Raw genomic sequence first — 52,216 nt, 5'->3', positions numbered from 1 at the left:
TTTACCTTGGCGATCCTGTCCGTGGACATGAAAGCTGTGTTTGCCGAGATCGATGCCGATGAGCGTAACGTTTTCCATGATGGCCTCCTTCAGAAATGAAAACACCCTATAAGTTTAGTAACTTATAGGGTGGAGGGTGACCATCTCATTAGCCCCGGCAGTCACCCGCCGGGGCTAATTCTATTGCTGCAAATTCTGGTGGGCCTCCCGTGAGTCGAACACGGCACCAACGGATTATGAGTCCGCTGCTCTAACCAAGCATGAGCTAGAGGCCCAGGGGGCTGCGGCGTGGCGGCGCTGTTGAAAACCCGCCTCGCGCGGCCGTTTTGGAAACGGACACGCGAGGATAGGGGTATCACGGGCGCACGTCAAGCCCTATTGGCTTCTAGTTGCCTTCCAAGAAGCTTTTCAGCTTGTCGGAGCGCGATGGGTGGCGTAGCTTGCGCAGCGCCTTGGCTTCGATCTGGCGGATGCGCTCGCGCGTCACGTCAAATTGCTTGCCCACTTCTTCCAAAGTGTGGTCGGTGGACATCTCGATGCCGAAACGCATGCGCAGCACCTTGGCTTCGCGTGGCGTCAGGGAATCGAGCACGTCCTTGACGACGCCGCGCATGGAGGCGTGCAGGGCCGCGTCGGCCGGCGCCAGGGTGTTGTTGTCCTCGATGAAGTCGCCCAGGTGGGAATCGTCGTCGTCGCCGATCGGCGTTTCCATCGAGATCGGTTCCTTGGCGATTTTCATGATCTTGCGGATCTTGTCCTCGGGCATCTCCATCTTGATCGCCAGGGTGGCCGGATCGGGTTCCGCGCCCGTTTCCTGCAGGATCTGGCGAGAGATGCGGTTCATCTTGTTGATCGTCTCGATCATGTGCACGGGAATGCGGATCGTGCGCGCCTGGTCGGCGATCGAGCGCGTGATGGCCTGGCGTATCCACCAGGTGGCATACGTCGAGAACTTGTAGCCGCGGCGGTACTCAAACTTGTCGACGGCCTTCATCAGGCCGATATTGCCTTCCTGGATCAAATCGAGGAATTGCAGGCCGCGGTTCGTGTATTTCTTGGCGATCGAAATGACCAGGCGCAAGTTGGCCTCCGTCATTTCACGCTTGGCCTTGCGCGCCTTCATTTCACCGGCCGCCATTTGGCGGTTGATGTTGCGCAAGTCCGGCAGCGGCAAGACGACCCTCGCCTGCAGGTCGATCAGGCGCTGCTGCAGTTCCTTGACGGTCGGAATGTTGCGGCCCAGGATGGCACTGTACGCGTGTCCTGCGTTGACTTCGCCATCGACCCAGTCGAGGTTGGTTTCATTGCCCGGGAAGACCTTGATGAAGTGGGCGCGCGGCATGCCGCAGCGGTTCACGGCCACGTCGAGGATCTGCTTCTCGATATGGCGCACTTCGTCGACCTGGCCGCGCAGGGTGTCGCACAGCTTTTCCACGACCTTGGCCGTGAAGCGGATGCCCAGCAACTCTTGCGAAATGGCTTCCTGCGCCTTGGCATAGGGTTTCGAGTTGTAGCCTTCTTTCTCGAAGGCGCGGCGCATCTTGTCGAATTGCTGCGAAATGATGGCGAATTTTTCCAGCGCCGTGCGTTTCAGGGTTTCCAGCTGTTCAGCCGAGAAACCGGCCGCACCGGAAGCGCTCGCCTCTTCCTCTTCTTCGACTTCCTCCTCTTCCGCTTCGCCTTCTTCCTCGTCTTCCTCGACGGGTGCGGCCACGACAGGGGCTGCGGCGACCGGCTCGTTTTCATCGACGAGGCCGTCGACGATTTCGTCGATCTTGATCTCTTCGTTGGCGATGCGGTCGGCGGCGGCGATGATCTCGGCGATCGTCACGGGACAGGCAGAAATGGCCTGGATCATGTCTTTCAAGCCATCTTCGATGCGCTTGGCAATCTCGATCTCGCCTTCGCGCGTCAGCAGTTCGACCGAGCCCATTTCACGCATGTACATGCGCACGGGATCGGTGGTGCGGCCGAAATCGGAGTCGACGGTCGACAATGCCGCCTCGGCTGCCGCTTCCGCCTCGTCATCGCTGGTGACGACGGCAACGTTATCGGACAGCAACAACGTTTCCGCATCGGGCGCGTGCTCGTAGACGGCGATACCCATGTCATTGAAGGTACCGATGATGCCTTCGATGGCTTCCGGATCGACGATGTTTTCGGGCAAGTGATCGTTGATTTCCGCGTAGGTCAGGAAACCGCGTTCCTTGCCGAACTTGATCAGTGTCTTGAGTTTCTGGCGCCGGCGCTCGAGTTCTTCCTCGCTCGCTTCCGTGTCGGACGAGAACGCGTCCTTCAGCAGCGCACGCTCTTTCGCCTTGCGGTCCTTCGCCTTGGCCTTGTCAACGGCCTTCAGTTCGGCCCGCTCGACGGCGTTCAGGGCGGCGACTTCATCATTTTCTGGCTGGAATTCTTTTGGCTTGCGGCCACGGCGGCCTGGCACTTTTACCGACGGCAAGACATAACCGGACGTATCGATCGCGGCCAGGGTGGCGGCGTCGGTGGTCTGGCTGACCACGGGCGCGCTGGTGACGCGCGCTTCTGGCCGGTCGAGCGCCTTTTCGGCTTTCGTGGTAACTTTAGTGGGCTTTACAGCCGCTTTGGATTCGGGTTTCTTGATTGGCACAGGCGCTTTCGATTACACAACGACTTGCTTTACGGTGGATTAGGATAAAGTTTGCTGCCAGTTCCCTGTCTACCTGCGGGAACCACCATCTTCGAACCTGCCGACTACGCAAATTCGACACTGTTACGTTACTTACACCTCATCGGCCACGATCCGCGGGAAGCGCAGCAATTCCTGTCCACCGGCTGTTGCCAGCCGTCTCGGCAAAAATTCCTGCATCGACCGCGTTGGGAGCGAGAGCCTGGCGCGGCTTGCCAGCGTCTGCGAGCCTTGCCCGCAACGCCGAAAACGCCAGTTGGCCCTGGCTGCCGACACGATCCACCGCGCCGATCAAGAGCCTAACTTACTGAAAACAAATACTATTTACGAAACAGAACTAGCTTGCCAAAGCACACAATACTTAGCATTTAATTATAGCACGCGAAAAATGTTTTTCCAGTGCGCGCCATACCCTCAAGACAAGGTTAGCGATTAACCAACTCGGCATCGCGCTCGCGTTCCAGCGCCCCCTGCTCCTGCATGATTTCGCGGTAGCGTACACCAATTTTCTCGGATGGCAAACCCGAGGCAAACAATTGCTGCAATTCCGCCTTCAAGGCATTCAATTTGATCTCGCGGATGGTGCTCACCAGCCAAGACAATTCGCTGTCGTAATCGGATTCCGTGCCGGCCGCTATCTCGCCGATGATCTCGTCGTATTCGCTGCCCAGCTCCTTCAACTGCTGCGCCAGCGCGGCGAAACTGCCGTGCTCGCCCAAGGCCTGGCCCACGGCCACCAGCTGCCCCAGGCTATGCGCCGCATCCGGCCCCAGGTGCTGGAAGGCGGCCAGGGCGGCCTCGTCGATGCGCATCGTCAGCGGCGGATGCGCTACCAGCATGCGCATGATCTTCAATTCCAGACCGACAGGCACGGGGCGGCCCGATTTCGGCGGCGCGCGGCGCGCCACGGCAACGGGTTTCGCCAGCTCGAACAGGGCTTCGATCTCGGCCGGCGTGGACTGCGTCAGCTGCGCCAGGCCGCGCACGATCTGCAGACGCAAAGACGACGGCGCCATCAGTTGCAGCAGCGGCTTGGCGTCGAACTGCACGCGGGCGCGCCCTTCCGGTTCCGACAGATCATGCTCGCCCGACACTTCCTTCAGCAAGAACTGCGACAGCGGCATGGCTTCATGCACTTGCTGCTCAAACCCTTCGGCACCGAATTCGCGGATATAGCTATCCGGATCGTGTTCCGACGGCAAGAACAGGAATTTGATGGTTTTATTGTCCGACACGTGGGCCAGGCTCGCTTCCAGCGCGCGGCGCGCGGCGCGGCGGCCGGCCTTGTCGCCGTCGAAGCTGAAAATCACGTTATCCGTCTGGCGCAACAGTTTTTGCACATGGGTGGGCGTGCACGCCGTGCCCAAGGTGGCCACCGCTTGCGGGAAACCCATTTGCGCCAGCGCCACCACATCCATATAGCCTTCCGTCACCAGCACGTAGCCGGCGTCACGGATAGCCTGGCGCGCCTCGAACAGCCCATATAGTTCGAATCCCTTGGAAAACAAGGGGGTTTCCGGCGAGTTCAGGTATTTCGGTTCGCCATGGTCGAGCACGCGGCCACCAAAAGCGATCACTTGCCCCTTGGTATTGCGGATCGGGAACATGATGCGTTCGCGGAAACGGTCGTAGCGCTTGCGGTTATTGCCCTCTTCATCGACCTTGTCGATCACGAGGCCAGCTTCGGCCAGGGCCACCACGTCGTAATCGGGGAAGACGGAACGCAGATTGTCCCAGCCGCCGGGCGCGAAACCCATGCCGAAGCGAGCGGCCACTTCGCCCGTCAAGCCCCGGTTCTTCAGGTAGGCTATGGCTTCCGGCGCGTGGCGCAATTGCCCACGGTAATAATCGCAGGCCTGCGTCATGGCGTCGGACAAGGCCATGCTTTGCGCCTGGATCTGCGCGCGCTGGGCCGGCGGGATCTTGTCGTCCGCTTCCGGCACGACCATGCCCACGTTCTGCGCCAGGTCCTTGACGGCGTCGACAAAACCCATGCCCGAGTACTCGATCAGGAAGCCGATCGAGGTGCCATGCGCGCCACAGCCGAAGCAGTGATAGAACTGCTTGGTGGGGCTGACGGTAAAGCTGGGCGATTTTTCACTGTGGAACGGGCACAAGCCCATGAAATTGGCGCCACCTTTTTTCAGTTGCACATAGCGGCCCACGACATCGACGATATCGACGCGGTTGAGCAAATCGGAAATGAAGGATTGAGGTATCACTGGCTAGGGCGGGTCTTGTTATAGGTCAGACTATACTACCGCACGTGGCCTGAGGTTGAGCCAGGTCAACGTGTGGGCTGTTAACAGGCTGCCAGCGCGACGGCGGGCAGCCCTTGCTACTATTGTATGCTTACGCTGCCGGCGTCAAGGCTTTCTTGACCAGAGCGGACACCACCGTCATGTCGGCGCGGCCAGCCAGCTTCGGCTTGACGATGGCCATGACCTTGCCCATGTCTTGCGGACCGGCGGCGCCCGAGGCGGCCACGGCGGCAGCCACTTCGGCCGCCACTTCTTCGTCCGACAGGCCGGCAGGCATGTAGCCCGCCAGGTGCACCAGTTCGGCTTTTTCGATGTCGGCCAGGTCGGCACGGCCACCGGCTTCGAACTGGGTGATCGAATCCTTGCGCTGCTTGATCATCTTTTCCACGATGGCCGTCACGTGGGCATCCGTCAATTCGATGCGCTCGTCGACTTCCTTGCGCTTGATTTCCGCCAGCAACAGGCGAATCGTACCCAGCTTGCCCGCTTCCTTGGCGCGCATGGCGTTTTTCATGTCTTCGGTAATTTGTTCTTTCAAGCTCATGGCAATCCTCGTTGGTCAGTAGGTGGGTGCTCGTGCGCGGCTAGCATCAGCGGGCCACAAAAGCGAAAACCCGCTGCGGCGAACCGGAGCGGGTATGCGACTCATCTGAAGTATCACTCCAGGCGAATCAAAACAAAACCCGTGGCGAACAATGCGCCGAACTACCCGGGTTGGTTCTGACTGAACAGTCTTAGAATAATTTTTTCGGCAGTTGTTGGCTGCGGATGCGTTTGTAATGACGCTTTACAGCAGCTGCCAGCTTGCGCTTGCGCTCAGCTGTTGGCTTTTCGTAGAATTCGCGTGCGCGCAATTCGGTCAGCAGACCCGTTTTTTCGATGGTGCGTTTGAAGCGACGCATTGCGACTTCGAACGGCTCGTTTTCTTTAAGGCGAATAGTGGTCATGTAAAATTCAAACCGTTGAGGTGGTGTATAGGAAGAGATAGATAGTAGCAGCTTTTATTCGGAAAGGGAAGCCCCTCCCCCACTTGCGTGCGGCATGCAGCCTGCGGTCGCTGCCGGAATGTGGCGTAAACCACGCACCGGGACCAGCGCACCGGGCGCCAGAACCCCATCCTACAGACTTGCTTACTGCAAGGCAATACCTGCCGCCACGCCGGAAGCCCAGGCCCACTGGAAGTTGTAGCCGCCCAGCCAGCCCGTCACGTCGACCGCTTCGCCGATGAAATACAGGCCAGGCACCTTGTTGGCCATCATGGTCTGCTGCGACAGCTCGCGCGTGTCGATGCCGCCGCGCGTCACTTCGGCCTTGCGGTATCCTTCGGAACCGTTCGGCACGATGGACCAGGCATTGATGGCCAGCCCCAGCTTGCGCAGCTGCGCGTCCGGCATATCGGCGATGCGCGCGTCCGGCGCCAGGCCGTTGACGGCCAGCAGGCAGTCGGCCAGGCGCTGCGGCAGCCATTGCGCGACGATATTGCCCAGCTGCTTCTTCAGGGTGCCCTTGCCTTCAATCAAGGTCTGCGCCACGTCCACTTCCGGCAGCAGATTGATGACGATGGGTTCGCCCGGCAGCCAGTAGCTGGAAATCTGCAAAATTGCCGGACCCGACAGGCCGCGATGCGTGAACAGCAAATCTTCGCGGAAACGCGCGCCCGTTGCCTTGCGGCCTTTCAGGCTGCCCGTTTCCACATCCACTTCCAGCGCGATGCCGGACAATTCCGCGAACGGCGCCCAGCTGGTCGCATCGAACGTCAGCGGCACCAGGGCCGGACGCGGTTCGACCATCGTCAAGTCGAATTGTTTGGCGATGCGGTAGGCAAAATCCGTGGCGCCGATCTTCGGGATCGACAGGCCGCCCGTGGCGATGACGATGCTGGCCGTCTCGATGTCGCCGCTATCGGTCTGCAGCACGAAGCCACCGTCATCTTGCTGGACAACATTGTCGATCTTGCACGGCATGCGCCAATGCACGCCGCCAGCGGCGCACTCATCCTTGAGCATGTCGATGATCAGCTCGGCCGATTCATTGCAGAATTGCTGGCCCTTGTGCTTCTCGTGGTAGCCGATCCGGTATTTTTTCACCAGCGCGAGGAAATCCTGCGGCGTGTAGCGCGACAGTGCACTCTTGCAGAAATGCGGGTTTTCCGAGAGAAAATTTTGCGGGGTGGCGTTAATATTGGTGAAATTACACCGCCCACCACCGGAGATGCGGATCTTTTCGGCCAGCTTGGCCGCGTGATCGATCAACACCACGCGCTTGCCTTGCTGGGCGGCAACAGCCGCACACATCATGCCGGCCGCGCCCGCGCCGATCACTGCCACATCAAATTGTTTTGCCATAAGAATTCCGGTCACCGCTGATTACAAAGACGCCATTGTAAACTGCGGCGACGCGGCTAGCGCGGCCGTGCTGCAATCTGCCGCGATGCCATCAGGCATTGCGCCACCTGTTCGGCGATCGATGGCGGCACGGGCACCTCGCCGCGCAGCACGGCGGCGATCCAGGCGGCCGTGGTGGTGGCATCGCGCTCGGTCGGCAAATGCGGCAACTCTTCCACCAGCAACTGCTTTTCCACCAGCACCGTGCGTTCGCTCCCGTGGAACCAGTCGATCTGCTGCGCCTTGTTGGCGTTGGCCACCGTTTCGCCCTCCGTGCCGCGCATCAGGAAAGCGTCGCCGCGCCCTGCCGGAGATGACGTCAGGAAATATTCACCAAGCATTTCCAGATATTCCGGATGCGTATACGACACCAGGCGCAGGGCGGGCCCCTCAAACGGCTGCATGATTTTCACCAGGGTATGCGTGGAATTGCGCACGCCCAGCACGCGCCGCAACGACAGCATGTGCGCCAGGCGCGGCGCCAGCGCTTCGATAGGCAGGAAGGCCGCTTGCCCGCGCGCCATGGCGGCCTCGGCTTGCGCATGGTCGAGCGAAGCGGGCACATCCAGCGCGGCCAGCACTTCGGCCGTCGTGATGCGGCCCGGATCGCTGGTCACGCCATGCACGAGCACGGGTGCCCCGGCGCGCGCCAGCAGCAGCGCCAGCAAGGCCGTCAGGTTGGCCATCTTGCGGGCGCCGTTGTAGCTGGGAATGATGATCGGGGCAAATTCGCCGGCCGGCGCGGCCAGCGGGGCGAACGATGCTTCGGCGGCGTCGAGGAAGCCGGCGATTTCGTCGACCGATTCGCCCTTGATGCGCATCGACAACAAAATACCGCCCAGTTCCAAGTCCGACACGCGGCCCTCAAGCATGGCGCGGTACAGGGCGCGGGCATCATCACGCGTCATGCTGCGCGCGCCGTTCTTGCCGCGTCCTATTTCTTTGATGAAACGTGCTGCGGGGAATGGCTCACCGGCCACATCGGTATGGGGGATGGATACAGTCGTCATGGCGCCAGCTTACACGGAATTTTCCCCTTGCAGAGGGGCTGGCGGATGCCATAGGCGCCGATGCAACAGTCTTTCCAGCTATTTTCACGAATTTGCTGCGCGCCTGCATCCAAAGGCGCCACCGCTGCGTATAAGACTGCACAGGGGGAACTCATCATGGAACACGCGGTCAAACAGGAAACTGCCTTCGTCGGCATCGAAACGAGCAAGCTGCAGCTGAAAGCCGTGCTGCTTTCGGGCGGCGAAATGCTGTGCAAGGTGCTGGAAAACGACGTGGCCGGCTACCGCTGGCTGCGCAGCTGGCTGCAAAGGAACGACGTGCCCGTCATGGGCTTGCGCGTCTGCATGCGCCTCGATATGCCGTACAGCGAAGCGCCAGCCCGCATGCTGGCCGAGATGGGCATGCTGATCTGCGACGCCCAGCCCGCGCAGCTGGAAGACTATCTGCGTGACCATGGCTTGCCCGGAGACGCGGCGCACAGCGCCGTGGTGCTGGCCAACTACTGCCAGCACAGGCGCCCCGCACGGTGGACGCCGCCCTCCTCCGCCTACGTGGAACTGCGCCTGTGGCTGCGCCGCCTGCACGCCATGCAAGGCGTGCGCCAGCAGGAATCGGCGCGCCTCGATGCGCACTTGCGGGCTGGCCAGCAGGCGCTGCACGCCCTGCTGGGCCGGCAAATCGCCTGCCTGGACGCACAGATACGCCAGCACGAAAGCGCCATCCTCGCGCACGTGCGGCGCCATCCCGGCCTCCCCCGGCCGCCCGAGCTGGCTGGCAACGACCAGCGCATCGCCCGCTACGGCGTTGGCGCCAGCCTGGGCGGCGGTCATTGAGCGTCCGGCAGCAAGGGGCCGGTGGCGCGCCGGCACTGCCATAAAAACAACTGATGCATTCCCGTTTTGGCCCCATCCCCGCCGCCAGGCCGCATTTCCGCTACACTATTGCCTCTTAAAGAACGCAATAGCGAAAGCCGAGCCAGAATCATGAATACGCCAGACATCGAAAATATCAACGTCACCTCCTTCGCGCCCATGCCGACACCGGCCGAACTGCACGCCAAGCTGCCCCTGTCGGAAAGCGCCTTCGACACCGTCAGCCGCGGCCGCGAAGCGCTGCGCAACATCATCGACCGCAAGGACCAGCGCCTGTTCGTCGTCGTCGGTCCGTGCTCGATCCACGACCCCGTCGCCGGCCTCGATTACGCGCGCCGCCTGAAAGCGCTGCAAGAGGAAGTCAAGGACACGATGCTGCTGGTGATGCGCGTGTATTTCGAAAAACCGCGTACCACCACGGGCTGGAAGGGCTATATCAACGACCCGTACATGGACGACTCGTTCAAGGTCAACGAAGGCATGGAAAAGGCGCGCCAGTTCCTGCTCGACGTGTGCGAACTGGGCCTGCCCACCGCCACCGAAGCGCTGGACCCGATCTCGCCGCAGTACCTGGGCGACCTGATCGCCTGGACCGCCATCGGCGCACGCACGACGGAATCGCAGACGCACCGCGAAATGTCGTCGGGCCTGTCGACGCCAGTCGGCTTCAAGAACGGCACCGATGGCGACATCAGCATCGCCGTCAACGCCATCCTGTCGTCGGCGCACCCGCACTCTTTCCTGGGCATCAACGGCGAAGGCAACGTCGCCATCGTGCGCACGCGCGGCAACGCGTATGGCCACGTCGTGCTGCGCGGCGGCGACGGCCGCCCGAACTACGATTCGGTCTCGATCGCCATCGCCGAACAGGCGCTGGCCAAGGCCAAGCTGCCCGCCAACCTTGTGGTCGACTGCTCGCACGCGAACAGCTACAAGAAGCCGGAACTGCAGCCGCTGGTGATGGCCGACGTGGTCAACCAGATCCGCCAGGGCAACCGCTCGCTGGTGGGCGTGATGATCGAATCGAACATCGTCAGCGGCAACCAGAAGATCCCGCAAGACCTGTCGCAACTGACCTACGGCTGCTCCGTCACCGACGGCTGCATCGACTGGGACACGACGGCCACCATGCTGCGCGACGCGCATGCGCACCTGCTGAACCGCCCGAAGTAAACAGCTGGAGTCAGACCCCCTCTTGCGTTGGCGCTGAACCTGGCGTTAGCGGCATTGAGGGTCTGACCCCAAACACCTATGCCATCTGCACATGCGGCAGCACGGCGTACGATCCCGCCAGCGCCTGTTCCGCCTTGCTGGCCGGGATATTGAGTTCATTGACGTCCAGGTAGATGCGCCCGTCCAGGATGCGCACGGCGTACGTGCGCGCCATGCCCTGCACGGGCGCCACCAGACGGCCCGAATCGAGCTCGATGATCCAGCTGTTCTTCGGCCCCATCAGGTTTTTCTCCATCAGCACCCCTTGCGCCAGCGGGCCGCCCAGGCAAGGCACCGTGTCGAGCAGCGCGTACACCGTATCGTCCGTCGCGCGGAACAGCGCCACGCCCGGCAAGTCCTGCCACGCCAGTCCCCGCTGCACCATGCGCGCGCCCGCCAGCGGCATATCCTTCAGGCGGCAAATCATTTTCCATTGTTCCGACATCGCTAGCTCCCTTGAGAAAGGCACACGCACCTCTAAGCAAGAGCGGTGCCAGTGCCGATGCAGGCGAAAAATGGCCGACATCCGGGAAAAACGGCACCGCGGCGCACTGCGCAAGTGCACACTGCCGCCGAAATGGTGCGCCGGCCGCACGGTGGACTGGCCGGCTTTCCTTTACAATGGCGGATTACTCCTCCCTATTTATCACCTTCATGATTGTTCTTGGCGTCGAATCCTCCTGTGACGAAACCGGCCTGGCCTTGTACGACACGCAACGCGGCCTGCTGTCGCACGCCCTCTATTCGCAAGTCGCCATGCACGAACAATATGGCGGCGTGGTGCCGGAACTGGCGTCGCGCGACCATATCCGCCGCGCCATCCCGCTGCTGGAAGAAACGCTGACCAAGGCCGGCATCACCCTGCCCGAAATCGACGCCATCGCCTACACGCAAGGCCCGGGCCTGGCCGGCGCGCTGCTGGTCGGTTCCTCGGTCGCCTGCAGCCTGGGCTTGGCCATCAACAAGCCGGTGCTGGGCATCCATCACCTGGAAGGCCATCTGCTGTCGCCATTGCTGGCGTCCGAGCCGCCGGAATTCCCCTTCATCGCCCTGCTGGTGTCGGGCGGCCATACGCAGCTGATGCGCGTCGATGGCGTGGGCCAGTACACGATGCTGGGCGAAACGCTTGATGATGCGGCCGGCGAAGCGTTCGACAAGTCGGCCAAGCTGCTGGGACTCGGTTATCCTGGCGGCCCCGCCATTTCGCGCCTGGCCGAATTCGGCGACCCGCTCGCGTATAAACTGCCACGCCCGATGCTGCACTCGAAGGATTTCAATTTCAGTTTCTCCGGTTTGAAAACGGCCGTGCTGACGGTGGTCAAGAACCATGAAGAAAAAGTCATCGCGAACATCTGCGAACAGGACAAGGCGAACATCGCGCGCGGCTTCGTCGACGCCATCGTCGACGTGCTGACGGCCAAATGCGTGGCTGCCCTCAAGCACACGGGCCTGAAACGCCTGGTGATCGCTGGCGGCGTGGGCGCCAACGCGCAACTGCGCGCCTCGCTCAACGCGGCCGCCGCCAAGAAGCGTTTTAAAGTGTATTACCCGGAGCTGGAATTCTGTACCGATAACGGCGCCATGATCGCCTTTGCCGGCGCCATGCGCCTGCAGATCAATCCCGACACCGCCAAGCACGATTACTCGTTCAATGTGCGCCCGCGCTGGCCGCTGGACGAAATCCGCGAAGTCTGATCATTCCAGCAGGAAGTTGCGCGCCCCCGCCAGGGCCGCGCCCTCTTCCACCGTTTCATCCTTCAATTCCACGCCCGACAACTGCCGGCTGAACGCCTGCGACAGCAAATAATGCAGCCGGTACGCGGCCGGCGCATACGCCAGCCCCTCGGGGCGCACGTTCGAAATGCAGTTGCGGCGTTCGTCCAGCAAGCCCACTTTGGGCGCCCACGTCAGGTACAGGCCCAGGCTGTCCGGGGAACTGAGGCCCGGCCGCTCGCCGATCAGCACCAGCACGGCCTTCGCCTGCAGCAATTGCCCCACCTCGTCACCGATGGCCACCCGTCCCTGCGCCACGATGTGCAGCGGCGACAGCGTCCACGCTTCCCGCGCCAGTCGCTCGCGCAAGGCGACCAGGAACGGCGCCGCGTGGCGTTGTATCGCCAGCGCCGACAGGCCATCGGCCGCCACCAGCGCCAGGTCGACTCCCTTGCTACCTCCGGCCAGCCGCGCGCGTGAAGCGTCGTCCAGCCGGCGCCCAAGGTCGGGCCGTTGCAGATACTCGGCGCGCGTGGCGGCCTCGCTGTGCAGCGGCACGCAGCCTTGCCCCTGCGCGGCCAAGGCGCGCGCCAGGACCTCGCCATCGAGTTCCAGGTGCACGGCGTCGCGCGCCTGCGCGTGGGCCAGCTGGAACGCCAGTTGCGCGCTGGTCGGCACGCTGACGCCGCGGCGCCCGAGCGCGATGCGCGCTGCCGTATGCGCGCGCAGCGCCTGCCAAGGATGGTTCCCGTCCATGCGTCCTCCTAGTCGTCCAGGCGCAGCAGGGCCGCCTGGAAGGCCGGCGCCAGCGCTTCGCTCAAGCGGCCCTGCGCATCCGTGATCCGCATGCGCGCCAGCCAGGCTTCGAATTCGGGCGCCGGGCGCAGGCCCAGCACGCGGCGCGCATACAGCGCGTCGTGAAACGAAGTGCTCTGGTAGCCAAGCATGATGTCGTCCGCGCCCGGCACGCCCATGATGAAATTGCATCCGGCCACGCCCAGCATGGTCAGCAAGGCATCCATGTCGTCCTGGTCCGCTTCCGCATGGTTGGTGTAGCACACGTCGCAGCCCATGGGCAGCCCAATCAGCTTGGCGCAGAAATGGTCTTCCAGCCCCGCGCGCATGATCTGCTTGCCGTCATACAGGTACTCGGGGCCGATGAAACCGACGACGGAATTGACCAGCAGCGGTTGATACGCGCGCGCCACCGCATACGCGCGCGCCTCGCACGTCTGCTGGTCCATGCCGTGGTGGGCGCCGGCCGACAGCGCGCTGCCCTGGCCCGTCTCGAAATACATGACGTTGTTGCCCACCGTGCCGCGCCCCAGCGACAGCGCCGCCGCCTGGCCCTCAGCCAGCAGCGCCAGGTCGATGCCGAAGCTGCGGTTGGCCGCCTGCGTGCCCGCCACCGACTGGAACACCAGGTCGACGGGCGCGCCGCGGCGTATCGCCTCGATGGTATTGGTGATGTGCGTGAGCACGCATGACTGGGTGGGAATCTGATATTGATCAATGACGGCGTCGAGCAGGTGCAGCAGCGAGACCACCTGCGCCACATTGTCGGTGGCCGGATTGATGCCGATCACGGCGTCGCCGCTGCCCAGCAGCAGGCCATCGAGGATGGAGGCGGCAATCCCCGTGGCGTCGTCCGTCGGATGATTCGGCTGCAGTCGCGTGGACAGACGGCTCGCCAGGCCCTGGGTATTGCGAAAGGCCGTGACGACCTGGCACTTGCGGGCCACCAGCACCAGATCCTGCAGGCGCATGATTTTTGAGACGGCGGCCGCCATTTCCGGCGTGATGCCGGCGGCGACGCGCGCCAGCGTTTGCGTATCCGTTGCGTCATCGAGCAGCCAGTCGCGAAAGTCGCCCACGCACAGGTGGGCGATGGGGGAAAACGCGGCGCGATCATGGCTATCGATGATCAGGCGCGTGACTTCATCGTCTTCGTATGGTACCAGCGCCTCGTTGAGGAACAATGACAGCGGTACGTCGGCCAGCGCCAGCTGCGCCGCCACCCGCTCGCGCGCGTTCGATGCCGCCATACCGGCCAGCACATCGCCCGAACGGGGCGGCGTGGCCTTCGCCAGCAGCTCTTTCAGGCTGGCGAACTGGTAAACATGGCTGTCTATCGTATGGCTGAAGCGGGGCATAGATTGTGCTCCAAGGCATCCCAATGGCCCATTCTACGCCAGGCTACAGGCTGCGCAGCGCTCCTTCCAGCTGCGGATAGCGGAAGACAAAGCCGTCGGCCAGCAAACGGCGCGGCGCGACCCTTTGGCCTTCCACCAGCAAGTCCGCCTGCTCGCCCAGCAAGGCGCGCATGAGGAAGGCCGGCGTGGGCATGACGCTGGGGCGGTGCAGCACGGCGCCCGCCACCTGGGCGAAGCGACGCTGCGCGATGGCTTCCGGCGCGCAGAAGTTATACGCGCCGCCCACTGCCTGTGCTTCGCTGCGGCGCGCCAGGTGGGCGATGCCGCGGATCACGTCGCGCACATGCACCCACGTGACCCACTGCTTGCCGCTGCCCAGCGGGCCGCCCACGCCGAAGCGTATCGGCAGCAGCATCTGCGGCAGCGAACCCTGGTGGCCGAAGACGAGGCCAAAGCGCATGCAGCCCACCTGCACGCCAAATTGCTCCGCCTGGCGCGCGGCCGCTTCCCACTCCTGGCACAGCTGCGACATGAAGATGGCTTGCGGCGCGCTCTCCTCCGTCAATTCCGTCGGATCGCCCTGCGGCTGCACGCCGTAGTAACCGATGGCCGATGCCGACAGCAGCACCCGTGGCTTGTGCTGCGCGCGGGCGATCCACGCCACCAGGTCCTGCGTCAGCGCCACTCTGCTGCGGCGCAGGGCCGCCTTGCGCGCGTCCGTCCAGCGCTTGCCGACGATGCGCGCACCGGCCAGGTTGACCACCATGTCGATGCGCTGCGCATCCGCCAATTCGTCGAACGACTGGATGCAGCGCACCTGGCCATTAAAGGTCCACGCGGCCTGTTTCGGCTGGCGCGTCAGCACCGTCACCGCATGGCCGTCGGCCAGCAAGGCGCTGACTAACTGCTGGCCGATGAAACCCGTGGCACCCGTCACCAGCACGGACTGCGGCGCGGCGGCAAAGCGCAGGTGCTCCTCTTGCTCTGCCGTCTCCTGCACCTTGCGCCGTCCCAGCTGCCACACGGCATACGCGTCGCGCAGGCCGGACAAGCCCACGCCCACGCCGCACAGGGCGAGGAAGACGCTGAGCCAGCCATACGGCTGCCACACGAGGGCCATCGGCAAGCTGGCCCACTGGCTGCTGTTCAGGGCCAACAGGGCGATGAAGGCGCCCGCGTTAATCGCCAGCACCGTATGCGTGACCCGCTCCGTGGCGGGCAGGAGGCGGGTTTGATCTTCCACAACAAAATCCCACAGGGTCAGCACGATTTCCACGCCAAACACAATCACCAGCACCCAGGCCCAGGCGCCATGCCACTCCCAGGCTGCCAGGCCGACGAACAGCAGGCTGTAGATCAGGGCGCGCGTGGCATGGATCGTCAATTCGAGGCGCGCCGACGCCTTTTGCGGCAGCGCCTCCGTGATTTCATGGTGGTAGATGGTATCGAAGGCGCCCAGGCAGCCTTGCGCCGCCATCAGTTGCAGGGCCAGCAAATGCGTATTCATGGTGTCTCCTTGATTTCCGGCGCGGCCGATTCGCGGAACACGCCCGCCTGGGTGAACGTGGTGCCGAACAGGACGTGGCGAATCTCGATGCGGATATTGAACTGCTGCGGCGTCTCATTGCGGTGGCACAGATAGGTCTTGCCGGGCGTGAGTACGCCGGGCAGCGGCATGCGCCAGCCAAAAAGATCCCAAAAATAGCCATCGCTGGTGAAGTACAGATTGCCGTCTTCCACGTGCAGCACCAGCTTCATGCCCAGGCCCATGCCCACGTATTCGAGCACTTCGCCCTTCGCGCTTTCCGCCATGTAGGAGGTGAAGCGGATCGGCGCGCGGCCATGCAGGCGGTAGGTGCGCTGCTTGAAGATGAAGGGGCAGCCGGGGCGCGAATAGACTTCGATATCGACGGGGAAATCCGCGTCGTCATACGGGATCAGGGCGCCATCGATGAAGGGGCGCGTCAGCCAGCCGAGGAACTTCCCCAAGCGCGAGCTGGTAAGTTCACGCAGTTCGCCCCGGTAGTACAAAGGCTGGCCCGGCGCGGGATTTTTCTCGAAGCGGCGGCGGATGTCCGGGTGCAGGGTCAGCCACTGCTTGCCCATCACCTTCCTGAACAGCTCTCCTTCGGACGGGCCGTTCATGATTTTGCGCGCTTGCCAGGCTTGTCTTCCGGGCTGAGGAACTTGGCCACCTTGCCGCCCATCGACAACATGCGCTGCAGGGTCGCCGGCGGCAGGTTTTTGTAGTCGCTGTAGGTGGAGCTGAGCATTTCCAGGAAGGCCAGCACCTCGCCCATGCGCTCGAGCGTCGCCGGTGGAATGGCCGCATCGTGTTCGCCCTCGATCGCGCATTCACGCAGCACCGTCAGCGTGGGATCGATCTCGCGCCGCTTGCGCTCTTCCATGATGACGCGGAAGATTTCCCACACATCCTGCAGGGCGACGAAGTGGTCGCGCCGGTCCCCCATCACGTGCGTGATGCGCGCCAGGCCCCAGCTTTGCAATTCCTTCAGGCTGTTGCTGACATTCGAGCGGGCCACGTTCAGGCTGGCCGCGATGTCTTCCGCCGTCAGCGGTTCGTTCGCCAGGAACAGCAGCGCGTGGATTTGCGCCACCGTGCGGTTGACGCCCCAGCGGGTGCCCATTTCGCCCCAGTGGAGAATATATTTTTGCGTGGTGGGACTCAATTCCATGATTTTCTCTTATTTCTGTCGCTACAGAAATGTAAGACGGAACGGAAACCGAGTCAAGCGCGATTCGTCAAGACTGTGCGGGCGGGCGGCCCATGGCGCGCAGGAATTGCTGCTGCGAAGCGTGCAGCTGGCCGTAACCGAGTTCGCGGTACACGAGACCGTGGCATGGCGCCAGTTCGGCCAGGATGCGCGCCAGCGCCGGGTAGTGGCGGTGATTCCAGGTGGGGAACAGGTGGTGCGTCAGGTGCAGATTCAAGCCGCCGAGCCAGTAACCGAGCCAGCGCAGGCGGCGCGGCTGCGGCGTCCAGTCGCAAGACGTGTAAAACGTGTGCTGATACCAGTCGTGCGGCAGCGTACCGTCCGCGCCAGGCTGGAAAAACTCGACTTCGGCCCAGTGCGTGCCCAGGATCAGCGCCACCAGCGCGCACGAGGCGATCATCTGGCCCACAAAATACGCACCCAGCACCACGCCCCAGCCGATGCCGTGCTGCTGCAGCACCCACATGGGCAGCGCCAGCACCAGCGCCACATGGCCCAGCTTCCAGCCCAGGAACGACAGCCAGCCGCGCCAGCCCTGCAAACGGCTGTGCGCGGCCACGGGCGTCTTGCCGAAGCGGTCCAGCCAGTCGCCATACCAGTTCAGATACGGCAGCGACAGCGCCGCCACCACGGGCCAATACAGGTACTGGTAGCGGTATTGCGGCGACCAGCGTTGAAAAGGCGTCTGGCGCAGGAAGGGGTTCGGTTCCGTGTCGAGGTCATAGCCTTCCACGTTGGCATACGTGTGATGGAAATGCACGTGGCGGATGGTCCAGAAATCCGTATCCACGCCCACGGGCAAACCCACCAGGCGGATCAGCACGCGGTTCCAGGCTCCCTGGCGGAAGATGGCGCTGTGGGCCGCATCGTGCAGGGTATTCATGGCCAGCGCCATGGCCGCGACCAGGCAAGCCACATAGCTGGCGACAAACGGCCAGGTGCTGCCAGCGTTCAAGGCCAGCGCATACAGCCCCACCGTCAGGGCGGCCAGGAAGGCGGTTTTCGCATGCAGGCGCCAGTCGCCGAAGCGGTGCCGTCCTTCGCTGGCGAGGTAGGCGTCGGCGCGTGCGCGCAATTCGCGGCGGAAGGCGGAATCGCGTGCGGGCCGGAAGCGCAGCGGCGGCAACGAAGGTACAGGCTGCGTCACGCGCGCGTCCCCGCTGCCGCCGGCCACCACAGGCGGCGCGCGCCGTCGAGGCCATGCGCCAGCAGTGCGGTCAAAAACACCATCCCCCACGCATCGCGCGCGCCATACCAGCCCAGATACAGGGCAGGCATGGCCAGCGCGATGGCCACCCAGGCGATGGCGCCCCAGCGCCGCGCATCGGACAAGCCGCCCAGCGCCAGGGTGCCACCGAAGATCAGCGCGAACAGGATGACTTGCTGCGCGCCCGCCAGTACCGCTTCGTGGTTGACGTAATGGATCACCAGGCCAAACAGGATCACGCCGCCGATGCCGATGAACAGCTCGGGCACCTCGAAAGTGCCGCGCGACTGCCAGTGGGGAAAGCGCGCGCGCAGCCAGGTAAATAGTTTGCCGTTGCTGGCCAACAGCGGGTTGTGCGTTGGCGTCATGCCCTTCACGCCATAGCGCATTTCCACGCCCTCGAGTTCGGGCTGAAAGCTGCCGAAGAGTTTGTCCCAGATCAACAAGGTACCGCCGAAATTGCGGTTGATATAGCGCTTGTCCGTGCCGTGGTGCACGCGGTGATGCGACGGCGTCACCATGAAGCTATCGAGGATGCCGGATTTTTTGACCAATGCATTGTGGTTGTAGAGCTGCACCGTGTAATGCAGGGACGAGACGACAAGGAAGATTTCCAGCGGCACGCCCAGCACGGCCAGGATGGCGATGAAGGGGAAATTCGTCAGCGACGAATACCAGGAATTGCGCACGCCCAGCGACAGGTTGAAATGCTCGCCCTGGTGGTGCACCACATGCACGGCCCACAGCAAGGGGATTTTATGGTGCAGCCGGTGCATCCAGTAAAAGCACAGGTCCCAGGCAAAAAAAGCGAACACCCATTGCGCCACCACGGGCCACTGATCGACGAGGTGCAGGTTCACATGGCGCAGCAGCAGGGCAAACGCGGCCACTTCCACGCCGCGAAATACCCACATCAGGATATGGCCGGAATTGAGGTTGAAGATCACGTCCTTCCACGGCACGGGTGTCTTGCGCACCCATTTCAGGATCAGCAGTTCGGCCAGCACGAAGGCCAGCATGATCAGGAACGACAGGGCAAATGGATTCATCATGGTGCGGTTTTGATGGAAACGGCGCGGCGGGCAGCCAAGGATACCTGCATTTTCGCCAGCATGCCGCCGGCGATGCCGACAGCCAGGCCGGCGGCCAGGTCGATGCTCACGTGCCGGCGCAGCGCGATGATGGCGTAGCAGATGGCCACGCCCAGCACCACGGCCAGCGTGGAGCGCAGCAGCTGGCGTTTGTCGCACAAGGCCCACACGCACAGCAAGGTCAGGGCGCCATGCAGCGACGGCAGGCAGTTTTGCGTGGAGTCCGCCGCCTGCAGCATGCGCAGCGCCTGCGTGCTCCAGGCGCTGCCGTCGCCCACGGGCGGGTAGGCGAGCGTGGTCGGATACAGCAGGAAGACCACGCCGCACATGACGGCGGAAAGCGCCATGGCGCGCGCCAGCCAGCGCACGCGGGCCGCATCGGCCGCCAGGTAGGCGTAGGGGATCAGGATAAAGAACGACAGGTATAGCCAGATGGCGGCATCCGTGTAGGGAATGGCGCGATCCAGCGCCGTTTCCGGCAGCAGTACCCCCTGTCCTTGCAGCAAGTCGCTGGAAAAATACACGAGGCCGACGCTGCCCCAGCCGGCCAGCAAATGCAGCAGGCGGCCGCGTACGGTCATGGAAGAAGGGTTCATGCGGTGGCAAGGCGCCGGATGCGGCGCCGTTTCATGGTGGGGTCAAAGGGAGGCAGTTCGGCGCTCGTCGTCCAGGCCAGGCCATCGACGGCCACGCCCAGGCCCTGCAGCACCATTGCCAGGTGCGCGCGCAGGGCGGCCAGGCCGGCATCGTCCAGGGCCGCATGCAGCTGCAAGGCCGCTTCGCCCGCTTGCGCCAGGCGGTAGTCGGCGTCCGGCGGCAAGGCTTGCGCGAAGGCCCGCGTCAGCACATCGGCAAACACGGCGACGGGGGCGACGCCGCGCGCGGAGGGAAGCAGCAGCATGTCGTCGCAGCGCCCTTCGATGCCGTCGATGGCGCGCGTGGCGCGGCCACACGGGCATGGCGTGGCGCGCGCGATCAGGATGTCGTCCAGGCGGTAGCGCACGATGGGCTGCGTAATGCGCGTGAAGTCCGTAATCACGGGCACGAAGCGACGTTGTTCAGCGTCGAGCCACTGCGGCTCGATGTGCACGTATTCCTCGTTCAAATGCAGCACGCCGTGTTCGCAGCTGCTGGCAAGGAAACCCTCGGTGGCCTGGTAGATTTCATGCACGGCGCCAAACGCCTGCACGATCAGCGCCCGGTCCTGGGCTTCCAGCACTTCGGCCACCGAGATGACTTTTTTCGGCGCCAGCGCCAGGCTGCCATCGATGACGCGCAAGGCCAGCTGGCGCAGCACTTGCGCGGGTGCGACGATCACGGAAGGTTGATATTGCGCCAGTTGCGCGCACAAGGCGCCGAAGGGCTGGAACAGATCGTAAAACGCAAAGGTCAGCCACGGCGAACGCACGGCCGTGTACAGATTGCTGTTTGCGCGCAGGAACAGCGCGACCCGCTCGCCGGAAAACAGGCCGTCGGGCAGCGCCTTGGCCAGCATCACGCCCGCCCACTGGGCCTTTTCGCGGGGGCTGACGGTAAACACGGCACGCCGCGACGAGGTGCCCGACGACAGCCCCACGGTGATCTCGCCCACGGACGGCGTGAAGTCGCGGCTATGCTCGGCCGCCATGGCCGCGTCCATCGCCTGCGCCAAAGTCACCCCTTCGGTGTTCATGGCGTCGAAATGCTCGAGCATCAGCGCCTTGTTCATCGTCGGCCACTGCGCCAGGGGCAGCTTGCGGTATGGGGCGAAGTAAGCGCTGCGCTGGCACAGGGTATCGATGAAACGGGCCAGCTGCTGTTGCTGGTAGGCGTCGAGCTGCGCGCGGCTTGTGAAGCGCAGGCGGCGCGTGCGCCAGTACGACAGCAAGAGCCAGACAAGACGCTTCACGGGCGGCCCGCCACAGGCAAATAATCGACAGTATCTTCATGCGTGATGCGGATCTGCGCATTGCCGGACTGGTGCAACTGGTGCAGCCGGCTCAGAGTGGCGTAATACGGCGCGCGCTTGTGCTGGATGATGAACGACAGTTCCGACGGCCCGCGCAGCTGCTGGAAGCTTTCCGGCACCCAGGCCGCGTCCGACGCCAGCAAGGTCCAGCCGCCATCCTGCAGCACGAAGGCGCCCAGATGGCCGATGGCGTGGCCGGGCAAGTCGACGATGTAGATCTCGCCCGTGCCGCTGACGTCGCGCCCGTGCGTGAATGGCAGCAGGGCCGCAGGCAAGGCCGTCTCGGGCACGCTGTCGACAAAGCTCAATCGATCCGCAATATCGTTCGGCAGCAGTTCGGGCACGAAGGCCTGGCGCACGGCGGCCACGCCGGACAATCCCCGCACGGCGTCCCAGCCCGTTTTGGAAGCCATCAGCCGCGCGCCGGGAAAGTCGCGCAGACCGGCGATATGGTCGGCGTGGAAGTGCGACAGCAGCAAGGTGTGGATGTCGCCGGGCGACACGCCATGCGCGCGCAGCTGGCCCTGCAGCGACTCGTTTTCGTCGAAGAAAATCGGCGTCACCCACGCGTACATCCGGTACACGCCCTTCGACGTGGCGGCGCGGAAGTGTTCGGCGTAGCCGGTGTCCCACAGGTACAGGCCCGCGCGCGTCTCGATCAGGTAGGCGCGCGAGGGGAAGCAGCGGCTGGCCAGCCCGCTGCCTTTCAAGACCATGCACGAAGGATGGGTGCAGTGGCCGACGCGAAACGCGGTGATGCTAGCCATTGCGCTCCTTGCCCACCTTGTGCGCCGCCGCTTCCTGGCGCATCCACTGCGCCGTCAGCGCGATGCCTTCCTGCAGGCTGACGATGGGACGGTAGCCGAGCACCTTGCGCGCCTTGGCATTATCGAGCGTCATGTCGAAACTGAGCGCGCCGATGCTGTAGGGCGTCAGCGATGGTTCGCGCCCCGTAAAACGCGAAGCGAACTGCATCAGGCGCGCCACCACCGCCAGCACGCGGTACGGCACACTGACGATTTCGAACGACTGCTGCAGATGCTCGCAGAACAGGCTGCGCAAGATGTCGCACAGGCGCGCCGGTTCGCCATTCGTGATGTTGAAGGCGGCGCCGGACGCGATGGTCTTGTGCACGGTGGCCAGCCACATCGCATGCACGACATTGTCGACATAGGTGATGTCGATGCTGGCCGCGCCGCCGTTGGGCAGCGGCAGCTTGCCACCGCGCTGTTCCAGCACCCGCGCCAGGCGCGGAATCAGCACCTGGTCATGCGGGCCGAAGATGGCGCGCGGGCGCAGGATCACGCACGTCATGCCGCGATGGCGGTCGACGCAATCCTGCACCAGTTTTTCCGCCATCGCCTTGCTGCGCGCATACGCGTTGACGAAGGCGTCGGGGCGGAAGGTTTCCGGCACGTCGAGGTGGTTGCGGTAATCGAAATAGATGGCTGGCGTGGAGATGTGCACGAAGCGCGCCACGTGCAGGCTGGCGGCCGCGCGCAGCAGCTGCGCCGTGGCCGTGACGTTGGCGGCGATGAAGTCGCGCTCCGCGCCCCAGGGCGACGACAGCGCGGCGCAGTGCCAGACGGTGTCCATGCCGCGCACCAGCTCATCGACCTGGCGCGGCGATGCCTGTGCCAGATCAAGCGCCACGAATTGCGCGCCCATGCGCTCCAGTTCGCGGCCCACGGCGGCGTTGCGGCCGGTGGCGCGCACTTCCACGCCCTGCGCCAGCAGGGTGCGCACGGCATTGCGCCCCAAGCCGCCCGTCGCTCCCGTGACCAGTATCCGCCTCATCACACCACCTTCACAGGTCAAGTATCATGCCGCCGATGGTCAGGCCAGCGGCCGTGCCCATCATCAGCAAACGCTGGCCTGCCACGGCCCGCCCCGTCATCACCGCCTCGTGCAGGGCGGTGGGCAGGGACGCGGCCACCTGGTTGCCGTGCGTTTCAAAGATCTTGATGATTTTAGCATCGGGAACGTCGAGGATGCGCGCCGCATGCGCGAGTCCCAGCGGACTGGCCTGGTGCGGCACGACCACGTCGACTTTTTCCAGTCCCGCGCCCGATTCCCGCATTAGTTCCGCGAGGAAATCCGGCATCACCTTGACGGCCAGGCGGAACACGGCCTTGCCATCCATGCGGAACAGATAATCGCCCGGTTCGCAGCCGTTGCGCGGATTGCGCTCGGTGCCGCCGCCGCGGATTTCGCAGTAACGCCGCCCTTCCGGATACGTGCCCATCTTGTAGGCGCGGATGCCGGCGCTGCCGTCGCCCTGCTCGACGATGACGGCGGCGGCGCCGTCGCCAAAGATCATCGATGCTTCCGGCTCGCTCCAGTCGACGCCGCGCGAGGCGAGGTCGGACGAGACGATGGCGATGCGCCGGTAGGCGCCGCCGGCCAGCATGGACGCGGCCACGCGGAAGGCGGCCATGAAACTGAGACAACTGGCGTTGACGTCAAAGCTTTGCGTGCCTGGCGGCAAGCCCGCATGTTCGGCAACGAAGCAGGCCGTGTTCGGCAATGCCTGCTCGGGCACGCCGTTGGCGCAGATCAACAAATCGATGTCGGCCGGACGCAGGCTCGCATTCTTCAGCGCGTCGAGCAGGGCGGCGGCGCCCAGCTGGCTTTGCGATTCATCGGGCGCGGCGACAAAGCGCGACAGCACGCCGCTCTTGCGCAGGGTATAGCCGGCCGGATGGCCCAATGTCAGGTCCAGGCTGGCGGAGGTAACGCTGTGCGACGGCACGGCTTTGCCCGTCGAGATCAGGCGAACTGGAATCATGTTGGCCTTAAAAAAGTAAAGTAATTACGGTTGATGAAGGATCTATGCGCTAATCGCGCGCCAATGGCGGCAATGCAACGCCGCAGCTCTTGCAAAAACTGGCATCGTCATCGAGCCCTTCTTTCAGGCACGTGGGGCAGGTACGCGTGGTGACCAGCTTGGAACTGCGCTGCACCGTCATTTCCGCGCTGATAATGCCGGTAGGCACTGCCAGGATGCCCCAGCCGAGCAGCATCATCAGCGATGCGATGGTGCGCCCGATGTCGGTGCGCGGCGTGATATCGCCGAAACCGACCGTGGTCATGGTGCTGATGGCCCAGTATATCGACGTGGGAATACTGCTGTAACCGTTCTCCGGCCCTTCCACCACGTACATCACAGTACCCAACAGAAAGACCACCATCATGACAAAAGACAAGAAAATGAGGATCTTGCGCCGGCTGGCGAGCAAGGCACGCCCCAGCACCGTGTATTCATGCACATACGACGTGAGCTTGAGGATACGGAACATGCGCAGCAGGCGCAAAATGCGCACGTCGATCAGCACGTGGGCGCCCGGCAGCAGCAAGCCGATGTAGGTCGGCACGATGGCCAGCAAGTCGATGATGCCGAAAAAACTCTTGGCGTAGCGCACCGGATGCTGCAGGCACGCCAGGCGGGCGAAATATTCGACGGTAAATAAAATGGTGAAAAACCATTCCAGCGCCGTCAGCCAGGTGCCATAGCGCTCGGCCACGGAAGCGACACTGCTGAGCACGACCACCGTCACGCTGATCAGGATGGCGGCGATCAGCAGCAAATCGAAGGCGCGGCCCGTGCGCGTTTCCGCCTCGAAAATGACGGTGTACACCTGCTCGCGCCAGCCCCGCTCGGGCTTGCCATATTTTTGCTGCGTTTCCTGCGCCGCCAGTTGCTGCGGCGTCAAGGGCGCCGCGCCGCTCTTCGTCGCGGCTTTCATGTGGGTAGTGTGCTCATATACTATTATTGTATAGATAATTTACAAAGCACGGCGACACGCACGATTGCACTACGACAGCTTCTTCGCCAGCAACACGGCATTGCGCCGGTCGCGCTCGGCTTGCACGATGTCCGTCGTGCGCGCTTCCGACAGGCCCACCGTGTGCAGCACGGTGGCTGTCAGCTGCAGCGCCGATTCCAGCGCCTCGGGCACGACGAGAGTGGCGCCCGCCTGTATCAGGGCCACGGCATGCGCCTCGTCGCGCGCCCGCGCATACACGGGCAACTGCGGATATTCGCGGCGGATCGATTTGACGGCATGCAGCACGGAGGCCGCATGGTCCATGGTCAGCACCACGGCGGCGGCCCGGTCAGCATTGACCTTTTGCAACAATTCCGCACGCGACGCATCGCCGAAATACACGGGGAAACCACGCGGATGCAGGGTCGTCACCAGGCGCGCATCGTTTTCGATGGCCACATACGCGATGTCCTGCTCCGTCAGCACCTTGGCCAGCAACTGCCCCACCCGGCCGAATCCGGCAATGATGACGGTGCTGCCCTGCGGCGGCGGCGCGCCGTGCGCCAGGTCGGCCAGCTGATGGTGGTGGCGCCGCTCCCACCAGTTGCCGAACGCGCGCGCCGCCTTGGCCAGCGCCGGCGTGGCAAACAGGCTCAGGCCCACCACCAGCATGACGAACTGCGCCACCTGCGGGCCGATCAGCTTGGTACCGAGCGCATACGCGACAACGATGAAGGCGAACTCGCCGCCCTGCCCCAGCAGCACGCCCGTTTCCACGGCGCGCCCCCAGTGAAAGCCGCCGAGGCGGAAAATCACGCTGATGACGAGGGTTTTCAAGGCAAACAGGCTCAGCACGGCCAGGGGAATCAAGACCGGCGACTTGAGGATTTCGCGCACGTCGATCTGCATGCCCACCGACATGAAGAACAGGCCCATCAACAAGCCCTTGAAGGGCTCGATCGTCACTTCCACTTCATGGCGAAATTCCGTTTCCGCCAGCAGCAAGCCGGCCAGCAAGGCGCCCAGCGCCATCGACAGGCCCGCCAGGTACGTCAGCCCCGCGATGCCCAGGGTGCTGAGCAGGGTCAATGCCATGAAGACGTCGGGCTGGCGTTTCTTGACGAAAAACTGGAACAGCGGGCGAATCACGCGGCGCCCCAGCAGATAGATCAGCAGGATGGCGCCGGCCGACTTCACGGCCGCAAAGCTGAGCAGATATGCCAGGTCGTCGCTGCGCCCGCTGGCGAACACGTCGATCAGGATGAACAGCGGCACCACCATCAAATCCTGGAACATCAGGATGGAAAAGCCTGCCTGGCCGGCCGGCGTCTGCAGGGAGCGCTGGTCCGTGAGCAATTGCATCACCACGGCCGTGGACGACAGCGACAGCACCAGGCCCAGCACGATGGACGCTTCCAGCGACAGACCGAAGTAATACGCGACGCCGCCGATCAGGCAGGCGCTGACGGCCACCTGTCCCACGCCCGCGCCGAATACCCAGCGCCGCAGCGCCCACAGCCGTTCCGTCGACAGTTCCAGGCCGATCATGAACATCAAAAACATCACGCCCAGCTCGGCCAGGCCGCTGACCTGCTCGGCACGCACGAACGAGAAATACGTCAGCCACGTGAAGTCGCCGGCCCACAGGCCGAAGCCGAACGGGCCGAACAGGGCGCCCACGGCCAGGAAGCCGAGCACCTGGTTGACTTTCAGGCGTTGCAATAGCGGAATAAAAATCCCGGCCAGGGCGAGAAACAGCAGGGTTTCCCGTAGATAAGGTAAGGCGTGTTGCTCTTCCAAAATAATCCTAACTAAATATCATTCTTGCTGAATTGACAGTGTCGCATGCGCGGCCATGGCAAAGCAGGCGCACATGCAATATTTTTCCACAAGGCAACAAATCCGCTACGGACGCACGGCTGGCGGCGGCGCCAGCATGTCCGCGCGGGGACGATCCCAGCCCGGCACATAGGCCGGACACGGCCGGTTGCGGAACTGCTGCAATTCGACGGTTGTGAAATTGGGCAACATGCCGGGGTTGAAGCGCACGTCAGTCAGCTTGTCCGCATTCAATCTGGGCATGCGGGCAAAGCGGAACCAGGCGTCGACATAGCAATTGTCTTCCTGCAAGGCGCGCAAGGCGGCCAAGCTGCCTGCCGCCTGGGCTGAGACGGCAATGCCGGGCGCCAGTTGCCGGCCCTGCTTGCTGGTTTCTGCCAGCCCCGCCGGGCAGGCGGCGGGCGCCAGCGATGCGGGCAGCAGGCTCAGGGTGCCGCGCCGCAAGGTGTACACGTCCGTCTTGCTGTCGAGCGAGACATAGATCCAGCACAGGGGGTTGCTGGGAAACGCCGTCATCGCCACGTCCCATACGCGCGTGCCGGGATCCACGCGCTGCACGGCCGCCTCGATGCGCGCACGGCCGAGGGCCGACGCCACGCCCTGCGTGCCGATAAAGGTGGCGGCCAGCGCGAAGGCCAGCAGCAGCGGCCCCCGCCCCCGCTCGCCGGCTCTCCCTTGCAGCACGGCCAGGATCACGCCCAGCCCCAGCAGAACGACCAGCGAAGCGGGCGCCAGATAGGTTTTATAGGTAAAGAAACACAGGGCCGCCGCCAGTCCCGCCAGCAGCACGCTTTTGACGATGCCGTAATGTAAGGACATGATCACGGGCACGCCCAGCAGCACCCAGAACATCGGCTCGACGATGAAGACCATGTCGCCATACAGCCAGCGGCTGTCAAATGGATAAAACGGGTGCAAGCCATAGGAATTGAGGAAATCCATGCCCATGTGCAAGCAGAATCCCAGCAGCAGACAGGCCGCCAGGCCGATGCGGGCGGGCACGCTGCTTTTCAGCAAGCGGCGCGCGCCGGGCCACAACAGCCACAGCAGCGCCAGCAACAGCAGCGCCTGCGGCAAGGCCAGCAGCAAGGTGTGCGTGTGACCACGGTGGTGCAGCATGTAGCCGAAGGGGCGCGGCAACAGTTTTGTCAGCACCAGGTCCAGGTCGGGCGCGTTGCTGGCAAACCAGGCAGTAAACAGAAACAGCGCGCGCCGGGTGCGCTGTGCGGGTGCCTGCGGCTCGGGCGGCAGGCTGCGGTGTACCAGTTCGCCGACCCCGAGGCCGATGACCGAATGCGTAATATTATCCATCGGGCAATTTTACAGGATGCCCGCCCCGGCGCGCTCTTGCGTTGCTACTTGCGCTACAGCTTCTCCAGCTCCGGACCGCGCATGCCCACCAGCAAGGCGCGGCCGTCGGGCAGCACGCGGAACTCGCCATAGCGGGCCTTTTCCCAGCGCGCCGCCTCGCCTTCCTTGAAAAACCAGGCATCGCTGACCAGCACCCAGTTGCCATCCTTCGGCGTCAGTTCGAGCAGGAATTCGCCAGGCGCCAGCGCCTCCTTGGTGTACGGGCGCAGCAGTTCCGCCACGCCGCGTGCATCGCGCGTCGCCACCACGAGGGGCCGGCCGGGCGCCCGCTCCACGCTGGCCAGGGTGGACAGCACGCCCAGGTTGACGAAATTGAGGCGCATGTAGTCGCCCTGCATCAGCGAACGGGGATCGACCGGTTCCAGCGCCACGAAGATCGCTTGTCCTTTGGCAATCAGCTGCTCTTTTTGCCAGATGCCGCCATTGGCGACCAGCAACACCAGCAGCAAGCCGCCCAGCACGCCCAGGCGCGCGGCGCGGCGCTCCAGGACCACATCCGCCGGCTTGCTTTCCACCAGGTGCAACACGGCGCCGCGCATGGCCAGCCACGACAGGGCGCACAGCACGGCACCGGCCACGGCCAGCAGCGCCGCCTTGCTGGCCAGCGGCCAGGCCAGCTGGTAATAAAAGCTGCCGAGTATCCACGCCGCCGCCAGCGCGGCCGCCACGGCCACGCGCGAACGCCCGCTCGTCAGGCAATACGCGAGGATCAGCAGCACGGGACCGAGCGCCGGCATGAACCACGCCAGCACGATCAGCACCAGCGCCACGCCGATAGCGGGCAACTGGCGCAATGCCGGCCAGCGCCATCCCGTCCAGGCGGCGGCCGCCGTGGCCAGCACGAGCGAGACCCCATTCAAGGCCTGCGCATACCAGGCAATACCCTGATGCCGCGTCACTTCGCGCGCCACGTCGCCGGCAAACCCACCGCCCAAGGCGCCACCGAGCATGAAGGTCATGCCGGACCAGAAGACCAGCCCCAGCAAGATTGCCAGGACCCATCCCGTCGACAGCGACTCCAGGAAGGCGGCGACAGGCGCGCCGCGCCCGTCGTTGAACGCTTGCTTCTGCAGCCAGTGGGCGGCCAGCCAGCATGCCAGGGCCAGCATCCAGGCCAGATACAGTTGCGTGGGATCGTTCTCGAAAATCCAGTCGCGCGTGCTATCGATGATGCCCAGTCCCAGCAAGCCACAGGCGACCAGTCCCAGCAGCACGCGCAGCCAGTCGCGCGGCAAGGCGGCGGCCACCACCAGGCATGCCATGCACAGCAGCAGCGATGCCGTCTGCGTGGAATAGTCGCGGTACAGGGCATAACCGAGCAAGCCGCCGCCCACCAGCAGGCAGGGCACGGCCAGTTGCTCGACAAACAGCGCCACGCCGCGCGTGCGTATCAGCAGCACGGCCACCACCAGCACGATGGCGGCCACGACATACGCACCGGGACCGTGGCGCACAACGCTTTCCAGACCCGCGCCCAGCGCAATCATCAGGGGAATGGCGGCCAGCCAGGCGCCGAAAGCCGTCATCAGCACCAGCGGCCACGGCCGCACATCCTGCACGGGACGGGGGGCATTCGGCGGCAACAGGCCCGCGCGCGTGGCGTCGTCGATCAGGGTGGCGAGCGCATCGGCTCGTTGACTATGAATAGTGTTCATGCCGCCTCCTGGCGCGTGCGCCACAGTATGCCTTGCACGGTCAACGCCAGCAGCACGGCGGCCAGCAATCCCAGCACGGTCAGCGCGCCGACGCCATCGCCATGGCCGTTGAACAGCACATGCGTCAGGCCACCCACCAGCAAGGTGTTCAGGCCCAGTGCGACGGCGCTCAGGCCGAACACGTCAAAAAACTTGCGCATGGCCAGCAGGACGCCGGCGACGGCCAGCAAGCCCAGTCCGGCCCAGTACGGCGATGCGATATCGTTGCCGAACAGGGCGCTGACGGCCGTGCCCGTGATAAGGATAGTGGCCAGCACCAGGCCCAGGCGCAGGGCCCAGCTGCCCGCGCCCGTCCAGCGCGCCAGCAGGGGCGAGACAAACGCACAGGCAAGCAGCACGGCCAGCCAGCCGCTGACGAAAATGGGCAGATCGCTGGAATCGATGCGCCAGCTGTGGTGCGCATGGGCCTGCATCCACAGGGCGGCGGCCGTCGAAAAAATCAGCATCCACGGCGTCCACAGCACGTCGCTGCGCGCGACCAGGCACAGGGGCAAGGCCAGCACGACCCACAGGGCGAACAGTTGCCACGGATCGGCGCCCGTCTGGTACGTCTGGCCGAAATACGCAAACAGGCCGCCGATGGTCAGCAAAGCCAGCAGCAGCAAAGGGACGCGCGCCCTGGGTACGGCAAACGCGCCCAGGCAGGCGGCGGCCAGCATGCCTTGCAGCAGGGCAAAGCGGCCCATGCGACCCAGGTCTTCCCAGTTGGCGGCGACCCAGCAGATCAAGCCCATGCCCAGCAGCGCAGCGCCCAGCACGGCCACGCCGCGCGGCAGCCAGTAGGCCAGGCGCGCCGGTTCGCGCTGGAAACCGGCCACTTCCTGCAACTGCCGGGTTTGTTGGGCATCGAGCGCATGGTCCGAGGCGAGTTGGTACACGGCGAGGCGTAAATCCATCGTCTGCTTTCTTTGTCAGGAAATTGGGGGAGTCAGGTCAGCGCTCGACGCTCACGCCGCGCCAGAAGGCGACGTGGCCGGCAATTTGCCTGGCGGCGTCCTTGGGCTCAGGGTAATACCATGCCGCGTTGGCATTGACGGCGCCATCGACAACGACGTCGTAATAGCTGGCCGTGCCCTTCCAAGGGCAGATGCTCGTATGGCTGCTGGGACGCAGGTAGTCCTGCGTCACCTTTGACAAAGGAAAATATACATTGTTTTCAACGACTTGCACCTGCGCATCGGTCGCTTGCGCGATGACGGCGCCATTCCAGCTGGCTGTTGGCATTTGACTATCCTCCTCCTGCGCCGAGTGTAGCGCAAAAAGTCCGCCATGGCGCGCGCCATTGGCGCCCTGCTCAAGCGCCGGCGATGATCTGGCGCAAGGCTTGCTCGAACACTTCCGGTGGTTGGCCGCCGGAAATCAGGTGGCGCTCGTTGATGATGACGGCGGGCACCGAGTTGATGCCATTCTGCTGGTAGAACTGTTCCTGCGCGCGCACCTCGTCCGCATAAGCGTTCGAGGCCAGCACGGCGGCCGCTTTGACGGCGTCCAGACCCACCTTGCCGGCCACGGCCAGCAGCACTTCGTGCGAAGACGGATCCTGTCCCTGAGTGAAGTAGGCATCGAACAGCGCCATCTTGAGTTCTTTCTGGCGCCCTTCCAGAGCGGCCCAGTGCAGCAGACGGTGCGCGTCAAACGTGTTGTAGATGCGGCCGCGCTTGTCCATGGCAAAGGTAAAGCCCAGCTGCTCGCCGCGCGCGCGGATCGCTTCGCGCGACTGCGCCATCTGTTCCGGGGTGGAGCCGTATTTGCGGGCGATGTGTTCGCCGATATCCTCGCCTTCGGGCGGCATGTTGGCGTTCAGTTCGAAGGGCTGGAAGTGAATATCGGCCTGGACGGTGTCTTGCAGCTTGTCCAGCGCCTGCTCCAGCGATTTCAGGCCGACCACGCACCAGGGGCAGGAAACGTCGGAGACGAAATCGATACGGACGGGGACGGGTGTGGCGGAGGTGGTGGAAACAGTCATGGTGGGCAGCCTTTGCGCGAGTCGGGGGCGGCCGCACCGCGCGGCGCCGCAAGCACAGCATATGCGTGCGGCGCGCGGGAAATCAAGCGCTTACTTCTTCTTGCCAGCGGCCTTGGCCGCATCCTTCTTGCCGCCGATCTTGCTTTCCTTGCCAGAGAGCAAGTTCGCGATGTTCTGGCTATGGCGGTAAGCCAGCAGCACGCTCATGACAATCACAGACAGCAAGATGGGATCGACGCCGAACAGCAAGCCATAGTAAAACGGCGCGAACAGGGCCGCCACCAGGGCTGCCAGCGAGGAGTAGCGAAACGCGTAGGCAATGATCAGCCAGGTGGCCAGGGTCGCCAGGCCCAGCCAGGGATTGATGCCCAGCAGCACACCGAGGGCCGTGGCCACGCCCTTGCCGCCGACGAAGCGGAAGAACACGGGCCACAAATGGCCAAGGAAAACGGCGATGGCCACCAGGGCCACGGCCGTGTCGCCCACACCGAGCGCGGTGGAAAAATGGTCGGCCAGGAACACGGCCAGCCAGCCCTTGGCGCCATCGCCCAGCAGGGTCATGATGGCGGCGCCCTTGTTGCCGCTGCGCAGCACGTTGGTCGCGCCCGGATTTTTCGAGCCATAGGTGCGCGGATCGGCAATGCCGTAGACCTTGCTCATCACCACGGCAAACGATATCGAGCCGAGCAAGTAAGCGGCCACTGTCATTGCCACGGTTGTGATTACTGGATTCATTTCTTCCCTTTATTGTGTTTATTACACCAGCATCGAGGCTGGCGCAGCAGAATATACACCAGCGCCCAGTCAACGGACAGGGCGGCATCCAGTTTTCTTAATCCTGCAGGGCGCACTGCACCGGCTTGGCTTGCAACAAATCAACAAGCACCTGCGGCGCCAGCGAGACGAGGAAACCGCGCCGCCCGCCATTGATGTAGATACGCGGCAATTCCAGGATCGATTGCTCGACGTACACGGGCATGGCCTTCTTCGTGCCGAACGGCGAGGTGCCACCGATCATGTAGCCGGAATGACGCTGCGCCACTTCGGGCTTGCACGGCTCGACGGACTTGCAGCCGATGCCACGCGCCAAATTCTTGGTCGACACCTTGCAATCGCCATGCATGAGCACGATCATCGGCTTGGCCGCCTCGTCCTGCATCACCAGGGTCTTGATCACCGCATGCTCGGGCACGTTCAGCTCGCGCGCCGAAACGCTGGTGCCGCCATGCTCCTCATACGGATACGGGTGTTCTTCGAAGGAAACTTGATGCTTGCGCAGCAACTGCGTCGCCTGGGTTTCGGAAATATGCTCTTTTTTAGCCATGCGTGATACGCTGATCGTTCAGTGAGGAGTGCTAATTATGCAGGAAGAAATCCGCTTTGCCACATTCAATGTCTGCAATCTGGCCCCCGCCGGGGCGAAATTGTATGACAACCTGGAACCGTTGAGCCCGGCGCAATACGAAGCCAAGGCGGAATGGACGGCGCGGCAAATCGACCTGCTCGACGCCGACGTGATCGGTTTCCAGGAAATTTTCTCGCAAGCGGCCCTGCGCGACGTGCTGTCGCGCACGCGCCATTACCGCGCAGCCACCCTGGCCGGCTACGATGCGATCGATGCCGCCGGACGCATGCTGCCCACGGTGGCGCTCGTCTCACGCCTGCCGCTGGCCGGCGCCGGTGTTGCCTGGGCGGATTTCCCCACCGGCGTGAGCGTGCCTGCCGAGGACAATCCCTGCCGCTTCGCCCGCGCACCGCTGCATGTCCAGGTTATCTTGCCTGGTGGACAACTCACGGATGTGGTGGTGGTGCATTTGAAATCGCGCCGCCCCGACTACCGCCATGGCGACGGCAACGATGCGGCCGCCTACGCGCTGGCCAACCTGCGCTCGCTGCAGCGACGCGGCGCGGAAGCCGTGGCCCTGCGCATGCTGGCAAGCGAACTGGGCCACAGCGGCCGTCCCCGCATCGTGCTGGGCGACTTCAACGACATCGCCAATGCCGTCACCACGGCCATCGTCATGGGCGCGGGCGCGCCGTGCGAACCAGGCATGGAAATGCGCGCGCGCCTGTACGACGCCAACGCCATCCAGCAACGCCAGGACGCGCTGCGCCACGTGGGCTACACGAATATCCACGACAGTGCCTACATGACGATCGACCACATCCTCGTGTCCGAGCATTTTCATCACGCCTCGCCGCGCGCCATCGGCGTGCTGCAGGAAGTGACTTATCTCAACGACCATTTGCTGCTGTGCTTGCCATATGCGTCCGACCATGGCCAGGTGCTGGCGCGCATCAGGCTGCTGGGAAACATTAACTAACTCAGTCACTAATGCAGCAACTTCGCCAGCGCGCTGCCCTCCACTTGCGCGCTGGCATAGCGCCCCTGGTATTGCTGGCAGCCCTGTCCCCGCAGATACGCGAGCTGCTGCGCCGTTTCCACGCCTTCGGCGATCACCGTCAATTGCAGCTCGCGCGCCATGGCGATGATGGTGGCGGCCACGGCCGTGTCGGACTCGCCGACCGCGCCGTCCGCGGCCGCGGGCAGGAACGATGGGTCGATCTTGAGTTTATCCACCGGGTAATGGCGCAGATTGGCCAGGCGCGAATAGCCGGTGCCGAAGTCGTCGATGGCCAGCCTGGCGCCCAGCGCGCGCAGTTGCGCCAGCACGCCGGCCAGGCGCGCGCCCCCCTTCATCAGCAAGGATTCCGTCACTTCCAGTTCCAGGCAGGCGGCGGGCAAACCCGACACGGCCAGCGCCTCTTGTACGCTGAGCAATAAATTATTGTGCAGACATTGCGCCGGCGACAGGTTCACGGCCACGCGCCAGGCATGGCCCGCATCGTGCCAGGCGCGCGCGCGCAGGCAGGCGTGGCGCAGCACCCAATTGCCAATCGACACCATCAAGCCGCATTCCTCGGCCACGGCGATGAAGCGCTCGGGCGGCAGCACGCCCAGTTGCGGGTGGCGCCAGCGCAACAGCGCTTCGGCGCCGAGGATCTGCCCGCTGGCGACATCGAGCGCGGGCTGGAATTCCAGCACGAATTCATCCTTGCCCAGCGCTTCGCGCAAGCCCTGCTCCAGGCTGGCCCGCTCGACGATTTGCGCATTCATCTCCGCATTGAAAAACTGGAAATTGTTGCGCCCGCTTTCCTTCGCGTGGTACATGGCGATGTCGGCGTTGTGCACGAGGCTATCGATGTTGTCGCCATCGCTGGGAAAGATGGCCACGCCGATCGAGGTGGACACATGCAATTCGTATTCGCCCAATTGATAGGGCTGCGTGACGGCATGCAGCAGGCTGAACGCCACATGGGCCACCTGGTCGATGCCGCCCACCTCGGCCAGGATGATGACGAACTCGTCGCCGCCATGGCGGCTGACCGTGTCGACGCCGCGCACGCAGCGCACCAGGCGCCGCGCCACTTCCTTGAGCAGCAAATCGCCCACGTGGTGGCCCATGCTGTCGTTGATGTGCTTGAAATGGTCGAGGTCCAGGTACAGGATGGCCAGCATGCTCAGCTTGCGCCGCGCGGCCGCCAAGGCCAGCGACAGGCGGTCCAGCAGCAGCACCCGGTTCGGCAGGTCCGTGAGGAAATCGTGCTCGGCCAGGTGGCGCGTGTGCTCCTCGTTTTTCTTGCGCTCGCTGATATCGCTGAGGATGGCCAGGTAATTGCTCAATTGCCCCTGCGGGTCGCGGATGGCCGTCAGCGACAGCCAGGCCGGGTAGCGCCCCCCCGCCTTGCGCTGGCCGACGATATCGCCTTGCCAATAACCGTTGGCCTCGACCTCGTCCCATACGTGGTCGAAAAACGCCGGCGCGTCCGGCTCCACGCCGTGCTGGACGAAGGGTTTGCCCAGCATGTCGTCCAGGCTGTAGCCGCTGATCTCGCTATACGCGGGATTCATGCTGACGACCCGCTGCTGCGGGTCCAGCACGACGATGGCCTCGCGCGCATGCTCGACCACCTGTGCCGACAGGTACAGAGCCCGCTCAGCCAGTTTACGCGAGGAAATATCACGGATCACGGCATAAAACAGATAGGTATGGTCGAGCGTGACGGAAGTGAGCAGCACTTCGCCCCAGAACAGTTCGCCCGTGCACGTCTGATAGCGCCAGTCATAGCGGCAGTTGCCGTCCGCGTGGGCTTGCGCCGCCAGCTGCGTGCCGTGCAACGAGGACAATGCGCCATCGGGCTGGCGCAAGGGCGAAAAGTCGCTGAGGCGGCGTCCCAGCAGCCGTTGTCGGTCTTCGCATTGAAACAGAGCAATAGCGGCGGGATTCGCGTCGGCGATATGCTCGTCGCGCAGCAGCAGGATGGCATCGGCGGATTTCTCGTACAACTGGCGGAAATTGTCGCCCATCAGCAACAAGGCGCCCTGCGCGGCGCCATCCTGGCCGCTGGCCGTGATGTCGACATCGATGCAGACCACTTGCCGCACTCTTCCGGACTGTATGACAGGAAACACGGTGGAACAGATGCAGCGCGGTGCGGCCCCGTCGGCACCCAGCTTCCACAGGCGCGTGCTGCGCGCCTTGCCGCTGTCCCACACGGCCGCCAATTCGCCGGCAAGCTCCCCGGCCACAGTGGCGGCATCCGGCAGCGCGGCGGCCACCCTGGCCCACGGCTGGCCCAGCGCCAGCTCGGCCGTCACGCCATACAGGCGCGCCGCACCAAGACTCCAGTAGCGCACGATGCCATCGCGGTCGATGCCGCGCACGGCCAGGCCCGGTGCCTGCTCGACGGCGGCAACGATGATGGACAGCAAGTCCAGCGCCTTGACGGCCGCTCCCGCCTGCGGTTCGGCAGCAGCCAGCAAACGGCCCGGCGACGGGGCGGCTCCGGCAATCCGATCAGACATCAGCCCCCCGTGGCGCGGCCGCACGGCAACCGGCAGGCGTATGGCCTGTCCGGTAGCGCAACCATCCCACCCATTCTTGCGCGCCGGCGAATCGGCTTCTTGAGGATGCGCAAGCATCGTGACGTGCACGGCCTCGATGCCGGCACTGTCTTCGGTCGCCGTTTTTTGCATTCCAGCCCCGATTTTGTGCAATCTGTCGCACGGCGATGGCGGCCGGACTTGAATCTTCCTAAAGTGGCAACATGCGCATCGCCGTGAACGGCCGCAGCGGCAGGCGTGTTGTCTGCGGCCGCCACGGTGATGCGCTACCCGAATTCCCCCGGCCAGAGACAGGCCGGGTCCGCACCGAGACCTGGCGCCGAACCCCTGCGCCGCTCCTGACCAAGAATACCTATGAAAAACGAGACCCTGCCCCCCGCCTCCCCCCTTGCAGCCACGCGCCGCCGGCGCTGGCGCACCCCCGTGCTGATCCTGGTCGTGCTGGGCCTGGCCGGCGGCGGCTGGATGGTGATGCAATCGAAGCAGCAAGCCGCCAAGGCTGCCGAACTGCAAGCGAGCAAGAAGAAGGAGCAGGCCAAGACGCCTGTGCACGAACTGGCGCAGGGCGACGTGGCCGCCATCGCCGCGCGCGCGCTGTCCATCAGCCTGCCCCTGTCCGGTTCGCTGGCGCCCGTGACCCAGGCCACCATCAAGGCCAAGGTTTCCGGCGTGATCGAGGCAACCACCTTGCAGGAAGGCCAGCAAGTGGCCAATGGGCAAATCCTCGTGCGCCTGGACGCGGCCGACCTGCGCGCCCGCCTGACGCAGCAGCAAGCCATGCTCGACGAAGCGCAGGCGCGATTGTCGATGGCCGGCAAGAATGAAGCGAACAGCCAGGCCTTGCTCAAGCAAAAATACATTTCGCAAACGGCCTACGACACGACGCAGAACTCCGTCGACCTGGCGCGCGCCAACGTCAAGTCCGCCGCCGCGATGGTCGACATCGCCCGCATCGCGCTGGCCGACACGGTGATCCGCGCGCCGATGGCCGGCATCGTCAGCAAGCGCCACCTGCAGGCTGGCGAAAAAGTCTCGCCCGACATGCCCGTCTACACCATCGTCAACCTGGCGCAGCTGACCCTGGAAGCACCCGTGCCCAGCGCGGAAATCCCCCGCATCAAGCTGGGCCAGGACGTGCACTTCAAGGTCGACGGCTTCGGCGCGCGCGACTTCGCCGGCAAGGTCACGCGCATCAACCCCACCACCGAGAGCGGCTCGCGCGCCATGCTCGTCTACATCGCCGTCGACAATGGCGATGGCGCGCTGCGCGGCGGCATGTTCGCCAAGGGCAGCATCGTCACCGAGCGATCAAGCGTGGCGCCGCTGGTGCCCCTGACGGCCGTGCGCAATGAAAAGCAGGGGCCCGTCGTGTATGCGCTGGTGAACAACAAGGTCGTCGCCCAGCCCGTCACTTTGGGCTTGCGCAACGAGGATGAAGGCTATGCGGAAGTCACATCGGGCCTGGTGCCGGGCGCGAAAGTCATCATCGCCAAGCTCGATGGCGTCAAGCCGGGCCACAGCGTGACCTTCGCCGCACAGCCAGGCGTGCCCGCCGCGCCGGCAGCCGTGCTGGCACGGAAGGATTAAGCCATGTGGATGACCAAAGTCAGTATTCAAAACCCCGTCTTCGCCACCATGGTCATGGTGGCGCTGGTGGTGCTGGGCATCTTCTCCTACCGGGGTCTGGGCGTGGAAAGCATGCCCAGCGTGCAGTTCCCGTTCGCCGCCATTGAAGTGAACTACCCGGGCGCCTCGCCCGAAGCCGTGGAAAACGATATCACGCGCCCCATCGAGGACGCCGTCAACACCGTCAGCGGCATCAAGACCATCCGCGCCAACTCGTGGGAAGGACGGGCCGGCGTCTACCTGGAATTCGAGCTGTCGACGAATATGGACAAGGCCATGCAGGACTTGCGCGACAAGGTGGCCCTGGTGCGCCCCCGCTTCCCTAAGGAAGCCAAGGACCCGTTCATCGCGCGCGCCGAGGGCGACAACGAACGCCCCATCGCCACCATCGTGCTGACCTCCACCGGACATGACCTGCGCTCGCTGTCGACCATGACGGAGCAAATCATCAGCAAGCGCTTCCAGGGCGTGGCCGGCGTGGGGCAAGTCAAGCTGCGCGGCCTGCGCGCGCGCCAGATCCTCATCAGCATGAAGCCGATCGAACTCAATGCCCAGGGCATCGGCGTCGATGAAGTGATTCGCGCCATCCAGGCCACGAACACCAATTTGCCGGCCGGCTCGATCAGCCATGGCGCGGCCGAACAACTGGTGCGCGTGGAAGGCAAGATCAAGGATGCGCGCGAATTCGGCAAGATCATCGTCGCGCGCCGCGCCATCGGCCCCGTCTACCTGGACCAGGTGGCCACCGTCGTCGACGGTGAGCAGGAAGAACTGTCGATCTCGCGCATGAACGGCCAGCAAGCCGTGACGATGGAAATCACTAAAGTGCAGGACGCCAACGTGGTCGAAGTGGGCACCGGCATCCTGAAAGTGGCGGCGGACCTGCAAAAGACGCTGCCGCCCGATATCAAGCTGCGCGTGCTGGATGACGAATCGGAACGCGTGCAAAGCCAGCTCAATAACGTCAAGCGCACCATCATCGAAGGCGCCGTGCTGACCATGGTGATCGTCTTCCTGTTCCTGCACTCGTGGCGCTCGACCATCATCACGGGACTGACACTGCCGATCTCCGTGCTGGCCAGCTTCATCGCCATGAAGGCCTTCGGCTTTACCCTGAATTTTTTGACCCTGATGGCGCTGTCGCTGTGCATTGGCCTGTTGATCGATGACGCCATCGTCGTGCGCGAAAACATCGTGCGCCACCTGGGCATGGGCAAGAACCACTACAAGGCGGCCAACGACGGCACCAATGAAATCGGCCTGGCCGTGATGGCCACCACGTTCGCCATCGTCGCCGTGTTCGTGCCCGTCGCCTTCATGGACGGCATCATCGGCCGCTTCTTCCTGCAATTCGGCATCACCGTGGCCGTCGCCGTGCTGGTATCGCTGTTCGTCAGTTTTACCCTCGACCCCATGCTGTCGTCCGTCTGGCGCGACCCCGTCAAGGACCGCTTCAAGTACGCTCCGTGGCTGGGCCGCTTCATGGCCTGGATCGAGACAGGCATCGACCGCCTGCACGTCTGGTACGGCAAGGTGTTGAAGGTGGCCCTGCGCTGGCGTAAGACGACCCTGGCTACCGCCCTGGCCCTGTTCGCGGGCAGCCTGATGCTCGTGCCCATGATCGGCGGCGAGATGTTCCCGGAAACGGACCAGGGCTGGGTCAACCTGCGCTTCAAGACGCCCGTCGGCTCCAGCCTTGAATACACGGATTCCAAGGTGCGCCAGATCGAAACGGCGCTGAAGGAATTTCCCGAAATCGACAGCCTGGTGGCCAATATCGGCACGCCCGATGGGCGCAACGCGGCCGAGGTGAACCTGAAGCTGACGGACATCAAGACGCACAAGCGCCGCTCGCAGCAGGAACTGGAAAAGCTGATCCGCGAACGCCTGGCGCCGATTGCCGGCATCACCCTGTCCGTCGGACAGCGCCCCATCTTCATCGCCATCCTGGGCACGGATGAAGGCAAGCTCGATGCGGTGGCACATACCCTGATGGACAAGATGCGCAACATCAAGGGCCTGGCCGACATGGAATACAGCCAGGAAGGCGCCAATCCATCGACCACCGTGAAGATCAATAACGAACTGGCCAGCGACCTGGGTTTGTCGGTGCAGCAGATCGGCAATGCCTTGCGTCCTTTTGTTGCGGGCGACACGGTCAGCCACTGGCTGGCGTCCGACGGACAAAACTACGACGTCAACGTGCAGTTGCCCAAGTCGGGCCGTCAGAAAGTGGCCGACCTGGCCGACCTGTCGCTGGCGTCGAGCAAACTCGATGCGAACGGCAAGCCCGTCATGATTCCGTTGCGCCAGGTGGTCGACTTCGTGCCGTCATCGAGCCCGCAAGTGCTGAAACGCCAGGCCTTGCAGCGCCGGGTCGCCATCTATGCGGGCACGCAGGGCCGCCCTGCCGGCGACGTCGACGCCGACGTGCAGAAAGCCATCAAGTCCATCGACCTGCCGCCGGGCGTGCGCTTCGACGTGGCCGGCAATGCGCAGCAGATGGCCGAAACCATGGGCGGCGCCATGATGGCGCTGGGGATCGCCGTGATCTTCATCTACCTGGTGCTGGCATCGCAGTTCGGCAGCTTCCTGCAGCCGATCGCCATCATGGTGTCCTTGCCGCTGTCGCTGATCGGCGTGCTGGCCGCCCTGCTGATCACGGGCAGCACCCTGAACATCTTCTCCGTGATCGGCTTCATCATGCTCATGGGCCTGGTCACCAAGAATGCGATTTTGCTGGTCGACTTCACCAACCAGCGCCAGCGCGAAGGGCTGGGCCAGTTCGAGGCGCTGATGGAAGCGGGGCAAGTGCGCTTGCGCCCCATCCTGATGACGACCCTGGCGATGGTCTTCGGCATGCTGCCGATGGCCATCGGCATGGGCGACGGCGGCGAATCGCAGGCGCCGATGGGCCGCGCCGTCATCGGCGGCGTGATCACCTCGACGCTATTGACACTGGTGGTGGTGCCCGTCGCCTACACCTATTTAGATAGCCTGGGCAAGCGCGCCGCGCGCTTCTTTGGCGGCGGCGAGCATGCGCACGCCGAATCCGACGACGACGGCAAGGCACACACCCACTGAACTACCGGTCGCCTTCACCGTCCCCGCATTGGCGGGGACGACGCGGCGGCTTCCTGAAGAGAGCTTCAGTTGACCAAAGCTGCCCCGCTGGCTAGACTGTCCCCGTTATCAATGATATGGAGTGACTCGTGGGTGCTTGTTCCAGTGACAGTAGTCGATTGACCATCGGCGATCGGCCTTAGGCAAGACGCGCGCATTCCGCCCGCCTGGCCCATGGCAAGGTGTGGTTTTACCAGCGACAGTACTCTCTCGTCGCCACTTCCCTCCTCATCGTTCCACCGTTATCGTCTGCTGCCCCCTTTCGGGACGAATTGTCTTCGCCCTTGCACTCGCCTGTTCCTCCCCAGCCGGGAGAAACTGATGGTGGTATTTGACTTTGCGCTGCGCGTTGCCGCAGCCTTGACCCTGGGCGCCATGATCGGCGCCGAACGCCAGCTGCGCCAGCGCATGGCGGGCCTGCGCACCAACGCGCTGGTGTCCGTTGGCGCCTCGCTGTTCGTGATGGTTTCCGTGCTTGAAGGCGATCGCGCCGGCCATATGCGCATCGCCGCGCAGGTGGTGTCGGGCATTGGATTCCTTGGCGCCGGCGTCATCATGCGCGAAGGCATGACGGTGCGGGGCCTGAACACGGCCGCCACCCTGTGGTGCTCGGCCGCCATCGGCATCCTGTGCGGCCTGGGCTTCGCGCTGGAAGCGGCCATCGGCACGGGCTTCGTGCTGATCGCCAACCTGGTGCTGCGCCACCTGGCGCAACGCATCAACGCGCACGGCAGCGAAGCGGGCATAGAGACGGAAAGCATCTACCGCGTCACGGCCGTGTGCGAGGCGGAGCAGGAAGTCCAGGTGCGCAACCTCATGCTGCGCATGATCAGCGGCATGCCGGCGCTGATGCTGCAATCCTTGCACAGCGAAGACGCGGCGCACGCGGGACGCATCGAAGTGCGCGCCGACCTGCTCACGCCCCTGTCCAGCCTGGGATTGCTGGAGCAGATCGTCAGCCAGGTCAGCCTGGAAGGCAGCGTCTCGGCCGTGCGCTGGGCGCTGGTCAACAACGCGGAATTTGTCGCCGAACGGGGAGTCTGATGATGAAAAAATTCTTTCACTGGTTTGCCAGGCAAGCGCCTGTCGTGGCCACCTACCGCCTGACCGTCACCTGCCCTGCCGCGCAAGCCGACCACGTGGTGCGCCTGCTGCTGGCCGAATTGAAAGGCGCGGGCCTGGCCCCGTCGCAAATGCTGCGCAGCTGGGACGAAGCCCGGCAAGTGGTGCAGCTGATCGCCACGGTGCTGTGCCAGGCCGTGCAGCGCGCCGTGCTGGTGCGCTTCGTCAACCGCGCGGGCGCCTGGCCGCAAGTACGGCAAGTGCGCTGGGAAGGCGTCGCGCCGTCAATCTGAGGCCGGCAGGCGCATGAGGAACAGGGCGCCGCCTTGCGGGCGGTTCTGCGCCTCGATGCTGCCGCCATACGCATGCACGATGGCTTGCGACAGGGCCAGGCCCAGGCCAAAGCCGGGCGCCTCGCCTGCGCGCGCCTGGGCGCCCCGGTAAAAGCGTTCGAACAGATGCGGCAAGTCTTCCACACCGATGCCCGGTCCTGCATCCGCCACGCCGACGATCGCCTGTTCGCCCTCGCGCGCCACGTGCACAGTGATGATGCTGTCGGGCGGCGAAAACTTCACGGCGTTATCGAGCAAGTTGGCCAGCACCAGATCCACGGGGCCGGCCGCCACCCGCGCCTGCACGGGCACACTGCCATCGAAGACAATGCGGATGCCGCGCTGCGCTGCTGCCTTTTCCAGGCGCTGCGCGGCCGCCTGCACGAGCGGATTGAGTGCGATGGTTTCCACGGCATTGCGCTCCTGGCCCACGTCCAGGCGCGTGAGCATCAGCAATTCTTCCACCAGGGTCGTCAGGCGCTGCACTTCATCGAGGCAGGACGCCAGCGCGTCGACATACTCGGGCGACTCGCGCGGGCGGCGCAGGGTGATTTCAATTTCCGTGCGCAGGCGCGACAGGGGCGAGCGCAATTCGTGCGAGGCGTCGGCCGTGAAGCGGCGCTGCGCATCGTAGCCGTGTTCCAGGCGGTCCAGCATGGCGTTCAGGGTATCGACCAGGCGGCCGATTTCGTCCTGCGTGCCGGGATGGGGCAGGCGCTGGTGCAGGCTGGCTTCGCCGATCGAATGCGCCTGGTCCACCACGTCGTCGATGGCGCCCAGCACGCGGCGCGTGAGCATTTCGCCAGCCAGCCCCACGGCCGCCAGCAAGGCCAGCGCCATGGCGCCAAACAGCACGGTGGCCGCAGCCAGCACGTGATTGGTGTCGTCGAGCGAACCGGCCACCTGCACGGCCAGGCCCGCGCCGGACGTGGGCACGGGAATCGACACCATGCGCAGCGGCTCTTCGCCGAACTTGGGCAGCGTCTCGAAAACAGTCTCGCCGGCCGCCAGGCGCGCCAGCAGGGCGGTCGGCGCCGGCAGCTGCGCCGCCTCCAGGTTGCGGCTGCGCGCCAGCACGCGGCCTTCGCCATCGATGATCTGCACCAGGCGGTCGAGGCGCGTCAATGAGGGCTGCGCCAGGCCCGGCGCCACCTCGTGCACCTGCACGGGCTGGCGCGGCGCGGCCGGCAGCATGGCCATTTCCGTCTCGGCCAGCGCCAGCAGGGCCGCATCGAGCTGGCCATGCACGGCGCGCGACAGGCCCCAGTAGCCGGCCAGCGCCGTGCAGGCGACGATGGCGAGGATGACGGCAAGGTGCACCAGCAGCAGGCGTTTGCGAAAGCTAGCCACCGTTGTTTTCCGCCAGGCGAAAGCCGCGTCCGCGCACCGTATGGATCAAGGGCGGCAAGCCTGGCGCATCCACTTTCCCCCGCAGGTTGCGCACGTGGACGTCGATCAGGTTATCGATGCCGATCAGGTCCGCCTGCCATATCTGCTCGGCCAGACGCGCGCGGCTGACCACTTCGCCCGCCTGGCGCAGCAGGATCAATAAAATTGCGTACTCCTTGGGCGTCAGCACCAGCGGCATGCCGGCCCGCGTGGCCTGGTGGCTGACGGGGTCGAGCGTAAGGTCGGCTAGCGCCAGCACCAGCGGGCGGCTGATGTCGGAGCGGCGCAGCAAGGCGCGGATGCGCGCCAGCAGTTCCTCGAATTCAAACGGTTTGGTCAGGTAATCGTCGGCGCCCGTGTTCAGGCCCGCCACCCGGTCGGCCGTGGCGTCGCGCGCAGTGAGCATCAGCACGGGCGTCTGGATGCCACGCGCGCGCAAGTCGCGGCAAAAGTCGATGCCCTGCTTGCCCGGCAACATCCAGTCCAGCACGATGGCGTCATAGTCGACGGCGTAGCTTTCATCCTCGCCCTCTTCCGCGCTGTGCGCCACGTCGACGACAAAGCCTTCTTCCTGCAAGCCCCGCGCCAGCAGGCGCGCCGCCTTGCGGTCGTCTTCCACCAGGAGGATTCTCATGCCTGCCTTTCGCGTCGCGCCTTGTTTTCCATGCTTTGCATTTTACCGCGCCCCACCGTGCGCGCACCGAACCTGAAGAATGATTCAGGCGTTCTTGGGCGCTTCTTCAGGAGCACATTGCTATGCTTTCCCGGCGCTGTAGTGACGCTGCCTGCGCCACTGCGTCCCTCTCATTGCCCGCCCGGGCACGGCATCCACGCATGCCCCATCACCATCAATAACAAGGAAACACGGGATGAACACGACCACCCGCAACGCCCTGGGCGCCAGCTGCGCCCTCGCTCTCGCCTGCTCGGCCCTGGCCGGCTGCGCCAAGCCGACGGCGGCAGCCGCGCCGCCCGCCCAGTCGATGCACCTGGACGATGGCAGCATCGCCGTCGACAAGATGTCGCCGCTGCGCCAGCGCCTGCAGATCGCCGCCGTGCAGGAACAGGAGATCGCCACGCAGACGGAGGCGCCGGGCAGCATCGAAGCCATGCCGGAAAAACTGGTGAAGATCACGCCGCCGCTGGCCGGGCGCATCACGCGCTTGCAGCGCGCCCTTGGCGACAGCGTGAAAGCGGGCGACCCGCTGTTCACGCTCGATTCGGCGGAGCTGAGCGCCGCCTACGCGGACGACAGCAAGGCGAAGTCCGCCCTGCTGCAGGCGCGCCAGGAACTCGAGCGCCAGAAAACCCTGTTCGACGCGGAGATCGCCGCTCGCAAGGAATACGAAGCGGCGCAGGCGGCCTTTGCGCAGGCCGGCAGCGATGCGCAGGCCAGCGCCGACAAGCTGGCCCAGTACGGTGCCGGCGCGCGCGACACACGCGGCACACGCCGCGACTATGTCTTGCGTTCGCCGATCGCTGGCACCGTGATCGCCATGGAAGGCGCCCAGGGCGGCTACTGGAACGATATCAACGCGCCCGTCATGACGGTGGCCGACCTGTCCACCGTATGGCTGTCGGCCAACGTGGCCGAGCGGGACCTGGCGCAGGTGGCCGTGGGACAAAAGACCAGCATCACCGTCGACGCCTGGCCCGGCAAGGCTTTCGAGGGCAAGGTCGCGTATGTGGGCGCCGTGCTCGATCCCGAGACGCGCACGGTGAAGGTGCGTGTAGCCATCGACAACCGCGCCGGCGCCTTCAAGCCCGGCATGTTCGCCCACGCGGGATTCGCCGGCGCTTCCCGCCGCGCCCTCCTCGTGCCCGCGGCCGCCGTGCTGCAAAGCGGGCCATCGACGCGCGTGATGGTCGAGCGCAGCGCGCTGGTATTCGCACCGCGCACGGTGGAAGTGGGCGCCAGCCATGGAGAACAGGTGGAAATCGTCTCAGGCCTGAAGGCCGGCGAACGCATCGTCGTCAAGGAAGGAGTGCTGCTCAATGATTGACCGTTTCATCGCCACCTGCTGCCAGCGGCGCGGCATCGTCTGGCTGGTACTGCTGTTTGTCGCCGCCTACGGCGTCTATTGCTGGAAGCAGCTGCCCATCGAAGCCTATCCCGACATCGCCGACGTCACCTCGCAGATCGTCACGCAGGTGCCGGGCCTGGGCGCCGAGGAAATCGAGCAGCAGATCACCATTCCGCTCGAACGCGCCCTGTTGGGCACACCGGGCATGCACGTGCTGCGCACGCGCAGCCTGTTCGCCCTGTCGCTGATCACCGTGGTGTTCGAAGATGGCAGCGACGGTTACTTCACGCGAGAACGGCTGCAGGAGCGCCTGGCCAGCGTCAATCTGCCGTACGACGCCAAGCCGGGGCTCGATCCCTATACCTCGCCCACGGGCGAGATCTACCGCTACACCCTGGAATCGAAAAAACGCACCCTGCGCGAACTGTCCGAACTGCAGTTCTGGACGGTGATCCCGCGCCTGCAGCAGGTGCGCGGCGTGGCCGACGTGAGCAATTTCGGCGGCCTGACGACGCAGTTCATGCTGGAGCTCGACCCCGCAAAACTCGACAGCTACGGCTTCTCGCTGGCCCAGGTCAAGGACGCCATCAACGCCAACAACATCAGCGGCGGCGGCAGCGTCATCGACCGCGGCCAGCAGTCGTACGTGGTGCGCGGCGTGGGCTTGCTGCATACCCTCGACGACATGGGCAACGTCGTCGTCAGCAGCAAGGACGGCGTGCCCGTGCTGGTGAAGGACCTGGGCAAGCTCGCTTACGGCAACGTGGAGCGGCGCGGCATCCTCGGCAAGGACGACAATCCCGACACCATTGAAGGCATCACCCTGCTGCTCAAGGACTTCAATCCGTCCGAAGCGCTGGCCGGCATCCATGCGGCCGTGGATGACTTGAATGCCAACCTGCTGCCGAAGGACGTCAAGGTGGTGCCCTACCTGGACCGCAGCTCGCTGATCGACGCCACCCTGCACACAGTCGGATTCACCCTGGGCGAAGGCATGCTGCTCGTCGCCCTCGTGCTGCTGCTGTATCTGGGTAGCCCGCGCGCCGCCGCCATCGTCGCGCTGACGATCCCGCTGGCCCTGCTGATCGCCTTTATCTTCATGCACCACTTTAAGATTCCCGCCAACCTGCTGTCGCTGGGGGCGATCGACTTCGGCATCCTCGTCGACGGTTCCGTAGTGGTGCTGGAAAATATGCTGCGCCGCCGCGAACGGGAACAGGAGCGGCCCCTGACCCTGCAGGACGCCATCGACGCCACCCTGCAGGTGGCGCGCCCCATCATGTTCGGCATGGCCGTCATCATCGCCGCCTACCTGCCCCTGTTCGCCTTCCAGCGCATCGAATACAAGCTGTTCTCGCCGATGGCGTATGCGGTCGGCGCGGCGCTCGTGGGCGCGCTGGTGGTGGCCTTGGTGCTGATCCCCGGCCTGGCCTGGCTGGCCTTGCGCAAGCCGCGCCGCACCTTCCATAACCGCGCGCTGGACAAGCTGGCGGGCGCGTACGGCCGCTTCCTCGAGCGCATGGTGGGCAAGAAGCGCTGGGTGGCGATGGTGTGCGCAGGATCGCTCGCAGCGCTTGCCATCCTGGGCGGCAGTATCGGGCGCGACTTCCTGCCCTACCTCGATGAAGGCTCCTTGTGGCTGCAGGTGCAGATGCCACCCGGGATCACCCTGGACAAGGCGTCCGAGATGGCCAGCGAATTGCGCCGCGCCGCGCTGGAATTTCCGGAAGTGTCGACCATCGTCACACAGACGGGGCGCAACGACGACGGCACCGATTACTGGACGCCGTCGCACATCGAGGCGAGCGTGGGACTGCATCCGTACAAAAGCTGGAAGTCCGGCATGAGCAAGCAGCAGCTGATCGCCAAAATGAACGCGCGCTTCGCGCGCATGCCCGGTTTTACCGTGGCCTTCATGCAGCCGATGATCGACGGCGTGCAGGATAAATTGTCGGGCGCGCACAGCGACCTGACGGTGAAAATTTTCGGCAACGACCTCGATGAAGTGCGCGCCATCGCCGGCAAGGTGGCCAATGTGCTCAAGACCGTCGACGGCGCCTCCGACGTGGCCGTGGACGTCGAGCCGCCCCTGCCCAACCTGAAAGTGGAACTGGACCGCGCCAAGGCAGCTCGCTACGGCATCAATGCGGCCGACGTGGCTGACCTGATTGCCACCGGCATCGGCGGCGCCCCCATCGGCCAGGTGTATGTCGGGGAGAAAAGCTACGACATCGCCGTGCGCTTCCCGCCCGCCACGCGTTCCAGCCCGGACGCCATCGCCAGCCTGAAACTGACGGCCGCCAATGGCGCGAGGATTCCGCTGGCGCAGGTGGCGACAATCAGCACCACCTCGGGCGAAAGCGTGATCGTGCGCGAAATGGGACGGCGCCACATCATCGTGCGCCTGAATGCCCGCGGACGCGACCTGGCCGGCTTTCTGGCCGAAGCGCGCCCGCTGGTGGCGCAGGCCGTGGCAAACGAGCACCAGCGCATCAGCGTCGAATGGGGCGGCCAGTTTGAAAACCTGCAGCGCGCGCAAAGCCGTTTGGCGCTGATCCTGCCGATGACTCTGGGCGCCATGTTCCTGCTGCTGTTTGGCCAGTTCCGCAACCTGCGCCAGCCCGCACTGGTCTTGCTGGCTGTGCCGCTGGCCATGCTGGGCGGCCTGGCCGCGCTGCACCTGCGCGGCATGACCTTGAACGTGTCGAGCGCCGTCGGTTTCATCGCCCTGTTCGGCGTGGCCGTCCTGAATGCCGTGCTGATGCTGGCGCAGATCAACCGCCTGCGCAGCGACGAGGGAAAAAACTTGCGCGACGCCGTGCTGGAAGGCGCGCGCGACCGCATGCGCCCCGTGCTGATGACAGCCACCGTGGCCGCCCTGGGGCTGACACCGGCCATGCTGGCGACAGGCCTGGGCAGCGACGTGCAGCGTCCGCTGGCTACCGTCGTGGTGGGCGGCCTGGTGACGGCGACCGCACTGACCTTGCTGCTGTTGCCGGCCCTGTATTACCTGATCGAGGCGCACCTGCAAAAACGCCAGACGCACACCGAAGGAGAACCCCATGACACGTTTTAATGTATTGCTGGCGGCTTGGCTGATCGCGCCATGCGCCCTTGCTACGCCCTTGAGCTTTGACACCTACCTGTCCGCCGTGGAAAGCCACAGCCTGGAACTGCAAGCGCAGCAGGAAGGCATCGTTACGGCCAAGGCCGGCATCGGCATCGCCGGCTTGCGTCCCGATCCCGAGTTTACCCTGGGCGCCACGCGCGAAACCGTGCGCAGCGTCGAACACCGTCCCGTCACGTGGAATCCGGCCATCAGCATGGCCATCGAGACGGGCGGCAAACGCGCCGCGCGCATCAAGGCGGCGCACAGCAATGTCGCGCTGGCCGAGGAAACGGTGGCCGGCTTCAAGAGCGAACTGTATGGCACGGCCGCAGCCGCGTTCACGGAAGCGTGCCGCACGCGCGAAGTCGTCGCGCGCAAGGAGCAGACCATGGCGGCCCTGTCGACAGTGGTGGAAGCGAACGAAGTGCGGCGCAAGGCGGGCGACGTGGGCGGTATCGAGCTGCTGCAGTCACGCGTGGAACGCGACCAGTTCCAGGCCGAGCTGGCGCAGGCGCGCAGCGAGGCGGACAGCGCCATGTTGAATTTGTCGCCGCCCTTGGGGCGCCAGTTCGAGATTCTGTTTCCGGACGCGCAACTGGCGTGCGACCTCGCCGCGTATGCCGACCAGGATGCCAGGGTGCTGGTGCCGCAGGCGCTCAACGCCCGCAGCGATGTGCGCATCGCTCGCGCCACCCTGGACAATCTGCGCGATGGCGCGGCGCTGGTGCGCGCCAATCGCGCCGTCGACCCGACCGTCACCGTGGGCCTGGCCGCCGCGCGCGGCTACCATGACGGCATCGATGCCAACGGCAATCCCGTCGATGGCGCGTCCCGCTCCCGCGCGCTGTCCATCTCGCTGGCCATCCCCATTCCCCTGTCGCGGCGCGACAAGGGCGATGTGGTGCAGGCGGAATCAAGTGTGACGCAGGCGATGCTGGCCCTGCGCCAGGCGGAACTGGCAGCGGAGACGCAAGTGCGCACGGCGCAGCGGCAACTGCGTGCGGCGCAAGACAGGCTGGCACGCTACCGCGATGGCGTGCTGGTCGATGCGCAAAAGGTGATCGATGGCATGCGCCTGTCTTACGTCAAAGGCAATGCCTCGCTGCTGGAATGGCTGGCGGCGCAGCGTTCGGCCGATGAAGCGTACCAGGGCTATGTGCAGGCGCGCGCCGATGCGGCCATCGCCAGCACACAGCTGCAACTGGCGCTTGGCCAGCGGCCGCGCTTGTAGCGGGGAGAAAGTAAAACGAGGGGATACCGGCGCGGCGATGGTGCCGCACCGGTCGTCAAGAACGGAGAGTTACTGCGGCTGGACGGGAGCGTCGCCTTCGGCGGCCGGATCTGCATCATCGGCGTCGTCGGCGTCGTCCGCTTCCGGCTCATCGCCCTCGCTGCCATCGGCCGGCTTCGGATTATTCTTCGCTTCCAGCTTGCGTCTGGCTTTTTCCTCGGCTTTCTTCTTCTTTTCCAGCTCTTTTTGCCGTTTTTCGTATTGGAAATTTGTCTTGGCCATTTACTACCTCTTTAGTTTTTTATTGTTACAGATAAGCACATAGGGCACATTATGACGCAGTTGGAGCAAATACAAAATTTTTAGCCGCGCGGATGATGCTGCGCATGCAGCAGTTTCAGCCGTTCGCGGGCCACATGCGTGTAAATCTGCGTGGTGGAAATATCGGAGTGTCCCAGTAACAATTGCACAACACGCAAGTCCGCGCCATGGTTGAGCAAATGCGTGGCGAACGCATGGCGCAGGGTGTGCGGCGACAGCGGCGCCGTGATGCCGGCGCTCAGCGCGTGTTTCTTGATGATGACCCAGAACATTTGCCGCGTCATGGCGCCCCCGCGCCGCGTGACGAACAACGCGTCGTCCATTTGCCCGTCGAGGATGACGCCGCGCGCTTCCTTCAGGTAGCGCTCTATCCACAGCCGCGCCTGTTCGCCGAACGGCACCAGGCGCGTCTTGCTGCCCTTGCCCGTGATGCGCAGCACGCCATCGTTCAGGCTCAGCTCCACGGATTTCAAGTCCACCAGTTCCGACACGCGCAAGCCGCTCGCATACATGAGTTCCAACATCGTGCGCTCGCGCAGGCCCAGCGGCGTGCTCACGTCGGGCGCCGCCAGCAAGGCTTCCACCTGCGCTTCGCTCAGGGTATGCACGAAGCGCGCGGGCTGCTTGGCCGAGACCATCTTCAGGCACGGGTCGGCCGCGATATGCTTGTGCCGCAAGGCCAGCTGGTAAAACCGCTTGAGCACGGACAGGCGCCGGTTCGACGACGTGGCCTTGCTCTCGTCGTGGCGGGCGGCGAAATACGCTTCGATGTCGGCCGTGGACACGTCGTACAGGCCCTCACGCCCGGGCCGCGCCACTTCCAGCCAGCGCGCAAACAGCCGCATGTCGCGCCGGTAGGCATCGAGCGAGTTTTTCGACAGGCCGTCTTCCAGCCACAGGCTGTCGCAGAATTCATCGATCAGGGTAGCGTTGTCGGGCGCCAGCAGGCTGTTCATCATCGTGTTGACCACCCCATGCCCGCCACGCCTTCATGCGCCAGCAGCCAGCGCTTGACGCCCAGGTGGAAGCCCGTCGCATCGTCGTGGTGGGCAAAGCCACCCAGGCCGCCAGCGGCCGTCACGCGGTGGCAGGGTATGACCACGGGAAACCAGTTGGCGCCGCAAGCCTGGCCCACGGCGCGCGGGGCCGAGCCGATCAGGCGCGCCACGTCTCCATAGGTGCG

General features: G+C 64.5%; 45 protein-coding genes and 1 tRNA gene (1 of these 46 running past the window's edge). 11 read left to right on the top strand and 35 right to left on the bottom strand.

Features of this window, described 5'->3' with window-relative positions:
* Window positions 1–196: 196 nt before the first annotated feature.
* From CSQ93_RS03045 to ybiB, 7 genes are all read right to left on the bottom strand, one after another.
* Window positions 197–275: transfer RNA gene (locus tag CSQ93_RS03045), tRNA-Ile, on the bottom strand.
* Window positions 276–385: 110 nt separating this feature from the next.
* Window positions 386–2,626, bottom strand: coding sequence for an RNA polymerase sigma factor RpoD (gene rpoD / locus CSQ93_RS03040; RefSeq protein ID WP_034779848.1), 2,241 nt, complete (start codon window positions 2,624–2,626; stop codon window positions 386–388).
* Window positions 2,627–3,090: 464 nt separating this feature from the next.
* Window positions 3,091–4,887, bottom strand: coding sequence for a DNA primase (dnaG, locus tag CSQ93_RS03035; RefSeq protein WP_099376654.1), 1,797 nt, complete (start codon window positions 4,885–4,887; stop codon window positions 3,091–3,093).
* 130 nt (window positions 4,888–5,017) lie between these two features.
* Window positions 5,018–5,470, bottom strand: coding sequence for a GatB/YqeY domain-containing protein (locus CSQ93_RS03030; protein WP_058049818.1), 453 nt, complete (start codon window positions 5,468–5,470; stop codon window positions 5,018–5,020).
* A gap of 190 nt (window positions 5,471–5,660) precedes the next feature.
* Window positions 5,661–5,873 (bottom strand): 30S ribosomal protein S21, encoded by a 213-nt coding sequence (gene rpsU, locus CSQ93_RS03025; protein ID WP_008451879.1) that lies wholly within the window; start codon window positions 5,871–5,873, stop codon window positions 5,661–5,663.
* A gap of 183 nt (window positions 5,874–6,056) precedes the next feature.
* Window positions 6,057–7,271, bottom strand: a complete 1,215-nt coding sequence (locus tag CSQ93_RS03020; RefSeq protein ID WP_099376653.1) for an NAD(P)/FAD-dependent oxidoreductase — start codon at window positions 7,269–7,271, stop codon at window positions 6,057–6,059.
* A gap of 56 nt (window positions 7,272–7,327) precedes the next feature.
* Window positions 7,328–8,320: a DNA-binding protein YbiB gene (gene ybiB, locus CSQ93_RS03015; protein ID WP_099376652.1), complete on the bottom strand. Its 993-nt coding sequence runs from the start codon at window positions 8,318–8,320 to the stop codon at window positions 7,328–7,330.
* A 156-nt stretch (window positions 8,321–8,476) separates the two neighbouring features.
* On the opposite strand from ybiB, the gene CSQ93_RS03010 reads away from it, so the two are divergent.
* Together CSQ93_RS03010 and CSQ93_RS03005 are read left to right on the top strand one after the other, a co-directional pair.
* A complete protein-coding gene (locus CSQ93_RS03010) occupies window positions 8,477–9,154 on the top strand; it encodes a hypothetical protein (protein WP_099376651.1) in 678 nt (225 codons plus the stop codon).
* Window positions 9,155–9,304: 150 nt separating this feature from the next.
* The gene (locus tag CSQ93_RS03005; protein WP_099376650.1) at window positions 9,305–10,366 is read left to right on the top strand and encodes a 3-deoxy-7-phosphoheptulonate synthase; all 1,062 of its coding nucleotides are present in this window, start codon (window positions 9,305–9,307) and stop codon (window positions 10,364–10,366) included.
* A gap of 76 nt (window positions 10,367–10,442) precedes the next feature.
* Here the strand turns inward: CSQ93_RS03005 and CSQ93_RS03000 are convergent, their stop codons facing one another.
* On the bottom strand, window positions 10,443–10,850 hold the full coding sequence (locus CSQ93_RS03000) for a nitrite reductase (NAD(P)H) small subunit (RefSeq protein ID WP_158301084.1): 408 nt from the start codon (window positions 10,848–10,850) through the stop codon (window positions 10,443–10,445).
* Between the two features lie 209 nt (window positions 10,851–11,059).
* Between CSQ93_RS03000 and tsaD the strand changes: the two genes are divergently transcribed.
* Window positions 11,060–12,100, top strand: a complete 1,041-nt coding sequence (gene tsaD / locus CSQ93_RS02995) for a tRNA (adenosine(37)-N6)-threonylcarbamoyltransferase complex transferase subunit TsaD (protein ID WP_099376648.1) — start codon at window positions 11,060–11,062, stop codon at window positions 12,098–12,100.
* On the opposite strand, the gene eutC is transcribed toward tsaD, so the two are convergent.
* The 21 genes from eutC to ybaK all read right to left on the bottom strand — a co-directional run bounded on the left by eutC (window position 12,101) and on the right by ybaK (window position 33,234).
* On the bottom strand, window positions 12,101–12,874 hold the full coding sequence (gene eutC / locus CSQ93_RS02990) for an ethanolamine ammonia-lyase subunit EutC (RefSeq protein WP_099376647.1): 774 nt from the start codon (window positions 12,872–12,874) through the stop codon (window positions 12,101–12,103).
* A gap of 8 nt (window positions 12,875–12,882) precedes the next feature.
* Window positions 12,883–14,271 carry an ethanolamine ammonia-lyase subunit EutB gene (locus CSQ93_RS02985; protein WP_099376646.1) on the bottom strand — a complete coding sequence of 463 codons (1,389 nt, stop codon included), beginning with the start codon at window positions 14,269–14,271 and terminating at the stop codon, window positions 12,883–12,885.
* A 43-nt stretch (window positions 14,272–14,314) separates the two neighbouring features.
* A complete protein-coding gene (locus tag CSQ93_RS02980) occupies window positions 14,315–15,778 on the bottom strand; it encodes a TIGR01777 family oxidoreductase (protein ID WP_099376645.1) in 1,464 nt (487 codons plus the stop codon).
* Window positions 15,775–16,416, bottom strand: coding sequence for a DUF4166 domain-containing protein (locus CSQ93_RS02975; RefSeq protein ID WP_199534221.1), 642 nt, complete (start codon window positions 16,414–16,416; stop codon window positions 15,775–15,777). Before CSQ93_RS02975 ends, CSQ93_RS02980 begins: the two co-directional genes overlap by 4 nt.
* Window positions 16,413–16,967: a GbsR/MarR family transcriptional regulator gene (locus tag CSQ93_RS02970; RefSeq protein WP_046686150.1), complete on the bottom strand. Its 555-nt coding sequence runs from the start codon at window positions 16,965–16,967 to the stop codon at window positions 16,413–16,415. Before CSQ93_RS02970 ends, CSQ93_RS02975 begins: the two co-directional genes overlap by 4 nt.
* Before the next feature lie 67 nt (window positions 16,968–17,034).
* Window positions 17,035–18,153 carry a fatty acid desaturase family protein gene (locus CSQ93_RS02965; RefSeq protein WP_233516009.1) on the bottom strand — a complete coding sequence of 373 codons (1,119 nt, stop codon included), beginning with the start codon at window positions 18,151–18,153 and terminating at the stop codon, window positions 17,035–17,037.
* On the bottom strand, window positions 18,150–19,265 hold the full coding sequence (locus tag CSQ93_RS02960) for a sterol desaturase family protein (RefSeq protein ID WP_099376642.1): 1,116 nt from the start codon (window positions 19,263–19,265) through the stop codon (window positions 18,150–18,152). Before CSQ93_RS02960 ends, CSQ93_RS02965 begins: the two co-directional genes overlap by 4 nt.
* Window positions 19,262–19,885 carry a phosphatase PAP2 family protein gene (locus CSQ93_RS02955; protein ID WP_233516008.1) on the bottom strand — a complete coding sequence of 208 codons (624 nt, stop codon included), beginning with the start codon at window positions 19,883–19,885 and terminating at the stop codon, window positions 19,262–19,264. Before CSQ93_RS02955 ends, CSQ93_RS02960 begins: the two co-directional genes overlap by 4 nt.
* 11 nt (window positions 19,886–19,896) lie before the next feature.
* Window positions 19,897–21,192: a F390 synthetase-related protein gene (locus tag CSQ93_RS02950; protein ID WP_099376640.1), complete on the bottom strand. Its 1,296-nt coding sequence runs from the start codon at window positions 21,190–21,192 to the stop codon at window positions 19,897–19,899.
* The gene (locus CSQ93_RS02945) at window positions 21,189–22,019 is read right to left on the bottom strand and encodes an MBL fold metallo-hydrolase (RefSeq protein WP_099376639.1); all 831 of its coding nucleotides are present in this window, start codon (window positions 22,017–22,019) and stop codon (window positions 21,189–21,191) included. The genes CSQ93_RS02950 and CSQ93_RS02945 overlap by 4 nt, the downstream gene beginning before the upstream one ends.
* Entirely contained in the window at window positions 22,012–23,049 is a 1,038-nt protein-coding gene (locus CSQ93_RS02940; protein ID WP_099376638.1) for an NAD-dependent epimerase/dehydratase family protein, read from the bottom strand. Before CSQ93_RS02940 ends, CSQ93_RS02945 begins: the two co-directional genes overlap by 8 nt.
* Window positions 23,050–23,059: 10 nt before the next feature.
* The gene (locus tag CSQ93_RS02935) at window positions 23,060–24,040 is read right to left on the bottom strand and encodes a 3-oxoacyl-[acyl-carrier-protein] synthase III C-terminal domain-containing protein (protein ID WP_099376637.1); all 981 of its coding nucleotides are present in this window, start codon (window positions 24,038–24,040) and stop codon (window positions 23,060–23,062) included.
* Between the two features lie 49 nt (window positions 24,041–24,089).
* Window positions 24,090–24,998 carry an ion transporter gene (locus CSQ93_RS02930; protein ID WP_099376636.1) on the bottom strand — a complete coding sequence of 303 codons (909 nt, stop codon included), beginning with the start codon at window positions 24,996–24,998 and terminating at the stop codon, window positions 24,090–24,092.
* Window positions 24,999–25,067: 69 nt separating this feature from the next.
* Window positions 25,068–26,819: a cation:proton antiporter domain-containing protein gene (locus tag CSQ93_RS02925; RefSeq protein ID WP_099376635.1), complete on the bottom strand. Its 1,752-nt coding sequence runs from the start codon at window positions 26,817–26,819 to the stop codon at window positions 25,068–25,070.
* A 105-nt stretch (window positions 26,820–26,924) separates the two neighbouring features.
* Window positions 26,925–28,169, bottom strand: coding sequence for a metal-dependent hydrolase (locus tag CSQ93_RS02920; RefSeq protein ID WP_099376634.1), 1,245 nt, complete (start codon window positions 28,167–28,169; stop codon window positions 26,925–26,927).
* A 53-nt stretch (window positions 28,170–28,222) separates the two neighbouring features.
* Window positions 28,223–29,884: a GDYXXLXY domain-containing protein gene (locus CSQ93_RS02915; protein ID WP_099376633.1), complete on the bottom strand. Its 1,662-nt coding sequence runs from the start codon at window positions 29,882–29,884 to the stop codon at window positions 28,223–28,225.
* Window positions 29,881–30,840: a DUF2157 domain-containing protein gene (locus CSQ93_RS02910; RefSeq protein ID WP_099376632.1), complete on the bottom strand. Its 960-nt coding sequence runs from the start codon at window positions 30,838–30,840 to the stop codon at window positions 29,881–29,883. Before CSQ93_RS02910 ends, CSQ93_RS02915 begins: the two co-directional genes overlap by 4 nt.
* A gap of 37 nt (window positions 30,841–30,877) precedes the next feature.
* Window positions 30,878–31,168, bottom strand: coding sequence for a DUF427 domain-containing protein (locus CSQ93_RS02905; RefSeq protein WP_099376631.1), 291 nt, complete (start codon window positions 31,166–31,168; stop codon window positions 30,878–30,880).
* A gap of 70 nt (window positions 31,169–31,238) precedes the next feature.
* Window positions 31,239–31,910, bottom strand: a complete 672-nt coding sequence (locus CSQ93_RS02900) for a DsbA family oxidoreductase (RefSeq protein ID WP_099376630.1) — start codon at window positions 31,908–31,910, stop codon at window positions 31,239–31,241.
* Between the two features lie 90 nt (window positions 31,911–32,000).
* Window positions 32,001–32,645, bottom strand: coding sequence for a glycerol-3-phosphate 1-O-acyltransferase PlsY (gene plsY / locus CSQ93_RS02895; protein WP_233516007.1), 645 nt, complete (start codon window positions 32,643–32,645; stop codon window positions 32,001–32,003).
* Between the two features lie 97 nt (window positions 32,646–32,742).
* Window positions 32,743–33,234, bottom strand: coding sequence for a Cys-tRNA(Pro) deacylase (gene ybaK, locus CSQ93_RS02890; RefSeq protein WP_099376628.1), 492 nt, complete (start codon window positions 33,232–33,234; stop codon window positions 32,743–32,745).
* A 37-nt stretch (window positions 33,235–33,271) separates the two neighbouring features.
* Here ybaK and CSQ93_RS02885 point away from each other — a divergent pair, with 37 nt between their 5' ends.
* Window positions 33,272–34,234 carry an endonuclease/exonuclease/phosphatase family protein gene (locus tag CSQ93_RS02885; RefSeq protein WP_099376627.1) on the top strand — a complete coding sequence of 321 codons (963 nt, stop codon included), beginning with the start codon at window positions 33,272–33,274 and terminating at the stop codon, window positions 34,232–34,234.
* An 8-nt stretch (window positions 34,235–34,242) separates the two neighbouring features.
* Here CSQ93_RS02885 and CSQ93_RS02880 read toward each other — a convergent pair whose 3' ends face one another.
* Window positions 34,243–36,777: a sensor domain-containing protein gene (locus CSQ93_RS02880; RefSeq protein ID WP_099376705.1), complete on the bottom strand. Its 2,535-nt coding sequence runs from the start codon at window positions 36,775–36,777 to the stop codon at window positions 34,243–34,245.
* Between the two features lie 393 nt (window positions 36,778–37,170).
* Between CSQ93_RS02880 and CSQ93_RS02875 the strand changes: the two genes are divergently transcribed.
* From CSQ93_RS02875 to CSQ93_RS02860, 4 genes are all read left to right on the top strand, one after another.
* On the top strand, window positions 37,171–38,403 hold the full coding sequence (locus CSQ93_RS02875; protein ID WP_099376626.1) for an efflux RND transporter periplasmic adaptor subunit: 1,233 nt from the start codon (window positions 37,171–37,173) through the stop codon (window positions 38,401–38,403).
* Between the two features lie 3 nt (window positions 38,404–38,406).
* Window positions 38,407–41,526 carry an efflux RND transporter permease subunit gene (locus CSQ93_RS02870; protein ID WP_099376625.1) on the top strand — a complete coding sequence of 1,040 codons (3,120 nt, stop codon included), beginning with the start codon at window positions 38,407–38,409 and terminating at the stop codon, window positions 41,524–41,526.
* Window positions 41,527–41,889: 363 nt separating this feature from the next.
* On the top strand, window positions 41,890–42,609 hold the full coding sequence (locus tag CSQ93_RS02865) for an MgtC/SapB family protein (RefSeq protein ID WP_199534232.1): 720 nt from the start codon (window positions 41,890–41,892) through the stop codon (window positions 42,607–42,609).
* On the top strand, window positions 42,609–42,920 hold the full coding sequence (locus CSQ93_RS02860; protein ID WP_158301083.1) for a hypothetical protein: 312 nt from the start codon (window positions 42,609–42,611) through the stop codon (window positions 42,918–42,920). Before CSQ93_RS02865 ends, CSQ93_RS02860 begins: the two co-directional genes overlap by 1 nt.
* Here the strand turns inward: CSQ93_RS02860 and CSQ93_RS02855 are convergent.
* Entirely contained in the window at window positions 42,912–44,309 is a 1,398-nt protein-coding gene (locus tag CSQ93_RS02855) for a sensor histidine kinase (protein WP_099376622.1), read from the bottom strand. The two genes, CSQ93_RS02860 and CSQ93_RS02855, sit on opposite strands and share 9 nt — an antisense overlap.
* On the bottom strand, window positions 44,302–44,982 hold the full coding sequence (locus CSQ93_RS02850) for a response regulator transcription factor (RefSeq protein WP_092714122.1): 681 nt from the start codon (window positions 44,980–44,982) through the stop codon (window positions 44,302–44,304). Before CSQ93_RS02850 ends, CSQ93_RS02855 begins: the two co-directional genes overlap by 8 nt.
* Window positions 44,983–45,217: 235 nt before the next feature.
* On the opposite strand from CSQ93_RS02850, the gene CSQ93_RS02845 reads away from it, so the two are divergent.
* From CSQ93_RS02845 to CSQ93_RS02835, 3 genes are read left to right on the top strand one after another with little or no spacing between them, the layout of a single operon-like run.
* Entirely contained in the window at window positions 45,218–46,351 is a 1,134-nt protein-coding gene (locus CSQ93_RS02845; RefSeq protein WP_099376621.1) for an efflux RND transporter periplasmic adaptor subunit, read from the top strand.
* On the top strand, window positions 46,344–49,448 hold the full coding sequence (locus tag CSQ93_RS02840; RefSeq protein WP_099376620.1) for an efflux RND transporter permease subunit: 3,105 nt from the start codon (window positions 46,344–46,346) through the stop codon (window positions 49,446–49,448). Before CSQ93_RS02845 ends, CSQ93_RS02840 begins: the two co-directional genes overlap by 8 nt.
* Window positions 49,435–50,712 carry a TolC family protein gene (locus CSQ93_RS02835; protein ID WP_099376619.1) on the top strand — a complete coding sequence of 426 codons (1,278 nt, stop codon included), beginning with the start codon at window positions 49,435–49,437 and terminating at the stop codon, window positions 50,710–50,712. Before CSQ93_RS02840 ends, CSQ93_RS02835 begins: the two co-directional genes overlap by 14 nt.
* Window positions 50,713–50,781: 69 nt before the next feature.
* Here CSQ93_RS02835 and CSQ93_RS02830 read toward each other — a convergent pair whose 3' ends face one another.
* The 3 genes from CSQ93_RS02830 to CSQ93_RS02820 form a co-directional block, all read right to left on the bottom strand.
* The gene (locus CSQ93_RS02830; RefSeq protein WP_099376618.1) at window positions 50,782–50,994 is read right to left on the bottom strand and encodes a hypothetical protein; all 213 of its coding nucleotides are present in this window, start codon (window positions 50,992–50,994) and stop codon (window positions 50,782–50,784) included.
* 80 nt (window positions 50,995–51,074) lie between these two features.
* On the bottom strand, window positions 51,075–51,992 hold the full coding sequence (gene xerD, locus CSQ93_RS02825) for a site-specific tyrosine recombinase XerD (protein ID WP_233516006.1): 918 nt from the start codon (window positions 51,990–51,992) through the stop codon (window positions 51,075–51,077).
* Window positions 51,989–52,216, bottom strand: partial view of a methylated-DNA--[protein]-cysteine S-methyltransferase gene (locus CSQ93_RS02820; protein WP_099376617.1) — the 3' end only. It continues 285 nt past the right edge of the window; 228 of the gene's 513 nt are visible here — the last part of the coding sequence; its start codon lies beyond the right edge, outside the window; its stop codon occupies window positions 51,989–51,991. The genes xerD and CSQ93_RS02820 overlap by 4 nt, the downstream gene beginning before the upstream one ends.

Origin of the sequence: Janthinobacterium sp. BJB426 (assembly GCF_002735705.1) — a bacterium.
Taxonomy (GTDB): domain Bacteria; phylum Pseudomonadota; class Gammaproteobacteria; order Burkholderiales; family Burkholderiaceae_D; genus Janthinobacterium.
This window is presented reverse-complemented; position numbering and strand designations above follow the sequence as displayed.

Bases quoted from the DNA above. Each gene is read 5' to 3' on its own strand.
- CSQ93_RS03030 (WP_058049818.1), bottom strand. From the start codon at position 5,470: ATGAGCTTGAAAGAACAAATTACCGAAGACATGAAAAACGCCATGCGC.
- rpsU (WP_008451879.1), bottom strand. From the start codon at position 5,873: ATGACCACTATTCGCCTTAAAGAAAACGAGCCGTTCGAAGTCGCAATG.
- CSQ93_RS03020 (WP_099376653.1), bottom strand. From the start codon at position 7,271: ATGGCAAAACAATTTGATGTGGCAGTGATCGGCGCGGGCGCGGCCGGC.
- ybiB (WP_099376652.1), bottom strand. From the start codon at position 8,320: ATGACGACTGTATCCATCCCCCATACCGATGTGGCCGGTGAGCCATTC.
- CSQ93_RS03010 (WP_099376651.1), top strand. From the start codon at position 8,477: ATGGAACACGCGGTCAAACAGGAAACTGCCTTCGTCGGCATCGAAACG.
- CSQ93_RS03005 (WP_099376650.1), top strand. From the start codon at position 9,305: ATGAATACGCCAGACATCGAAAATATCAACGTCACCTCCTTCGCGCCC.
- CSQ93_RS03000 (WP_158301084.1), bottom strand. From the start codon at position 10,850: ATGTCGGAACAATGGAAAATGATTTGCCGCCTGAAGGATATGCCGCTG.
- tsaD (WP_099376648.1), top strand. From the start codon at position 11,060: ATGATTGTTCTTGGCGTCGAATCCTCCTGTGACGAAACCGGCCTGGCC.
- eutC (WP_099376647.1), bottom strand. From the start codon at position 12,874: ATGGACGGGAACCATCCTTGGCAGGCGCTGCGCGCGCATACGGCAGCG.
- CSQ93_RS02985 (WP_099376646.1), bottom strand. From the start codon at position 14,271: ATGCCCCGCTTCAGCCATACGATAGACAGCCATGTTTACCAGTTCGCC.
- CSQ93_RS02980 (WP_099376645.1), bottom strand. From the start codon at position 15,778: ATGAATACGCATTTGCTGGCCCTGCAACTGATGGCGGCGCAAGGCTGC.
- CSQ93_RS02975 (WP_199534221.1), bottom strand. From the start codon at position 16,416: ATGAACGGCCCGTCCGAAGGAGAGCTGTTCAGGAAGGTGATGGGCAAG.
- CSQ93_RS02970 (WP_046686150.1), bottom strand. From the start codon at position 16,967: ATGGAATTGAGTCCCACCACGCAAAAATATATTCTCCACTGGGGCGAA.
- CSQ93_RS02960 (WP_099376642.1), bottom strand. From the start codon at position 19,265: ATGATGAATCCATTTGCCCTGTCGTTCCTGATCATGCTGGCCTTCGTG.
- CSQ93_RS02955 (WP_233516008.1), bottom strand. From the start codon at position 19,885: ATGACCGTACGCGGCCGCCTGCTGCATTTGCTGGCCGGCTGGGGCAGC.
- CSQ93_RS02945 (WP_099376639.1), bottom strand. From the start codon at position 22,019: ATGGCTAGCATCACCGCGTTTCGCGTCGGCCACTGCACCCATCCTTCG.
- CSQ93_RS02940 (WP_099376638.1), bottom strand. From the start codon at position 23,049: ATGAGGCGGATACTGGTCACGGGAGCGACGGGCGGCTTGGGGCGCAAT.
- CSQ93_RS02935 (WP_099376637.1), bottom strand. From the start codon at position 24,040: ATGATTCCAGTTCGCCTGATCTCGACGGGCAAAGCCGTGCCGTCGCAC.
- CSQ93_RS02930 (WP_099376636.1), bottom strand. From the start codon at position 24,998: ATGAAAGCCGCGACGAAGAGCGGCGCGGCGCCCTTGACGCCGCAGCAA.
- CSQ93_RS02920 (WP_099376634.1), bottom strand. From the start codon at position 28,169: ATGGATAATATTACGCATTCGGTCATCGGCCTCGGGGTCGGCGAACTG.
- CSQ93_RS02915 (WP_099376633.1), bottom strand. From the start codon at position 29,884: ATGAACACTATTCATAGTCAACGAGCCGATGCGCTCGCCACCCTGATC.
- CSQ93_RS02910 (WP_099376632.1), bottom strand. From the start codon at position 30,840: ATGGATTTACGCCTCGCCGTGTACCAACTCGCCTCGGACCATGCGCTC.
- CSQ93_RS02905 (WP_099376631.1), bottom strand. From the start codon at position 31,168: ATGCCAACAGCCAGCTGGAATGGCGCCGTCATCGCGCAAGCGACCGAT.
- CSQ93_RS02900 (WP_099376630.1), bottom strand. From the start codon at position 31,910: ATGACTGTTTCCACCACCTCCGCCACACCCGTCCCCGTCCGTATCGAT.
- plsY (WP_233516007.1), bottom strand. From the start codon at position 32,645: ATGAATCCAGTAATCACAACCGTGGCAATGACAGTGGCCGCTTACTTG.
- ybaK (WP_099376628.1), bottom strand. From the start codon at position 33,234: ATGGCTAAAAAAGAGCATATTTCCGAAACCCAGGCGACGCAGTTGCTG.
- CSQ93_RS02885 (WP_099376627.1), top strand. From the start codon at position 33,272: ATGCAGGAAGAAATCCGCTTTGCCACATTCAATGTCTGCAATCTGGCC.
- CSQ93_RS02880 (WP_099376705.1), bottom strand. From the start codon at position 36,777: ATGTCTGATCGGATTGCCGGAGCCGCCCCGTCGCCGGGCCGTTTGCTG.
- CSQ93_RS02875 (WP_099376626.1), top strand. From the start codon at position 37,171: ATGAAAAACGAGACCCTGCCCCCCGCCTCCCCCCTTGCAGCCACGCGC.
- CSQ93_RS02870 (WP_099376625.1), top strand. From the start codon at position 38,407: ATGTGGATGACCAAAGTCAGTATTCAAAACCCCGTCTTCGCCACCATG.
- CSQ93_RS02860 (WP_158301083.1), top strand. From the start codon at position 42,609: ATGATGAAAAAATTCTTTCACTGGTTTGCCAGGCAAGCGCCTGTCGTG.
- CSQ93_RS02850 (WP_092714122.1), bottom strand. From the start codon at position 44,982: ATGAGAATCCTCCTGGTGGAAGACGACCGCAAGGCGGCGCGCCTGCTG.
- CSQ93_RS02845 (WP_099376621.1), top strand. From the start codon at position 45,218: ATGAACACGACCACCCGCAACGCCCTGGGCGCCAGCTGCGCCCTCGCT.
- CSQ93_RS02840 (WP_099376620.1), top strand. From the start codon at position 46,344: ATGATTGACCGTTTCATCGCCACCTGCTGCCAGCGGCGCGGCATCGTC.
- CSQ93_RS02835 (WP_099376619.1), top strand. From the start codon at position 49,435: ATGACACGTTTTAATGTATTGCTGGCGGCTTGGCTGATCGCGCCATGC.
- CSQ93_RS02830 (WP_099376618.1), bottom strand. From the start codon at position 50,994: ATGGCCAAGACAAATTTCCAATACGAAAAACGGCAAAAAGAGCTGGAA.
- xerD (WP_233516006.1), bottom strand. From the start codon at position 51,992: ATGATGAACAGCCTGCTGGCGCCCGACAACGCTACCCTGATCGATGAA.